Consider the following 57671-nt stretch of genomic DNA (forward strand, 5'->3'; position numbering starts at 1 on the left):
GTATCTCGATGCCGAGTCACTATACTATGAGGTATTAATCCAAATTTCTCTGGGCTATCCCTCTGTAAAAGGTAGATTGCATACGCGTTACGCACCCGTGCGCCGGTCTCTATATCCGAAGACATATACCCCTCGACTTGCATGTGTTAAGCCTGCCGCTAGCGTTCATCCTGAGCCAGGATCAAACTCTTCATCGTATATTTTTATATTATATTGCGATGAATATCTATCGGTTCTTTTCGAATCTTACGATTCTATTACTCTTATTCTTTTGTTCCGATTTTCATCGAAACGGCTGTCAATTCAATATGTCTACGAACGTATTCTTTTTTCTTAATTTCGCTTGTCTCTCAAAGCGGGTGCAAAAGTAGAAAACTTATTTCTAATCGGCAAGAATTTTTTGAAGTTTTTTTTTAGAAAATTTATTTTCGTTTTTAACTTCTCTCCTTACCAATCTTTCAATGAACTTCCCTTGTTTTGCGGGGTGCAAACTTAAAACTTTCTTTCTTTACTCGCAAGCTTTTTAGAATCTTTTTTTGAAAATTTCTTTTCGTTTTAATTCCTTCGCTTGTCAGTATTTCGGTGAACGTTTATCGCTGTTGCGGGTGCAAAAGTAGTCACTTTATCCGCTTTTACAAGCTTTTTCTAAACTTATTTTTAATCTTTTTCGAAACTTTCTCCTAACACCCTGATAACACCTCTTTTACAAATTAAATTATTTTCAGCTTTGAAAGGTTTTTCTTCGTTCAAATGAAACTACTAGATACAAAGCCCCATTTTTACTGGTTTCTTACTAATCTCGCAAAGACGCAAAGCCGCGAAGTTTTTGTTTTTCTTGTCTTATTTCTTTTGAAAACCCATACCCTAGCCCCGATAGTAGTGGAAATCCTTTTGATTTTTCCTTTAAAAAGCAAAAGATTGAAGCGGATAGCGGGATAAAGCTTCGACTTCGCTCAGCTGGACAAAAACTAATCTTATATTCAGCTGGACAAAATCACTCCTTATATATAGGTAGTAAAAAAAAAAAAACCGACAGGTTTTGAAAACCTGTCGGGTTGTATACTATAGTAGGTACAATAAACAAATCTATTATTACATATATGTAGTTACTTATTTAGGCTATCGATAACTTCTTTTGTAATTTGAATACTTTTAAGTTTAGCCTGACGATCGAATATTGGACTGGTTACCATTAACTCGTCGATCTGTGCATAACTGATAAACTTTTTAAGATCTGCTTCCAGCTGTATTTGATCTCCTGTAAAAGTACAAGCTGTCATTTGATTCACATGGAAACGTTCTTCTTCACTCATAATATCATCAAGGGAATCTACAGGCGGTTGTAATCCTTTGCGGTCGTTTCGGATTAAATTTAAAAACATCTGATAGAGACTTGTAGACAATCTTTCGGCTTCTTCGTTGGTATCTGCGGCAACGATATTGACACACGCCATGGTTTTAGGCTTATCCAATGTATCTGATGCCTGAAAATTTTCACGATAGAATTCAAACGCCTGTATCATTTGTCGGGGAGCAAAATGTCCTGCAAATGCATAAGGCAATCCGTAAGCAGCAGCCAGGGCAGCACTATCCATACTTGAACCTAAAATCCAGATAGGAACATTTGTTCCTTCGGCCGGGAATGCTCGTACTTTTGCTGTTGCATTTTCTACCGAGAAGTAATCCTGAAGTTTGGTTACGTTTTGCGGAAACCGCTGTGCCTGTTCAAAGAAATCTTTTCGAATAGCTTCAGCCGTTGGTTGATCTGTGCCGGGCGCTCTTCCTAAACCTAAATCGATTCTGCCCGGATAAAGTATTTCCAAGGTCCCGAATTGCTCTGCTACTATTAAAGGAGAATGATTGGGCAGCATGATTCCACCGGAACCTACCCGAATATTTTGAGTCTGACTGGCAATGTAACCAATTAACACCACCGTAGCCGAACTGGCAACATGTGCCATATTGTGATGTTCTGCAAGCCAGAATCGCTTGTATCCTAAATTATCTGCTAGTTGCGCTATTTCTTTTGTTTTTTGAAATGTTTCTTTGGCATTGCTATCCTGAGTGATGATAGCGAGCTCTAATAATGAGACTGAAATTGGGTTTTTCATATAAAAAAATGCTAGAATACAAAACTACTTCATTTACATGGATACCTTTTGCTTTCTGTTGTTAATAGATTTATAATATTTCTTTCGTAAGAACAGAACACTATAATAAATACAATTTTCAATAATCTCTTAGCATAATTGCTTTTAACTAATAGAGACATAGATTCTATATTTATAAAAATATTTCACTTCATTCAGGAACATCACAAAAGATTTATATTTCACTGCTCTGGAGCTTTTTTGATACCTGAAAATTACATTTACCAGAAACATTTTACTCCGCTGGAGCAATTTCAGAAAAAACAGGACGCTTTACTTTTTAAACCTAAATTTAACCCTCCATTTTTTCTTCAAATTTATCCCACAATACGTAAGTCAAAAGATTTAAAGAGTAAATTTGTATCTCGAAATTAACTCCCCGCTTTAACAATATCCCCAAATGACACATAAAATTTTAATTATAGACGACGAAGAAAAACTAAGAAGTCTTCTGGCACGCATTATTAAATCGGAAGGATTTGAAGTGATTGAGGCCAAAGATTTGAAATCGGGTTTTAAAAAACTCGAACAAACTGATATTGATGTCGTTTTATGTGATGTAAAATTGCCTGACGGAAATGGCGTTGACTTTTTGCAAAATATAAAAACCAGCTTCCCTTTAATTGAAGTGATTTTACTTACCGCTTTCGGGAATATTCCGGATGGTGTTCAGGCCATGAAAAATGGTGCTTTCGATTATATTGTAAAGGGTGACGATAATGATAAAATTATTCCACTACTCTATAAAGCTGTCGAAAAAGTACATTTGCAAAAAAAGGTCAAACAGCTTGAAAAACGCATCGGAGATAAATACTCTTTCAGTACCATCATAGGAAAATCGAAAGGGATTGAACAGGTGATCGATTTAGCCAAAAAAGTAGCTAAAACGGACTCGACTGTTTTACTAACCGGAGAAACCGGCACCGGAAAAGAGGTTTTTGCGCAAGCTATTCACGAAAACAGTAATCGTACAGGTAAATCTTTTGTGGCTTTAAACTGCAGTACTTTCAGCAAAGAAATTCTCGAAAGTGAGCTCTTCGGACATAAACAAGGTGCTTTTACGGGAGCCTTAAAAGATAAAAAAGGTTTTATCGAAGAGGCCAATGGCGGTACTTTATTTTTGGATGAGATTGGAGAAATGCCTATTGAACTGCAGGCCAAATTATTGCGTGTTTTAGAAACCAGCGAGTACATTCCGCTTGGAGATACCACTCCAAAGAAATCAAATTTCAGACTGATTGCCGCAACAAACAGAGATTTAAAAGTAGAAAGCGAAGAACACCGTTTTCGTTCGGATTTGTATTTCCGTCTAAACATTTTTGAGATTACACTTCCGCCTTTACGTGAAAGAATAAAAGATATTGCGCTTTTAACACATACTTTTGTCAAACAATTCTCTGAAAAAACGAATAAAAAGACATTACAAATAAGTGATGATTTTATCCATAAATTAGAACATTATTCCTGGCCGGGAAATATTCGTGAACTTAAAAACATTATCGAAAGGTCGGTTATTTTAAGCAGTGACGATACGCTGACCTCAGCTGTTTTACCATACGAAATGCAACAGGAAACAGAGAAAAACACTAAGCAAATGTCGGCCTTTTCGATGCAGAGTATTGAAAAACTGCACATTCAGAAGGTATTAAATTATACCAAAGGAAATAAAGCCGAAACTGCCCGTTTACTCGAAATTGGCATTGCAACTTTGTATCGAAAATTAGACGAGTATGGGATTCAGTAGTAATGTGACAATGTGATAATGTGAAATGCGATTTGTGAAATTCTGACTTTTTACTTTTTAAATATCCTATTTTACCTTTTACATTTCACATCTTATTCTTTACATTTTACACCTCACTTTTTACTTTTCACACTTCACAAGCAACTTAAAATTATCTTATCATTTCAATAAAAGCTTATCATTTTGATAGGCTTTTTTTATGCCTCATTTTTGGCACAAACTCGTAATTCGTTTATCAGCAACGCCTTACCTATTCCTTTACAATTTAGGTCTGACTTTTGGCATAAGAGGGAAGAACACAAAAATTCATTCTGATGAAAAATCAAGTCACTTCAATCTACAAACAAGCAGAACGCTTTGCTGAGATAACTAAAAAATCAATAATATCCGGCAATATTGTTCGGGCAAAAAAATGTCTTGCACTTGCTGAACGCCTGTTCATCAGCGGAAGTTTCGAAACTAAGAACGCCATTTCAAATGTATATGTTTTCTCTGTTTCTTCTTTTATGGAAATGCGTCACTGCAATATTTCACATCTTTTTCCGCAAACGCTTAGAGCAGAATACATTAGACAAATTAATACTTCAGGAGTCTGATTTCGGCAAAATGCAAATTGTAAAATGTGAGATGTAAAATGAAATCATACTCGCAACTAACATTTCACAAATAACAAATCTAATAATCCAACAATCTAATAATCCAATAATCTATGTTAATCACCTTTCTTTTACTTGCACTGGGTGCCCTGCTCTTTGGCATTTGTTTCAAATCTGTTGAATTTTTTGAAAAAATCTAAATCATGACAGCACTATTTATTATTTCGATCGCCGTTTTTGGCTATTTGGTTTACGTATTAATCAAACCCGAAAAATTTTAAAAAAATGAAAAAGTCACAATCCAAAAAAATATTTCTGGTATCTGTTTACATGGCTTGGACATTAGCCTTTATCATACTTATCATGTATTTGTAAAAGCTTAAACTTTATTTAATTTCTAACAAACAAAATATGAATACAGAGTTACTAGGTGTCATTGGTATTTTTATCATCACGATAGTTTTAGCCATTCCAATAGGAAAATATATTGCTAAAGTTTATTTAGGTGACAAAACACTTTTTGACCCAATTTTCAATCCAATTGAAAAAATTATCTTTAAAATCAGTGGTATCAATTCCACTGAAGAAATGAACTGGAAACAACACTTAAAAGCTCTTTTAGGTATTAACATGATTTGGTTCTTTCTTTGCTTCTTTATTTTATTGTTCCAGGGATCATTGTTTTTAAATCCCGATAACAACCCGTCGATGAGTCCGGATCTGGCTTTTAATACTGCCATTTCATTTGTTGTCAATTGTAATTTACAGCATTATTCAGGAGAGAGCGGTGTTTCTTATCTGTCGCAAATGTTCCTAATGTTTCTTCAATTTGTCTCTGCGGGTGTAGGACTGGCCGCAGCTGCAATGGTTTTCACTGCAATGAAGGAAAGAACAACTGAAAAACTAGGTAACTTTTACAATTATTTCATCAAAAGCTGTACGCGTATTTTATTGCCTCTTTCTGCTATTGTAGCAGTTGCTCTATTGTTTAGCGGAACTCCTATGACGTTTGAAGGAAAAGATGCTATTACAACTTTACAAGGTGACCATGTAGAAGTTTCCCGCGGACCTGCTGCTGCCTTTATTGCTATTAAACATATTGGTACAAACGGTGGTGGTTTTTTTGGAGCCAATTCATCACATCCGCTGGAAAACCCAACCTATTTTAGTAATGCGGTTGAGTTATGGGCACAATTGATTGTTCCGTTTGCCATGATTTTTGCTTTAGGTTTTTATCTGAAAAAAAGAAAATTATCTTATGTTATTTTTGGCGTTATGACGGTTGGATTCCTCTTGCTTGTTATCCCGACGGTAATGAGCGAAATGAACGGAAATCCTGCTATTGAGAAAATAGGAATCGCTCAGACAACCGGAGCAATGGAAGGAAAAGAGGTTCGTTTAGGGCCAGCCATTTCAGGTTTCTGGAGTATTGCTACAACAGTAATTTCTACAGGTTCTGTAAATAGTATGCACGACAGTTCAATGCCGGTTTCAGGAGCTATGGAATTGCTTGCCATGATGGTAAATGCCTTCTACGGTGGTTGTGGTGTTGGTATTCTGAACTTCTATATCTTCATTATTCTTGCTGTATTTATTTCGGGATTGATGGTAGGACGAACACCTGAATTTTTAGGAAAGAAAATCGAAGCCCGTGAAGTTAAGATTGCCGCTTTTATTGCTATCCTTCACCCACTATTGATCTTATCCGGAACTGCTTTAGCTTCTTATTTTGCGGCAAACGATACGGCAATGGGATGGTGGTTTAGCGGAAACGCAACAGGCTGGCTTAACAATCCCGGAAATCACGGATTCTCAGAAATGTTATACGAGTATACTTCAAGTGCAGCCAACAATGGCTCAGGCTTTGAAGGTTTAGGAGATAATAATCCGTTTTGGAATATCACTACAGGAATTGTTTTATTGTTAAGCCGTTTTATTCCAATCGTTGGACCATTGGCTATCGCAGGTTTACTGGCAGGTAAAAAATACATCCCGGAAAGTGCAGGAACTTTAAAAACGGATACTACAATTTTTGGAATAATGGTTTTTGCCGTAATCGCAATTATCGCTGCTTTATCATTCTTCCCGGCATTGGCTCTAGGTCCATTGGCAGAATACTTTACAATGTAAAAAATGTGAAATATGAGGTGTAAAATGAAATCGTATTCACAATTAACATTTTACATCTTACATCTCACAAATAACATTTCACAAATAACATTTTACACAAAGAAAAATGACTCATAATAAATCCACATCATTGTTTGAAAGCAAACAGGTAAAAGAAGCCTTGATGCAGTCTTTTGTAAAGCTTAATCCAAAATTGATGATCAAAAATCCGGTAATGTTTACCGTAGAAATAGGAACTGCCATTATGTTTGCTGTTTGTGTTTCCATTTTAATGGGAGCTGCAGATCAGGGTAGTTTCATTTACAACTTAATTGTATTTTTAATTTTACTGGCCACTTTATTGTTTGCCAATTTTGCTGAAGCTATTGCTGAAGCCAGAGGAAAAGCACAAGCCGACAGTTTAAGAAAAACACGTGAAGAAACTCCGGCCCGACAAATTTTACCTAACGGAGAAATCAAAAACATCAGTTCTTCTGAATTGAAAAAAGGAGATATCTTCATTTGTGAAGCGGGTGATTTAATTGCCACTGACGGTGAAATTATCGAAGGATTGGCTACTATAGACGAAAGTGCCATTACGGGAGAAAGTGCTCCTGTAATTAGAGAAGCCGGTGGTGATAAATCCTCTGTAACCGGTGGAACAAAAGTATTATCAGACAAAATAAAAGTAATTGTAACGTCTGAACCCGGCGAAAGCTTTTTAGACAAAATGATTGCTTTGGTAGAAGGTGCAAGCCGTCAGAAAACACCAAACGAAATTGCTTTGACGATTTTACTGGCTGCCTTTACTTTAATCTTCATAATTGTTTGCGTGACTTTAAAACCATTCGCAGATTATGCAAATGCACCTATCACAATTGCTGCTTTCATCTCTTTATTTGTATGTTTAATTCCAACTACAATTGGTGGTTTGCTTTCAGCTATTGGTATCGCGGGTATGGACAGAGCGTTGCGTGCTAACGTTATTACAAAATCAGGAAAAGCAGTTGAAACTGCCGGAGATATTGACGTTTTACTTTTGGATAAAACCGGAACCATCACCATTGGAAACAGAAAAGCAACGAATTTTTATCCTGCGAAAGGTGTTTCAGAAGAAGATTTTATAAAATCTGCCGTACTAAGTTCATTGGCAGATGACACTCCGGAAGGAAAAAGTATCGTGGAATTGGCTGGAGCCGAACTTGCCAATAAATTATCCATTGAAGGTGCTACTTTAATCAAATTTACCGCAGAAACCAGGACTTCCGGAGTTGTTTTAAAAGACGGTACCAATATTAGAAAAGGAGCTCAGGATGCTGCAAAAAACATAACACTTCAGGCCGGAAACTCTTTCCCGGAAGATATTGCTCAAAAAGTAATTGATATTTCTTCTAAAGGAGGAACACCGCTGGTAGTTATTAAAGACAATCAGGTTCAGGGGGTTATCGAATTACAGGATATTATTAAAACGGGGATGAAAGAACGTTTTGACCGTTTGAGAAAAATGGGCGTTAAAACGGTAATGGTGACCGGAGATAATCCGCTTACTGCGAAGTTTATTGCCGAGGCTGCCGGTGTGGATGATTTTATCGCCGAAGCAAAACCTGAGGATAAAATGAACTACATCAAAAACGAACAAAATCTGGGTAAACTAGTTGCCATGATGGGTGACGGAACCAATGACGCTCCTGCCCTTGCACAAGCTAACGTGGGTGTTGCCATGAACAGCGGAACACAGGCCGCTAAAGAAGCCGGAAACATGGTGGATCTTGACAATGATCCAACGAAATTAATCGAGATCATCGAAATTGGTAAGCAGTTATTAATGACTCGTGGTACGCTGACTACTTTCTCTATTGCCAATGACGTAGCGAAATATTTTGCTATTGTTCCTGCTCTTTTCATCACGGCAATCCCGGCATTGGAAGGTTTAAATATCATGCGCCTGCACAGTCCGGAAAGTGCCATTTTATCGGCTGTAATTTTTAACGCGGTGATTATTCCTATATTGATTCCATTAGCCTTAAGAGGTGTTGATTATAAACCAATCGGAGCAAGTGCGATCTTAAAAAGAAACTTATTGATCTATGGTTTAGGTGGTTTGCTTGTGCCTTTTATCGGAATTAAGTTAATTGATATAGTTGTTGCTCTATTTATGTAAACATGAAGTTACTAAGGGACTAAGCTGCTAAGATTCTGAGTTTTTCCCTTAGCATCTTAGAGACTTAGCGTCTCAGAAACTTAAAAAATAAAAAAAATGAAAAATATACTTTCACTATTAAAACTTACACTGATCACCGTAATTCTGTTTGCCGTTATTTATCCTCTGGCAATCTACGGAATCGCTCAATTTGCTCCAAATCAAGGAAAAGGAGAAACAATCTCGGTTAACGGAAAAGTGGTAGGGTACCAAAAAATTGGTCAGAAATTCGATAAATCCAATTATTTCTGGGGAAGGCCTTCGGCTGTAGATTATAATGCCGCCGGAAGTGCCGGAAGCAATAAAGGACCAAGCAATGCGGAATATCTGGCTTTGGTTCAAAAAAGAGTGGATACATTTTTAATCGTTCATCCATATTTGAAAAAATCAGAGATCCCGGCAGATATGGTTACAGCTTCAGGAAGCGGTTTAGATCCGAATGTTTCACCACAAGGTGCTTTGATTCAGGTAAAACGTATTGCCAAAGAAAGAAAATTAGACGAAGCTAAAGTGAAAGCTTTGGTAGCATCTAAAATCAATACCGCTGTTGTAGGTCCATCAACGGTTAATGTTCTGGAACTTAACATTGCTCTTGATCAATTGAAATAAAGGTACTGAGATACTGAGATACTAAGGTTCTAAGGTTTTTCTTCGAACAGGTTTTGGAAACCTGTTAGGATATAAAATCGATTATAATACAAAACTCCTTTTTGCCCCAAATACCCTAGCCCCGATAGAAACGGAAATCCTTTTGTGTCCGCCGCTGCGGACACAAAAGATTGCAGTGGATAGCGGGATTAGCTCCTAAAAAAATCTACTAAATAAATAATTGAATACCACAGAAATGAAAAAAACAATACTTACTGCTTTAATCGCTTTTGGTTTTAGCAATTTACACGCTCAGGAAGAATCTAAAAGTCCGTTTACATTTTCAGGATATGTAGACGTTTATTACAGCTATGATTTCGCAAAACCGGATAATCATACTCGTCCGGGATTTATTTACAACTACAATAGAAGTAATGAAATGAACATCAATTTAGGATTGGTAAAAGTGAACTACAGCAAAGGCAATGTACGCGGAAATTTTGCGCTGATGGCCGGAACTTATGCCGAATACAACCTTGCAGCCGAACAGGGTTTGTTAAAAAATGTATATGAAGCAAATGTGGGAGTGAAGATTTCCTCTTCTCATAACTTATGGGTCGATGCGGGAGTTATGCCTTCGCATCTTGGTTTTGAAAGTGCTATCGGAAAAGATTGTCAAAATCTGACCCGAAGTATTCTGGCTGAAAACTCTCCTTATTATGAAACAGGAGTTAAAATTGGTTACACGTCTGAATCCGGAGAATGGTATTTAGCCGGTATGTATTTAAACGGCTGGCAGCGCATCCAAAAAGTAGAAGGCAATCAAACTCCTGCATTTGGAACTCAGGTCACTTACAAACCAACAGACAAAGTGGTTTTAAACTGGAGTACTTATGTTGGAAATGAACAACCGGATATCGACAAAAAATGGCGTTACTTCAATAATTTCTACGGACAATTTAAAGTAACGGATAAAACCAATATTACAGCCGGTTTTGATATTGGAACACAACAGTCGGCTAAAAACAGTAACAAATACGACACCTGGTTTTCTCCGATTTTGATTGTCCAATACAAACCAACTGATAAAATTCAGCTGGCAGCCCGAGGTGAATATTATAGTGATGAAAAAGGAGTAATTATTGCCACAGAAACTCCAAATGGTTTTAAAACTTACGGATTTTCAGCTAACTTTGATTACTTAGTAACTGATAATGTAATGTTTAGATTAGAAGCAAGAAATCTTTCCAGTAAAGATGAAATATTTACAAAAAACAATCTCCCAACGAATACGAACGCGTTTGTAACGACTTCGCTGGCGATTTCTTTTTAGCTTTAGGCTATAGGCTTTAAGCAGTAAGCTTTCGTGCTACTGCTTATTGCCTACTGCTTATTGCCTACTGCTTATTGCTTAAAGCAAAAAATATGGAAAAAGAAAATAATGCACAGCACTTTCTCGATTTAATTCAGAAATCACGAAAGGGAAAATTCAAAATCTACATCGGAATGAGTGCCGGTGTGGGTAAAACCTATCGGATGCTGCAGGAAGCACATTCCCTCTTAAGAAATGGAATTGATGTAAAAATTGGTTACATCGAAACGCACATGCGAAAAGAAACGCATGAGCTTTTATCTGGTTTGCCTGTGATTCCACGGCGAACCATTTTCTATAAAGGGAAAGAGCTGGAAGAACTCGATGTACAGGCAATTATCAACCTTAGACCCGAAGTTGTAATTGTCGATGAACTCGCACACACCAACGTTGAAGGAAGCAAAAACGAAAAACGCTGGCAGGATGTTTTGGAAATTCTGGAAGCCGGAATCAATGTGATATCGGCAGTAAATATTCAACATATTGAAAGTTTAAATGAAGACGTTAAACGCATCACAAGCATTGATGTTCAGGAACGTATTCCGGACAATGTTTTACGATTGGCCGACGAAGTGGTAAACATCGATTTAACCTCTGAAGATTTGATTGCCCGTCTGAAAGAAGGAAAAATTTATACGGCAGATAAAATTCAGACCGCTTTGTCTAATTTTTTCAAATCGGAACAAATTTTACAACTGCGCGAATTGGCTTTGAAAGAAGTAGCCAGTCAAGTAGTGCGAAAAGTAGAAAACGAAGTACCTCAATTGCATGCTTTAAGACACGAAAAATTACTGGCCTGTATTAGCAGCAACGATAAAACAGCCAAAATTGTAATCAGAAAAGCGGCGCGTCTGGCTAGTTATTACAACGGTTCCTGGTATGTTTTGTATGTAGAAACTCCCAAAGAAAGCAGCACCAAAATTGCATTGGACAAACAACGGCATTTGATTAATAATTTTAAACTGGCTGTTCAGTTGGGTGCCGAAGTTATTAAAACAGAGAACCAAAATATTGCCGACGCCATTTTAATGACTGTTGAAGAAAAACATATTACAACGGTTTGTATTGGAAAACCACATTTAAATTTATTTAAAGTAATTTTGTCTACAACCATTTTCAGACGTTTGTTAAATAGTCTGTCTTTATCAAATGTGGATCTTGTTATATTATCGTGAAATGTTTTATGTAAAATGTGAGATGTTTTTGTGAAATACATTTTACATTTCACAACTAACTTTTTACTAGAAAAAATAAAATATGAGAATTAAAACCAAATTGAATCTGGGAGTCGGATTGTTATTTTTAATGATTATTATACTCTCATTAGTGAGCGGATATGCTGTGTTTTTGATCAAAGCAGATACCGAAAATATTCTGAAAGCAAATTACAATACGCTGGAATATTCCAGAAATATGATTTTGTCACTAGATGAAATCAAAGTAAATAGTGATAGTACGATTCATACTTTTAAGGAATATCTGAAGAAACAGACCCGCAATGTTACAGAACCCGGAGAAAAAGAAGCCACTGCTAAACTGGAAAATGACTTTGCCCTTTTAGAAAAAAACGGTTCTAACGAAACGGTAAAAGCACAAATCAGGCAGGATATTTTTTCGATTATGAAACTCAATCTGGATGCCATCAAACAAAAAAGCGATATTGCCAAACATACCGCCGAAAATGCCAATCTGTGGATTGCTATTGTAGGAACGCTCTGCTTTTTAATCGCCTTTAATTTACTGATTAATCTGCCCAACAATATCGCCAATCCAATTAAGGAACTTACCCAGAGTATTAAAGAAATTGCCAATAAAAATTATTCGGAACGGGTGCATTTTACCAATCACAACGAATACGGTGATCTGGCAAAATCCTTCAATACCATGGCGCAAAAACTCCAGGAATACAACAATAGTAGTTTGTACAAATTATTCTTCGAGAAAAAACGACTGGAAACCCTCATCAATAACATGCACGACCCTATTATTGGCTTAGACCATGAAGGTGTTATTTTGTTTGTGAATGACGAAGCCCTGAAAATTATCGGAATGAAACTGGAAGATGTTATTGGTCAATCCGCTTCTGCTTTGGCAGTTTCCAATGATTTAATTCGCTCTTTGATTCTGAAAGAACCGGCAAATGATTCTCAGAAAAAACAGCCGATGAAGATTTTTGCCCACGGAAAAGAAAGTTATTTTGATAAAGAAACGATCAATATTACCATAACTCCAACAGGCGAAGAAAAAGAAATTAATATTGGAGATGTTATCATCCTTCGAAATATTACCTTATTTAAAGAACTCGATTTTGCAAAAACTAATTTTATTGCAACCGTTTCACACGAATTAAAAACACCGATTGCCTCTATAAAACTGAGCCTTCAATTGCTTCAGAATAATAAAACGGGCGAGATGAACGACGACCAGAAACAACTGGTTGAAAGCATTAAAGAAGACAGTCAGCGTTTATTGAAAATTACGGGTGAATTGCTTAATTTATCTCAATTAGAAACCGGGAATATCCAGTTAAACATCGAAAAAAGCAATCCGTACGCCATTGTAAATTATGCAACCGAAGCGGTAAAAATTCAGGCAGAGCAAAAGCAAATTAAACTCGTCGTTGAGGCCAATGAACATCTGCAAAATGTAAAAGCCGACAGTGAAAAAACAGGATGGGTTTTGATTAATTATTTATCGAATGCGATCACCTACTCGTCTGAAAAAAGTACAATTATCATCCGCTTAAAAGAAGAAAACGATCAGATTACGTTTCAGGTTATCGATACCGGAAAAGGAATTGATGCACGCTACAAAGATAAAGTTTTTGATAAATATTTTCAGATTCCGGGAAGTCAGAAATCAGGAACCGGATTGGGGCTCGCCATCAGTAAAGAATTTATTGAAGCTCAAAACGGAACGATTGGTGTTGAGAGTAATTTAGGCCTGGGAAGTACGTTTTGGTTTTCCTTAAAGGTTTAGATAAATTCAATTTTATAACTATCTGTTACTTGTGCTAATTTTAAAATGGCACACGGATGACACGGATTTAAACCGATAAAAACGGATTTTTTTATTTATACGGTGAAAATCCATCTTATCTGCGTTATTAATCCGCCTAATTAACAGCCAAATTCAATTTTATGACATTCGTCAGTCTGAGCGAAGTCGAAGACCTTTTCTACTACAAAGCCCTTCGACTTCGCTCAGGGTGATCATCCAAATCGGCATAATATTTAGTCAATCTTAATTCAATTATTTATTTCAAAGCCAGCAGGTTAATATTCGCTTAAGGTTCAGTTAAACCAAAAATACTTCGTGCATACATACGTTAATATTGCAACTTTTAACAATAACGAAGATGTTTTACAAAGCGATTTCTCTGGTATTTTTATTTGTTTTTTTGGGTGCTCAGGCACAGCAAAATGATTCGATTACGAAAGTTGACAGTACTTCACAACAATTAAAATTCAATTACAAGCAGCTAATCATTCCGGGCGTTTTAATTGGCTATGGAGTAATTGGGCTTGAAAGTGATCAGCTACTAAGTTTCAATTCGCAAATTAAAAACGAAGTTACTGAGGACATTGACAAAAAAATCACTATTGATGATTTCTCGCAATACGCGCCTGCAGCCACGGTTTATGCCCTGAATGCTTTTGGTGTAAAGGGAAAAAACAATATACGTGACCGCTCTGTTATTTTTGTAACTTCATACGTTATTATGGCTTCAACTGTCTTGGGTTTAAAATCGATCACCCATGAAGAAAGACCTGATGGAAGTTCAAAAAACTCTTTCCCTTCAGGACATACGGCAACTGCTTTTGCCGGAGCGGAATTTTTATGGCAGGAATACAAAGACAAATCAATTTGGTACGGAATTGCGGGTTATGCTGTAGCCACCGGAACGGGCCTTTTCAGAATATACAACAACCGTCATTGGTTAACGGATGTTGCTGCCGGAGCCGGAATTGGAATTTTGAGTACTAAAATTGCCTATTGGCTGAATCCGTACATTACCAAAAAATTATTTAAATCCTCTTCCGAAAACAAATCCACTTCTATGGTAATGCCTTTTTATAATGGCAAACAATATGGATTGGGTTTTGTGAAGGTTTTTTAGTTTTTTTTGCCACAGATTAAAAGGATTAAAAAGATTTTTTGATTGACTTTGTCTGGATTTTTTCGCCACGAATTCACGAATTTTGATTTAAAATAATTCGTGAATTACTTCATCCGTTCGCTATCGCTCGGGTCGTGGCGAAAAAAAATAATCCTTCTAATCTGTGTAATCTGTGGCTAAAAAAAATGCCTATTGATCATGGTCTCCCTGAGCGGAGTCGAAGGGCTTTCTGGCACAAAAGATCTTCGACTCCGCTCAGACCGACAAACGGATATCAATTATAAATCGGGTTTAGATCAAAAATCGTTAATCTTCGTTCTGAAATCTTATGCATTCGAAGTATTATTCTTAATCTCCATCACCTCTCTTTTAACCTGAAGAAGCAGTTCTTTCATGCTTTCCGTTTCAGACAATTGTTGCTTTTTGTCCGAACGGCCAATGTTGCACTCGTATTCCCAAATCTCCAAAATATCAGAAGCTTTCACTTCATAATTGGGATAAAAACTATTATCCGATTCTAAAACCAGACTATTTTTTTTGTTCTTATTAAGACGTTTATAAACCATTCCTTCATTTTTGGTAATCAGGATATACGTTTTACCGTCCATCACCTCTCCCAGCCTTTCCACATAACGTCCAATAATAATCGATCCGTCTTCGTGTGGCGGCATCGAATCACCTTCTACCGGAAATCCGCGATGTTTCCCAGGACCTAAAAACGGAAGAGAAACCTGCTGTAAACTTTCAATATATTCCGGATCGGCGTATCCGTTCAGGTAACCGGCTTTTGCTCTTTGGGATACAATTTCGATATAATTCTCTCCAAAATTATCAACCTGAATAGGCAGAATAAGCCGATTCCCTTCGAGTTTTATCAAATTTTCGATGTTTATTTTCCGAATATCGACTGACAATAATAAATCGATACTGGTATGAAAATACAAGGCGATTTTCTTTAAAATATCATACGGTGCTTCCGAAGTTCCGTCTTCGTATTTCACGTATCTTCCTCTTGTAATACTCAGGTTTTCAGCTAATTTCTCCTGCGATATTTTATGCTTAACCCTTAATGCTCTGATGTTGTCTGAAAATAAGGACATAATTAATTTGTTATAATTTGGAACAGCAAATATATGAAAAATGTTATTATCTGTACTAATTTTGTTTATTCCAAAAAACAAGAAAATGGCAAGGGCAATTGTACACATGGATCTGGATACTTTTTTTGTATCCTGTGAAAGGTTAACCAACTCACAATTAAAAGGATTACCTCTAATTATTGGAGGTGGTGATCGTGGCGTTGTTGCCTCTTGTTCTTATGAAGCCCGCAAATTTGGAGTCCGTTCTGCTATGCCCATTCGTATGGCATTAAAACTCTGTCCTGATGCAAAAGTGATGAAAGGCGATATGGAGTTGTATTCGCAATTATCCCATGATGTTACAGAAATTCTTCAGGAAAAAGCACCTGTTTTAGAAAAAGCAAGTATCGATGAATTTTATCTCGACATTACCGGAATGGATAAATTTCACGGCAGTTATAAATGGACTAATGAGCTGGCCCAATCTGTAATGAAAGAAACCGGACTGCCTATTAGTTTTTCATTATCGATTAATAAAACGGTTTCTAAAATTGCAACCGGAGAAGGCAAACCGACAGGGAATCTTGAAATTCAGGAACAGAATGTACAGGACTTTTTAAATCCTTTATCGATTCAGAAAATTCCAATGGTCGGAGCAGTTACTTTTCAGCTTTTGTCCAGAATTGGCGTTCGCAAAATTCAGACGCTGGCCGAAATGCCTGCCGAGGTTTTACAGCAAATGATTGGCAAAAACGGTCTGGAGCTCTGGAAAAAAGCACATGGAATCGACCACACTCCCGTTGAACCTTATACGGAAAGAAAATCAATATCTACCGAAACCACTTTTTCTCAGGATACGATTGACATTGCAAAACTCAAAAGAATACTTTTAGGAATGGTCGAAAAACTGGCTTTCCAGCTTCGCGCCGAACAATGGCTGACCTCAACGATTACAGTCAAAATACGTTACGCTAATTTTGATACCGAGACCAAACAATCTAAAATTGCCTATACCTCAGCAGATCATATTCTGACCAAAAATGTAACCGAATTATTTGATAAGGTCTATCAACGCCGAATGCGGCTTCGCTTAATTGGCATTCGCTTTAGCGGACTCGTACGCGGAACTTATCAAATTGATCTTTTTGAAGATACTCAGGAAATGCTATCACTCTACGCCGCTATGGACCAAATAAAAAACCGTTATGGCTATGATGCTGTAATGCGTTGCGCAGGAGCCCATTTTAAACCCAATACTAAAGACGAAATTTTAAAACGTATCAAATAATGTATCTTAATTGTCATTCCTTCCACTCATTACGATATGGCACAATTCCGCTTAAAGAATTGATTAGCCAGGCTGTTTCTTGTGGGATAAAAGCAATGGCGCTTACAGATATCAATACTATTACCGGAATTTATGATTTTATAAAAGCCTGTCAGGAAAAAGGAATTAAACCCTTAGTGGGAATGGAATTTCGATGCCGTCATCAATTCAGATATATTGGTCTGGCACAAAATGCAGAAGGTTTGGGCGAAATGAACCGCTTCTTAACCCATCATAATTTCAGCGGAGAAGTTTTGCCTTCAATTGCACCTGAATTCAAATCCGTTTTCGTGATTTATACTTTAGAAAATGCTCCGGAAGTTCTTCGCGAAAATGAATTCATCGGGATTCGTCCTGAAGAAGTTTCCAGACTTCTTACATCCGAACACAAAAATAAAATAGATCAGATGGTCGTTTTACAGCCTGTTACTTTTAGGACTAAAACAGAACACAATCTGCATAAAATTCTCCGGGCAATTGATACTAATGTTATTCTATCTAAACTAACTGAATCTGATTATTGTAAAGCTTCTGAAATTCTGCAATCCTTGGAATCTCTTTTGCCTTTTTATGAAAAATATCCTGAAATTATATCCAACACTCAGAAAATTATTGATTCCTGTAATTTTGAATATGATTTTGGAGTTCCGAAAAACAAAAAATTCTATACTAATAGCCGTCAGGAAGATTTAGAAAAACTGACTGATTTGGCTTGGAAAGGATTCAAAAACCGTTATGAAGACGAAAATCAGGAAGCCAAAAAACGCGTCGAAAAAGAACTGAAAGTTATTGATGAATTAGAATTCAGCGGCTATTTCTTAATCACCTGGGACATTATTCAGTACAGCAACAGTCAGGGGTTTATGCATATTGGCCGTGGAAGCGGTGCCAACAGCATTATTGCCTATTGTCTCGGAATCACCGATATCTGCCCTATTGAACTGGATTTATATTTTGAACGTTTTTTAAACCTCAACCGCAAAACTCCTCCCGATTTTGATATTGACTGGAGCTGGCAGGAACGCAATATAATTCTGGAATATATCTTCGGAAAATACGGTAAAGACTATGTGGCTTTTTGCGGTACCAATGTCGAATTTAAATACCGTTCTATTTATAGAGAAGTGGGAAAAGTATTTGGTCTTCCGAAAGAAGAATTGGATATGCTGGCTAAAAATCCCGAAGAACTTCATGAAACCAATAAAATTGTAAAACAGGTTCAGTATTATGGTCAGATGCTCAGCAAATACCCCAATCAACGCAGTATGCACGCCTGTGGTATTTTGATTTCCGAAGAACCCATTACGAATTATACACCATTAGAAATGCCTCCAAAAGGCTTTCCTATCGTGCTTTTCGACATGCACATTGCCGAAGAGATTGGTTTCGAAAAATTCGATATCCTAAGTCAACGAGGTATTGGCCATATTGATGACAGTGTAAAACTCATCGAGAAAAACAGAGGGATAAAAGTCGATATTCGCAATACTTCGATTTCTAAAGACGAAGCTTTATGCAACATTTATCTGGCTCAGGGTCGCACTATTGGCTGTTTTTATATCGAAAGCCCTGCCATGCGTGGTTTACTACGCCGGTTGAATTGCGACAATTATAAAATTTTGGTAGCCGCTTCCTCTATCATTCGCCCTGGTGTAGCGCAATCCGGAATGATGAAAGAATATATTTTTCGCCATAATAACCCCAATCAGTTTCAGTATTTCCATGACGTTTTTAAGGAACAGCTTGGCGAAACTTACGGCATTATGGTCTATCAGGAAGATGTGATCAAAATTGCACAACATTATGGAGGGCTGCCCGCTGCAGATGGTGATATCCTGCGTAGAGCGATGTCCGGAAAAGGAAGATCCCTTGAAGCCTTGCAAAAAGTAAAAGACAACTTTTTTGCCTGCTGTGCTCAAAAAGGACATCCTGAAATACTGAGTCAGGAGATCTACCGCCAAATTGAATCTTTTGCGGGATATTCGTTTTGCAAGGCACATTCGGCTTCTTATGCGGTAGAAAGTTATCAGAGCTTGTTCCTGAAAGTTTATTATCCTGTAGAATTTATGACGGCGGTCATCAACAATCAGGGCGGATTTTACCGAACCGAGGTTTACGTACACGAAGCACGTATGTCTGGCGGAAGCATACACAACCCTTGTGTGAATAAAAGCGAATATCAGACTACTTTATACGGTACAGACATTTATCTTGGCTTTATGCATGTGCAGAGTCTGGAATCCAAAACAGCTCATTTGATCGAATCAGAGCGGGAGAAAAATGGTGATTTTCTTTCATTGGAGGATTTTATCAACAGAATTCCTATTGGGATTGAAAACATGAAAATTCTAATTTTTATAGATGCTTTTCGTTTTACAGGAAAAACCAAAAATCAGCTTTTAGTTGTTGCCAGTTTGCTTTTGAACAATTTCAAACCCGAAAACAGAAATCTGAGGCTGATACAGGAACCGGTAAAAGAATACAAACTCCCAACTTTGGAACGTTCTTTATATGAAGATGCCTTTGATGAGATTGAGCTCCTGAGTTTTCCTGTTTCCTGTACTGTTTTTGATCTTTTGCAAACTAAATACCGAGGTGATATCATGGCCAGAGATTTAACAGCCTGTCATAAAAAACAGGTTCGTATGCTTGCTTATCTGATTTCAAGAAAACAAGTTCCTACCAAAAAAGGAACCATGTATTTTGGCACCTGGATCGATCATGAAGGTACTTATTTTGACACCGCACATTTTCCGGACAGTCTCGCAAACTATCCTTTTCAGGGTGGTGGTTGCTATCTTTTGCTGGGAAATGTCGAAGTCGATTATCATTTTCCAACCATAACCATAACCAAAATGGCCAAAATGCCTTTTATTCCCGATCCTCGTTATATGGATGCTAAAGATCAGTTTAAAACACAGCGCCAGATTAAGGAAGACGTCAGTCCAACACATCGGGAGCCTTATCCGCAGAGACATGAAATTAATTTACCCCGACACCGAATGAAGTTTTAGTTTTCAATCGCAGTCGATACCGTTTTCAGCCAAATAAACAGTCCTTAAAAAAATGCATACTGAGACTGAAAACTAAAAAGAAATAAGTTAGACGTTATACAAATAAGATGAAAAAGCAGGAATATGCCATAGTCGATATTGAAACCACAGGTGGTAACGCCAGTGGCAGCTGCATTACAGAAATTGCCATTGTCATTCACGACGGCAAAAAAGTAATGGAACGCTTTGAGACGCTCGTAAATCCGCAGAAGGAAATACCGCTTCCCATTTTTGCCTTAACGGGTATTAATAATGAAATGGTAGCCAATGCTCCTATTTTTGATGATATTGCCGAAAAAGTAATGGAATTGCTAAACGACCGGATCTTTGTTGCTCATAATGTCAATTTCGATTATTCGTTTGTTCGCCACCAGCTTGAAGCATCCGGATTCAAATGGACAGCCAGAAAGTTATGTACCGTTCGCGCAGCCAGAAAAATCAGACCGGGTTTCGCCTCCTATAGTTTAGGAAAGCTTTGCAATTCGCTCGACATCCCTTTAGAAAACAGGCATCGCGCCGGAGGCGACGCAGAAGCTACTGCTATATTGTTTTCGCGATTACTCGAATGGGACGATGAAGGTCATATCGAACAAATGATCAAAAACACGGCACAGGATCAGCGCTTACCTCCTAACCTTCCTCCGGAAGATTTTAATAATTTACCGGAAAAACCAGGGGTATATTATTTTTATAATGAGGTAAAAAAAGTAATCTACGTGGGAAAAGCGGTTAATATAAAAAAACGTGTTGCTTCTCATTTCAGCGGCCACAATATCAATCCGCAAAGACAACATTTCTTACGGGATATTTATTCCATTTCCTATGAAGTTTGTGGCAACGAGTTGATGGCACTTCTGTTGGAATGTACTGAAATCAAACATCTTTGGCCTACTTACAATAGAGCTTTAAAGCGATTTGAACCAAAATTTGGATTGTATCAATATGAAGCCCGTAATGGATATAAGTATCTGGCTATCGGGAAACTCAATAAATTTCAGTCGTGTATTGAGCACTTCAGTAGTTTACACGAAGCCACAAATATACTGCGGGGTTTAGCAGAACGATTTGAAATTGATTATAGATTTTGCAAATATTCAAAAGCTGAAGAAGGAGAGCTATTTCAAAATAATGATATCACAGATTTGCCGGATACCTTCCTCCACAATGAGCAAGTCGACAATGCTATTGATTTTTTACAAAATAACAGGCCCACTTTTGCCATTATAGAAAAAGGACGAACAGCGCACGAACGCAGTTGCATTTGGATAGAAAACGGTCATTTTTATGGTATGGGATATATTCCGTTAGATGTTGCGATTACGGATCCTTCAGAAGTAAAAAATTATGCAACGCCTTATAAAAGCAATCAATACATTGAACAGTTGATTTTTGCCTATGCAGAGAAGAATCCCCGAAAAGTTTTTTTCAACAAAAATTTGCTGACATCAAGAATATAAAACGAATCTAATTTTAAAAATAGAGCTATAAACTTAACGTATTGACTTATGACACTATTTAGCGATACCGAATTATTTGCCACAGGTTTAAAAGGAAAAAAAATATTTGATTTGCCTGATGCAGAACTTATTTTGATCGACAACTTTTTTACCAAAGAAGAATCCGATCGTTTTTATGAAAAAATACTTCATCAAACGAAATGGAGAGAATATGAAATGGAAATGTATGATAAAATTGTTACAGCTCCCCGAATGATTTCATGGTACGAAGATAAAGATAATGTTGGAGCAGATCCAAATGGTCCTGACTGGACTTATGAATTATTAACGATCAGAGGCCGTGTCGAAAGAGAAACCCAGCTTGAATTTAATAGTCTCCTGCTTAATTTATATCGAAATGGCAATGATGGTGTTTCCTGGCACAGTGACAAAGAACATAACTCCGGCCCAGACCCCATTATTGCTTCGGTCACTTTTGGAGAAACCCGAATGTTCCGATTGCGTCATAAATTCCGGAAAGAAATCCCACAGGTGGAGATTCCGCTCCATCATGGTTCCTTTCTGTTAATGTCAGGAACGACCAATAGTTTTTGGCAACATCAGGTTCCAAAAACGGCACGAGATGTTTTACCAAGAATCAACTTAACCTTTAGAAGAACGAACAGAAAAAGCTGATTTTCTAAAACTTGTACTGAAATATAATAACTGAAAAGGCGTTATTTCTATTCTAAAATAGTGTAGAAAATTCCTCCTCAAAAAGTTAAAATCCTCAGTGTATGAACCTTTTACTAGGAAAACCCTATCTTTTTTACTACTTTTGCAACCTTTTTTTACATATACATTACCACAATGGCTTATTCAAACAATGATTTAATGCGTTTTTTAGATGCACAAAACAAACTTTATCTTACTGCTCTTTCCGAAATCAAAAAAGGAAAAAAGGAGACACACTGGATGTGGTTCATTTTTCCTCAGATAAAAGGATTGGGTAAGAGCGATACAGCAAATTATTACGCCATTAACGATCTAAAAGAAGCAACCGAATTTTTAGAACACCCTATTTTAGGAAAACATCTTATCGAAATTTCTGAACTGTTTTTAACTTTTAAAAGAAAATCAGCCGATGGAATTTTAGGAGATTTAGACGCCCGTAAATTACGTTCGTCTATGACGCTTTTCTCTTTGGTAGAAAATACAAATCCTGTATTTCAGGAAATTTTGGATGCTTTCTTTTCAGGAGAAACAGATCCTCTTACTTTATCTATTATTAATTCAACGATAGAATCTTCTGTTGAAACTGAAATGGTATAATTCCCCTTTTCAATACATTAGATCATTTCAATTAAAAACACTACGTTTTTTGCTTTTTGCAAATGGTAGTGTTTTTTTTTGGCCCACAGATTTTACGGATGAAACGGGTTTGTACCAATTTTTTATTACTGGAAATAAACCATAAAAAAATGCCTTGCTAAAAACAAAGCATTTATATTTTGAAATAAAATCAAAGTAAAAAAAGAAAACCAGCGTTAATCCGCTTGATCCGTAGAACTCGCGGGCAAATTCACACCGCATTTAAACTTAGAACCTTAGTATCTCAGCACCTTAGCACCTCCTTTTAAACTTCTTTCGGTTTATTCAGGTAGTACACTGGTATTCCGGTCAACATAATTAAAACTCCCCATCCACAAGTTGAGAATTTGGTAATTAATAGCGAAATACAGATTGCGCTTGCGATTACAATATACAACATAGGCAAAAACGGATATCCAAAAGCTTTGTAGGGCCTTTCAATATTCGGCATCTTTTTTCTCAAAATAAAAATACCGTAAATCGTTAAAATATAGAAAATCAATACAATGATGATTACAAAATCCAGCAAATCTCCATACTTTCCTGTCAAACACAAAGCCGAAGCCCAGAAACACTGTGCCCACAAAGCCCATCCAGGAACACTGGACTCGTTTAAAACAGCTGCTTTTTTAAAGAAAACACCATCTTTTGCCATCGTATAATACACTCTCGCACCTGCCATAATTAATCCGTTGTTGCAGGCAAAAGTCGAAATCATAATCATTATTGCTATAATCAATGTACCCATATTGCCAAAAATGTAATGTGAAGCCACTACCGCTACTCGGTCTGATTTAGCTGTAGCAATCTCCTCAAACGGAACTACCGCCAAATACATCAAATTGGTTAGCACATAGATAATCGTTACTATAAAAGTTCCTAAAAACAAACTTAGACCAACATTTCGCTTTGGATTTTTTATTTCTCCTGCAATAAAGGTAACTCCATTCCAGGCATCACTGGAAAATAACGACCCCACCATTGCGGCAGAAATTCCGGTAATCAAAGTGGTTCCACTAATAGGCAGCCATGAACCGCTTTCGGCATTATAGCTACGTGTCACCCAGCCATCAGTCCAATTGGCATCCCAGATTGAAGCTTTAGCACCTAAGGTTAGACCAAAAACAATTAATCCCAGTAATGACAAAATTTTGATGATGGTTAAAACGGTTTGCAGAATTTTTCCGTTTTTCACCCCTCTACTATTAATGAACGTTAATACAATAATTGTAAAAATCGAAACCAACTGAGCGGCGTTGAGTTTAAAGAAACCTAATTCATAAAGTATATTTTCATCGCTCAATGGTTCGTACAAATAAGCTGCAAATTTTGAAAAAGCAACTCCTACCGCAGCAATTGTTCCGGTCTGAATTACAGCAAAAAAGCTCCATCCGTACAAAAAGGCAATTAGTTTATTGTAAGCTTCCTTTAAATACACGTATTGTCCTCCTGCTTTTGGAAACATTGCGCTAAGTTCACCATAACTTACTGCGGCTATAACCGTAATCAGTCCGGAGAGCAGCCAAATTAAAGTTAACCATCCTGCCGAACCTACCTGTCTGGCGATATCGGCACTCACAATAAATATTCCTGATCCAATCATAGAACCTACCACAAGCATGGTTCCGTCTAATAATCCAAGTTCTCTTTTAAAATGTTCCTGGTCGTTTTCTTGCATAATTTTAGTTTTTCGGTTGGTTAAAGATATACTTTTTTCTGAAATTTAAGATTTCAATTTTTAAATCCCAAAATTGAAATTCCAAATTCCAAAAGTCTAAAGTAAATTGAACGTGTCCTTCCCGGGCAAGCTTCCGACTCTATCTTTTATTCTGTTTCTCTTTGCTAAAGGAGACCACTTCTCTACTTTACACCAACATTGTTTTATCAGACCTTTTTAAATAATAATTGCGTTTACGGATTTCCATAAAATAATACTTTTTTACCTTTTTACATTTGACATACTAAAAGAATATTAATCTAACCTGATACAAATGAAAATTAAGACTTTCTTTCTATTTATAACCTTAAGCTCTTTTTTAATTATTACCAATTATCCAGAGATTGTATAACCAATATAAGATTCTAATAGTGACAATATATAAGAAGTTCTATTGAACCAAGCCCATTTTAAATAAAAGCGATTACTATTCATAAAACATCTAAAGCAAATCAAATTATGCCACTTATTAACTGTCCTGAATGTAATACAAAAGTATCGGATCAAGCTAACAAATGTCCGCAATGTGCTTATCCTATAAAATCAAATAGCGCAATAAATGTTAAAAATGATGAAGGCAGCTTTCTTCAAACATTAAACTTCGGATGTATGTTTATTGTTGTCACAATCGGAGTTATTTTCTTATTCGTATTTCTAATGAGTATATTCTTTTAACCTTAGAAAAGAAATTACTTAACTTAATAATCTACTTTAATCAAATAACCATGAAAAAAGTCTCACTAATCTTATTATTATTTATCTTTAATTCTTGTGCTAGCAATTATTATTTTGTCAACATCGATGAAGATACTCCGATTTTCACTTCAGAAAATGGGAAAGAATCTGTTACTATAATTCCAAAAGGATCTGGCGCATACATTAATAGAAGTGATAAAAAAGCAAGAAAAATAAAGTGGGAAAAATTTAAAGGATGGGCTATAAATCCTGCATATAGCAATTCAAGTTTCTCTAGTAATTCAGACAATAACAATTACTCGGGCAGTAGTTACACTAAATCCCCAATAAGAACTTCATCGGGAGGGTCCGTTCATGTAAAAGGTTACACAAGAAAAAATGGAACTTATGTTGCTCCACATACGCGAAGTGCTCCAAGAAGAAGGTAAATCGACTCATTTCTTGAAATTGCCTAAATCAAAAAGGGAAAATAAAAGCAACAACTTCTAAACAATTACAAGAGTAATTCTATATTTTAGTACTAATTAAAGTTCAATATTGCAGAACAACAAACTATAAAAATGGAATCAAAATATCTATATGGAGCAAATGTCTAAAGAAGAGATAATAATCAACAAGATTGCCCAAGATAAAATAGACTTTAATATTGGGGTACAGCTTTTATTAGAAGATGCTGAATATAATTTCGAAAGACTTTTTACCACTTTAAAAAATTATATCTTCAACTCTATTCCCGAAAAAACCCATTATGATACCGAAACTTATCAGCATGCGCTTCAAACCATTCCATTAAAATCAACCTATACCCCTATTGTACTTTTAAAAAGTTACCCAACCCGAATTGCTTTTTACAAACTAGCGGAGCTTCCTGAAAACGAGAACACAAAAGTTCTAAGCTCACTACTTTGGATTTTTAAAGTAACAGACACTGAACGAAGAAATACAGAGTGTAAAAATGGCTGTGGGCACTTTTGGCATGAATAAGAATAAAATATACATACCATTCTATCTGTAAATACCTAGAAACTACAACTCAGCCAAAAGTTGTAGTTTTTTTATACCTCACAAGAAGAACTTCTTTTTAATTTATCAAAGAATTGTTAAACAAAAACTTTTCTGTTTAACTCTTTTCAGTTTGTTCTTATGTATTAAATTTTAAAATTGTTTTCCTTTTCTTAGTCTTACTAATTTAAAACAAGAGCCTTCACAGAATACATTTTATTTATTTACAACAAAATTGGAACAAAAAATAATTATCTCGTAAGAAAAAAAACACTAATTCTAAAATTCTGTTCTTTTTTTACTAAATTTATGCATGCATAAAACAATTTTGAAAAATCAATCTTTTATTAACAATTGTTTATTTTAAAACCGTCAAAAGACAACACTCTCAGTAACCTGATTTTTTTTAAAGGACTCCTTCAACAATAAGCGCTCTTAACAGAAAAAGCAGTATTAACCTCCAAATCTGAAAACTATGTCTAAGAGTCCGTTTTTTAAAAATATACGCTTCCCGAATGTTTTCATTCTATTGATAATTGTATTTATTTCCTGCGCTTTACTTATCTGTATCAACTTTTTTACCATAAAAATACTCTCCGCAAACAGGGCTTATGTTCATGGTGAATCACATTATTCAAAAGGACAAAAGGATGCTGCACGATATCTCATTATGTACCTTTTCACTAAAGACACAAACCAATGGAAGCTCTTTTCTCAGGAATTAAAAGTCCCTCAGGGTGATGGTATTGCCAGGAGATCGCTTTTGAAATATGGAGACAACGAAATTGCCCGAAGAGGGTTTCTAACAGGACGAAATCATAAAGATGACCTGGATGACATTGTCTGGCTGTTTGTAAACTTTAAAGATGTATCTTTTTTGGCAAAAGCGATTCACGAATGGGGTCAGGGTGATGAATTAATCGCTAAATTATCCAGGTTGGGTCAGCAAGTCGATGCCCAGATCAAACAAAATCTGCTGACTCCGAACAGTCAGCAAAAATTTCTTAATGAAATTAGTACTATCAGCGATAAACTCACTATTAACGAACGCAACTTCCTGAATACTCTGGGAGAAGGAACACGAAAAATCAAAAGCCTTCTCATCATCACCAATATTATTTTTATTCTGATCATCGTAATAAGCGTATGCACCTATTATTCAATTATGGTAAAACGTTTAGTTATCTCCAAAAAAGAAATTGAAGAAAAAAATGAAAATCTAATCCATGTAAATCATGAACTGGACCGATTTGTTTATAGCGCATCACACGATTTAAGGTCACCTATAACATCTCTAAAAGGATTGATCGAAATTACTCAACTAGAAGATGATATTGAACAAGTCAGAGACTATTTAACACTCATGCACAAAAGCCTTGTCAGACAAGATCAGTTCATCGTTGATATTATAGATTATTCCAAAAACAAACGAAAACAAGTTATTATAGAACCTGTCAGTTTAAAAGAATTATTAGACGAATCTATTTCACAGTTGATGCATATTGAAAATGCCAATAAAATAAAATTTACAAAAGAACTATTAATCGATACCATTCAAAGCGATGACTTGCGTTTGAGAATCATTATCTCGAATTTGCTCTCGAATGCTATAAAATATGCCGACATTAATAAGGAGGAAATGTTTATTTCGATTAAAACTTATACGGAAGAGGGTTACAACAAAATTGAAATAACAGATAACGGTATTGGAATTAAAGATGAATTTAAAAACAATATTTTTGAAATGTATTTTGGTACGAACAAAAACAAAGGTTCGGGATTGGGTCTTTACATTGTAAAGGAAGCTGTAGAAAACATCAAAGGAAGTATTTCTGTTTTCTCTGAAAACACTATCGGAAGTAAATTTATTGTAGCAATTCCAAATTATCATGGAAATTAAGCCCATATTCCTGGTTATCGAAGACAATTTGATTGATCAGCTTGTCATCAAACAACTACTGACAAAAGTCCTTGATATCGATCAGATCATCATTGCGAATAATGGCAGAGAAGGAATTCAGTGGCTTGTTACTAAAAACAATGACCACCCGCTTATCATTTTACTGGATATTCAAATGCCAATAATGAATGGTTTTGAATTCTTAGAGGAATTTCATAAATTAAAAAAAGGAATAAAAAAAGGAATTCAAATTTACATACTTTCATCGACTTTAGATCCTGACGAAATTGCTGCAATTACAGCAAATAAGTATGTAAGTGCTTTTTTAAACAAGCCGTTTCCAATAGATGAATTTAAAACAATACTGCTTAACTATTAAAAACTATTGAAGAACACGGTTTACCTGAGAAAAACTTCTTTGGTAATAAGGTTCTTTTGTGGACGAAATCATTACCCCACCGTGTGTAGAAGAATGCACAAACTTAATCTCTCCTTCGGTCACTTCGACAACCATTCCAACATGATTGATACGGCGTCTTCCGTTAGTTTTAAAGAAAATTAAATCTCCTTTTTGTGCGGCATCAGTGTCAACTCTAACTCCAATTCTGGATTGTTCGATCGAACTTCTAGGCAGTTTTATGTCAAAATTATTAAAGGTACAAATCATTAATCCTGAGCAGTCAAAACCAGCTTTTGTGGTTCCACCGGACCGGTAACGCGTCCCGATATTTTCCGTTGCGTTTACAATCAATTGCTCAATAAGTTCCGAATTATTGTTTATCCCTCTAACAAATGTGGAATCTTTTTTCACAACAGTTTCCTCAGCAATTTGTATAGATGGTGTCGATGTCGTGGTTTCGATAGGTTTTACTTCTTGTAAGGCTGCTGCTTTTTCCGGAGAAACATTAATCTTAAGCAGATACCCCACTTTTAACCTCTTTTTAATTGCAGGATTTTGTTTTTCCAATTCTTTAACGGTTATCCCAAACTCCTTTGCTATCGCATATTTCGTTTCTTTTGACAAAACTTCTCTGGTTACCTCAACCATTGCAGGTTCCTGAACATTTTCGATTACAGGTACAACTGCTACAGCTGTTGTAGCTGTTGTAGCTGTATTAGACGGAATATTAATTTGCTGTCCGATTTTTAAACCTTCACTTTCCAGAAGCGGATTGGCTTTCTTTAAGTCATCAACTGAAACATTGTATTTTTTGGAAATTCCCCAAAGCGTTTCTTTGGCAGCAACTTCATGGGAGCCTGGAGTAGTTTCCGGAGTAGCATTAGCTATAATTTCTTCAGGCTTTTTGGCTGCTGTTTTAGCAACTGTTTTATTGCGATTTGGAATTAACAGAACCGAATTTAACTTTAGAACTTTGGGTGCATTAGGATTTGCTGTTGCAATATCTTTTGGTTTTACTCCGTACTTTTTAGCAATTACAGTAAGATTTTCTCCTTGTGAGATTTTATGCTTAATAAACTTTTCTTGTGAGAAAGCACCAACACTGAAAAAAAACAAAATTGCTATTAACCTGAAAACCATTATCTGTTACATTTACATCTATTATTATACGCTCTGAATGCCATTACTTTTCTGAATTATAGGCTCAAAAAAAGTAATTGTTTTACCCGAAAAGCGAATTTAACTTTTTAAAGTAAAAAAAGCATCTTTTTTAACAATTTATTTTATTGAAATTAACAAACTCGGCATAAAAATTGATTCAACCGTTTGAAAGAATACTCTTTATAAAAGAGATTTTTCTGATCCTAAAAAAACCAATTTTAGCAGATAATCGCGTGAAAAAACTACTTTTACTTTTCTTTATATTTCCTTTATTTTCAACAGCTCAGAATATAAATGGCTCTATAGTTTCTCAGGAAACCAAACTTCCGCTTGAAAATACTAATGTATTTGCCCTATCAAGCAAAGTGGGAACCATAACAGATGAAGAGGGTAAATTCTCTTTAAAACTTCTTTCAAAATTTAAAGATGACGAAATAGTAGAATTCTCACATATAGGTTATGTTACCGCACAATTCTCTCTAAGTTACCTGAGAAAGCAAAACTTTAAAATTTTTCTCGAAGATGAAGTTCAAAATTTATCGGGTGTAACTATTAAAGCCAATCCCAAATTGAATTTAAAACTTCCTTACAGCAAATTAACTTCAATGAAACATAGTGTTTATTCTTTTGGATCTTTTTTGAAGGACGATAAAATTTACATGATTGGCGGCGATGCTTCTTATGAGATGGACCGACTGGAATTAATACGATCTAAAAGAGCCGATTTTACTTTAACAACTTATCTGGAAGCGTCCCAACAAAACTCTGTTCTCTCTTATTTTAGAAGGGATTTTTCTATTTATGACATCAAAACCAATACCTGGGAATACCCTGAATTAGAATCAAAATTAAAGAAAAGAGCCCATCATAACATTCATTATTACGACAATTCGATTTATGTTTTAGGAGGCAAATCCGTTAAGGTCAATCAAAAAAGCAATTGGGAATACCTTCAAAATGAAAACGAAGTTCTGGACTTAAACAATCGAACGATTAAAGTTGACTATACGAATCCGCACCAAGCAGCTGATTTTGCATCCTTTACCTACAAGGATAATATTATTGTAATGGGAGGTTCTGTAAAAATGACCGAAAACGGTAAAAAAGATTTCACCAACAAGGTACATTTGTACAACATTACTTCAGGATATTGGTATGAACTTGATCCTATGCCAACAGCAAAAGAAACATCAGGAATTGTAATAGACAATACTATTTATCTTATTGGTGGAGATGACGGAAAACCCGTATCAAAAATAGAAACCTTTGACTTAAATACCCAGGCATGGCAAACAGAAGGCGATTTATTTTTTGGACTGGAAAAACCAGCCATAGCCTATCACGACAACATAATTTACATTTATGAAGACCGCATAATGTATGCTTACGATCTAAAAACAAAACAACTTAAAGAATACGAAACAGAGTTAGCCTTAAAGTATTCTACTATGTATTTTGCCGATAATAAACTGTATATTTTAGGAGGACGCACTGAAAGTAAATACGAGAAAGCTCCTTCCTCCAATATTTTTACAATTGACATTAAAGATTTCAAAAATACTAAACCTACCCGAACCAAAACTTTAAAGAGAGAAATGAATCTGGCCAAAGCCAATTAAATAACTTTTCAGTACTCGAAACTAATTTACTTTATACCAACCAAAAAACAATCTTAATCTGAACAGCGTGAAAAAATTACTTTTACTTTTTATTTTTTGCCCCTTATTAGTCATCGCCCAAAATATAAAAGGCGTAGTCGTTTCTCAAAAAAGCAGCCTTCCGCTTGAAGACACCAATATATTGGCACTATCAAGTAAGACAAGGACCATAACGGATGAAAACGGTAAATTTTCTTTAAAACTTCTTCCTGAATTTAAAAATGAAGAGACGATAGAGTTCTCCCATTTGGGGTACAAAACAATAAGAATATCGCTGAGCTATTTAACAAAGCAAAACTTTACCGCTGTACTCGAAGAAAACGTCGAAAATTTATCCGGAGTAACGATCGCCACCAATTCAAAATTAAAAACTAAGATTTCATTCAACAGCTTAGCACCTTTAAAATATCCTATTTTTTCGTTTGGATCATTTTTAAAAGACGACAAAATTTATGTTAGCGGCGGAGATGCTTATTCCGAAATAGATCAGCTGGCAAAAGTACGGGCCAAAAAAGCCGACCCAAACTTTCAGGATTTTCTGGATGAAGCTCAAAATACAGGAAAACGCCATTATAAAAAACACCTTTCCATTTATGACATAAAGAATGACACCTGGGAAGTTCAGGATATAAAACTGCTGCCCAGAGCTTATCATAACATTCATTTCTACAACAATCTGATTTATGTTTTGGGCGGAAAAAAAATATTAGTTAACAAGATCAGCAGTTGGGAATACTTGCAAGATAAGATTGAAGTTGTAGATCTTGACAAAAAAAGTATTAAAACAGATAAAACAAATCCGCATCAGGCTGCTGATTTTGCTTCCTTTAGTTATAACGACAATATCATTGTAGCCGGAGGATCGGTAAAGAGGGATGAAAACGATAAAAAAGATTTTACTGATAAAATGCATTTGTACAATATTACATCAGGGTACTGGTACGAACTTCCCAGTATGCTAACCGCTAAAGAAACTGCCGGAATATTGATTGACAACAAAATTTATTTCATTGGCGGAAACAATGGAAAACCTTTGTCGCAAATCGAAACTTTTGATTTGACAACAGAAAAATGGGGATTTCCCGGCGAATTATTCACTCCTTTAGAAAGGCCTGCTATTGCCTACAACAACAATATAATTTACTTTTTTGAGGATCGAAAAATATACACTTATGAATTAAAAACAAAACAGTTAAAGGAATTTGAAATTGAGCTGGAGTCAAAACGTGCTGCAATGTATTACTACGACAATAAATTATACATTATTGGAGGACGTATCGACAATAGTTATTCACAAGTACCATCGCCTAAAGTATACAGCGTCGACATCAATGAGTTTGAAACCACAAAACCGAATAAAACGAAGATCTTATCGCAAGAAGTGAGTGCTGCTAAACCTATTGAGTAAGCACAAAAGCTTGCTTATTTCAATTATAAAAAAAAGCTCCGTTTTCACAGAGCTTTTTTTATAGGAATGAATCTTAATGATCAGGCTTTTCCGGCAGCAATTAAATTTAGAGCTGAACCTGCAGCAAACCAGCCAATCTGACCTTGGTTGTACGTATGGTTCGCCAGAATAATGTCTTTGGTGCCATCAGCATGAACAAACTCTAATGTTAATGGTTTTCCGGGAGCAAACTGGGTTAAATCAGTAAAATTAATAGTATCATCCTCCTTGATTTTATCATAATCGGCTTCATTAGCAAAAGTCAATCCTAAAAGACCTTGTTTTTTAAGGTTGGTTTCGTGGATACGAGCAAAAGATTTTACCAACACCGCTTTAACTCCTAAAAAGCGAGGTTCCATAGCGGCATGCTCACGCGAAGAACCTTCTCCGTAGTTATGATCTCCCACAACAATAGATGGAACTCCGGCAGCTTTGTAGGCACGTGCTACAGCAGGAACAGCATCGTATTGCCCTGTTAATTGGTTTTTAACCGAATTTGTTTTTTGATTGAAGGCATTTACAGCACCAATCAGCATATTGTTCGAAATATTATCCAGATGTCCACGGAAACGCAGCCATGGTCCTGCCATAGAAATGTGGTCGGTGGTACATTTTCCGAATGCTTTGATCAACAATTTAGCACCCGTAATATTTTTACCGTCCCAGGCATCAAAAGGCGCTAATAATTGCAAACGCTCAGATGTTGGGCTTACCACTACCTGAACTCCTGAACCGTCTTCAGCAGGGGACTGGAATCCCGGATCTTTAACATCAAATCCTTTTGGAGGCAATTCGTCTCCTGTAGGTTCCTCTAACATTACTTCTTCTCCATCTTCATTGATTAAAGTATCTGTTAACGGATTAAAACTTAAATCTCCTGCAATAGCCATAGCCGTTACTAATTCCGGAGAACCTACGAAGGCTAAAGTATTTGGGTTACCATCTGCACGTTTGGAGAAGTTACGATTGAAAGAATGAACGATAGTGTTTCTTTCTTCTTTCTCTGCTCCATCTCTGTCCCACATACCAATACAAGGTCCGCAGGCATTAGCAAAAACAGTCGCTCCAATTTTATGAAAAGTATCAATAAAACCATCACGCTCGATGGTATAACGAACTACTTCGGAACCCGGCGTAATTGTAAATTGAGATTTTGTTTTTAAGTTTTTATCCGCAACCTGTCTTGCTAAAGAAGCTGCTCTCGAAATATCTTCGTAAGAGGAATTGGTACAAGAACCAATTAACCCAACCTGAATTTGTAAAGGCCAATTGTTTTTGATGGCTTCCTCTTTCATTTTAGAAATTGGGGTCGCTAAATCTGGCGTAAACGGACCATTTAAATGTGGTTCCAGCTCAGACAGATTAATTTCGATCACCTGATCAAAATATTGTTCCGGGTTAGCATATACTTCCGGATCTCCTGTTAGATAAGAGGCCACTTTATCGGCAGCATCGGCAACATCGGCTCTGTTTGTAGAGCGCAGGTAACGCCCCATAGAAGCATCATATCCAAAAGTTGAAGTGGTAGCTCCAATTTCGGCACCCATGTTACAAATAGTCCCTTTTCCGGTACAAGACATAGAAGTTGCTCCTTCGCCAAAATACTCGACAATAGCTCCTGTACCACCTTTTACCGTAAGTATACCGGCTACTTTAAGAATAACATCCTTAGGAGCTGTCCAACCTGACAACTTACCGGTTAGTTTTACTCCTATTAACTTTGGAAACTTCAACTCCCAAGCCATACCTGACATCACGTCTACAGCATCAGCTCCACCAACACCAATCGCAACCATTCCTAAACCACCTGCATTTACGGTGTGAGAATCGGTACCGATCATCATTCCGCCAGGAAAAGCGTAATTTTCAAGTACAACCTGATGAATAATTCCTGCTCCCGGTTTCCAGAAGCCAATTCCGTATTTATTAGAAACCGATGAAAGGAAGTCAAAAACCTCGTTACTTTGTGTTTTTGCTCTTGCCAAATCGGTTGCAGCATCTACTTTTGCCTGAATCAGGTGATCGCAATGTACTGTTGTAGGTACCGCTACTTTAGATTTTCCGGCATGCATAAACTGCAACAATGCCATCTGTGCTGTTGCATCCTGACAGGCTACACGATCCGGGGCAAAATCAACATAATCTACTCCTCTTTTAAACACCTGAGACGGTGCTCCGTCCCAAAGGTGGTTGTATAAAATTTTCTCTGTTAACGTAAGTGGGCGACCAACAAGCTCTCGTGCTTTATCAACACGACCGGGCATGTTCTCATACACTTTTTTAATCATTTCAATATCAAAAGCCATAAGTATAATTGTTTTTGTGTTTTTTTTTTGAACATCCCAAGTTACAAAAAATAGAGGAGTTATTAAAGAAAAAGCCCGAGTTTATCACTCGGGCTCTCTATATATAATGATTATAACTAATCGTAGATTACATCACTAACTGTTTGTTTGAAGGCGCAAACTTAGTTAAATTGATTCCTTCAACTGCAGTGGTATACTCCTCTAGTGTTGGAGTTCTACCCAAGATTGTAGACAATACCACAACCGGTGTAGAAGAAAGTAAAGACTCTCCTTTTTTACCTTCAGTATCCTCTACAACTCTTCCCTGGAAAAGACGTGTAGAAGTTGCCATTACGGTATCTCCTTTTGCTGCTTTTTCCTGATTCCCCATACAAAGGTTACATCCCGGACGCTCTAAGTACAACATGTTTTCGTATTCTGTACGTGCTGCACCTTTTGGAGCGCTATCGTTAAACTCAAAACCAGAGTATTTTTGTAAAACTTCCCAGTCACCTTCTGCTTTCAATTCGTCTACGATATTGTAGGTAGGCGGAGCAACAACCAAAGGCGCTTTAAATTCAACTTTTCCTTTTTGTGCTTCTACGTTTTTCAACATTTGAGCAAGGATTTTCATATCGCCTTTGTGAACCATACAAGATCCGACAAATCCAAGATCAACTTTTTTCTCTCCTCCATAAAAAGATAACGGTCTGATCGTATCGTGAGTGTATCGTTTAGAAACATCAGCATTGTTTACGTCCGGATCGGCAATCATTGGTTCAGCAATCTGATCTAAATCAACTATAACTTCAGCATAATATTTAGCATTTGAATCTGGTGTTAAAGCTGGTTTCTCAGAAGTTCTCACTTCTTCAATTCTCTTATTCGCTTTATTGATCAATCCCTGAAGAACATGTTTGTCATTATCCATTCCTTTGTCGATCATAATCTGGATTCTGCCTTTAGCAATCTCCAATGATTCGATCAAAGTATCATCCTCAGAAATACAGATAGAAGCTTTTGCTTTCATCTCTGCAGTCCAGTCTGTAAATGTAAACGCCTGATCTGCATTTAACGTACCGATATGAACCTCAATAATTCTACCCTGGAATACGTTCTCTCCACCAAACTGATGCAACATCTGAGCTTGTGTAGCATGAACCACATCACGGAAATCCATATATCCTTTCATATCTCCTTTGAAAGTTACTTTTACAGATTCCGGGATTGGCATAGAAGCCTCTCCTGTCGCTAATGCAAGAGCAACTGTTCCTGAATCCGCACCAAAAGCAACCCCTTTTGACATTCTCGTATGAGAGTCACCACCAATAATAATAGCCCACTCATCAATAGTGATATCGTTTAATACTTTGTGGATTACGTCTGTCATTGAATGGTAAACACCTTTCGGGTCACGAGCTGTGATTAAACCGAAATCATTCATAAATTTCATCAACTTAGGAATATTTGCCTGCGCTTTTTTATCCCAAACTGAAGCAGTGTGACATCCTGACTGATAAGCACCATCAACGATTGGTGAAATTACAGTTGCCGCCATAGATTCTAACTCCTGAGCTGTCATAAGACCAGTCGTATCCTGAGAACCTACGATATTTACTTCAACACGAACATCAGAACCAGCGTGTAACACTTTTCCAGGTGTCGAACCTACAGCATTTCTGTTAAAGATTTTTTCTACTGCTGTAAGACCTTGTCCGTCATGAGAAATTTCTTTTGAAGGAGCAAATACAACCGGAGCTGTAACCCCTAAAGTTTTTGCTGCGAATGTTTGAAGTTTTTTACCAAATACGATAGCATATGAACCACCAGCTTTGATAAATTCCATTTTTTGAGGAGTAAATGCTTTAGAAATATCAATCAGTTCCTGATCTCCATTGTAAAGTTTTCTCTCTTTAATATTAATTGTTAAAACAGTTCCTGTAGCTACAGAATAAGTCTGCTCTAAAATTGGTTCGTCATTTTCATTACGCACAACATTACCTGCTGCATCCACCTTTTTAACCCAGTTTTTAAGGTCAAGACCAATACCACCGGTAACATCAACTGTAGTTAAGAAAATTGGAGAGATACCATTTGTACCTCCAACAATTGGAGCAATATTTACGAATGGAATATACGGACTTGATTGTTTTCCTGTCCAAAGTGCTACGTTATTCACACCTGACATTCTTGAAGAACCAACTCCCATTGTTCCTTTTTCAGCAATTAACATTATGCTTTTATCAGGATGTTGTGCCTGTAAAGCTCTAATTTCCTGCTGTGCTTGTGGTGTAATCATACACTGTCCGTGAAGTTCACGATCTGAACGCGAATGCGCCTGATTACCCGGAGAAAGTAAATCTGTTGAGATATCTCCTTCACCGGCGATAAAAGTAACTACTTTAATTTCGTCTGCTACTTCCGGAAGTTTTGTGAAGAATTCTGCTTGTGCATAGCTTTCCAGAATTTCTTTCGCAACCTCATTATTATTTTTGAATGCCTCTACTAAACGATCTGTATCTGCTTCGTAAAGGAAAACCTGTGTTTTAAGAACTTTTGCTGCATCTTTTGCAATGGCAACATCATTACCCAAAGCTAAATCAAGCAGCACCTTGATAGAAGGACCACCTTTCATGTGAGATAATAATTCAAACGCAAAAGCAGGAGTAATTTCACTTACTACAGCTTCTCCAAGAATAATCTCTTTTAAAAACTCAGCTTTTTCACCTGCAGCACTTGTAGTACCCGGCAAAGTATTATAAATAAAAAATTTAAGAGAATCTTCTCTATACGGATTGTTAACATCCTTAATCTGTGAAATGATTTCGCTTGCTAATTCTGCACCATCGATTGGCTTTGGATGAAGACCTTGGCCTTTTCTTTCCTCGATTTCTTTAATGTAATCTTGATAAGTATTCATAATATTATAGAAGTCTTTTTATTTTTTGTTTGCAAATTTAGCTATTAAAGCCGAGAATTAAAAAAAATATAACAGAACTCGCCTTTTCAAACATTATTATTGCTAAAAAACAATTTTCATTACTTATTTTTGCCAAAATTTCAATTTTATATTAAAAAAATGAATTATTGCCATTTTAAAATCCTTTCTTTAGCAAAGTCGAAATTTAACAGTATAAATGAAGTGAGATTTTACCCCAACTTTAACGAAGAACCTTTCTAAATAAGCGATTATAACGTTATAGTAACCGATTTATCTTCTCCAATCAGCCTCTTTCAAAATCAAAAAATCATTAAGAATATTTAAAGAAATCTTTAAGTCAAAAAAACGAAACAAAAAGTTTATTTTTCAATTATTATTATAACTTTGCAATTCAAAGTTCTTTTAATTAAAAAATACTTTACATGAATACAACCAAAATAAACTCTTTTTTAAACGATCAAATTGGAGTAAAAATCAGCCTTATTATTACGCTATTCAGCACAACGATGCTGGCACTTTCTTTATTGGGAAGTAAATCAGATTACGAAAGCTTTGAAATGCTTTCTGTACTCAACATCATTATTCTGCTCCCGTACGGTGCGATCCTTACTTACAACCTATTAAGAAACAAAAAGGACTACCTTCATTTACTTCCTTTCTTATTTCTCAATTGGTTTATCGGATGTTTCTCTACCAATGTTTATGTAAATGTTTTCGAAAATTTACCCCTTTGGGTGTATTGCACAACGTTTCTGTTTTGCTTTTCAAACTTTGTAATTTACAATCGCGAAATAACAAATCGCACCATTAACTTTATCTCTTATTTCATCAACGGCTGTTCTTATCTCTTAATCGTATATTATGCTGTATTCCTGATACCAATAAGCATGTTTTCTATTATAGGAATTCTTGCCTTAGGATTAGGTTTTTATGGATTAGTGCCCGGAATTGTACTTACAATCCACACTTACATCCTGTCTAAAGCTCTTTTTGAACAAAAAAACAACACCTATGCATTCTTCTCAGGCATCGGAATCATTTTAACCAGCCTTATTACGTTTACTTTTTTGTTGAATATTGAAAGTCAAAAAATAAACCAATATGGCATTACCAAAACATTTGAAGAAAATAACGATTTACCCACTTACATTAAAGTTTCTCAGAATCTTAAACCTAATTTTTTGAATGAAATTCTGCTAAAGAAAAACATTGTATACATTGCATCGGAAGACTTCTTTGAACTAGATGGTTTTGGCAGATTCAATAGCAATGTTCAGTATCACGAAAGAAAGACTCACAATCCTTTTTTAAATATCGCTTATCATTTTGCAGAAAACATCAATTTAAGTGATGATGATAAAGTCAATATTCTGAAATCTAATTTTGATAAAAGACTTGAATCCGAAGAGCAATTATGGAGCGGACGAGATCTTATTACCAAAAACATTAAGGAAGATGTAAAAATTTATCCAAATGACAGACTCGCTTATACCGAGATTACAATGGATGTGGTCTGCGAAGAAGAAAGCAGAGGTCAGAAAGAAGCTATTTATTCCTTCCAGTTGCCTGAAGGCTCTGTTGCAACTTCTTTGTCATTGTGGGTTAATGGAATAGAAAGAAAAGGTGTTTTGACTACCAAAGAAAAAGCAAAAGAAGCGTACAATCAGGTTGTGGGTATTGAGGCAAGAGACCCTTCATTGATGCAATGGAAAGAAGGAAACAGAGTTACAGTTCGCGTATTTCCAATTACAAGCGAATTACCCCGAACTTTTAAATGTGGCTTTACAACACCTTTAAAAGTTGCAGACGATAAACTGATCTATCAAAGTTTGAGCATAAAAGGTCCAAACATCAATAATGCTGCGACTATTTCGAGATTTCAGGTTAAAGGAAATACTGAGTTTAAGACTTCAAAAGATTTTGACTTTGCGGATAATTACCACATAAATGAATCTAAAGGTCTGGACAAATGGGAAGCTGAATTTCCTTTAAACAAAAAAACTTCCAACAGTGCATTTGTATGGAAAAACAAAAGTTATGAAGTAAAACCGCTTATTAAAGAAAGAATCTCTTTTACACCAAGAGAAATTATTCTTGATCTTAACAACAACTGGAAAATAGAAGAACTTGAATCGATACTCAATCTCTCGAAAAACAAATATTTTGTCCTTATAAATAATACAAAACAAGAAATCAATGCTTCCAATTACGAGAATATTTGGAGCCAATTTGATGAATTGAATTATTCACTTCTGCCACTTTTTGATTTACAGGAAAATACTTTGATTATCACAAAATGCGGTACATTTTCTTCCAACTTCGAAGAATTAGAGTCTTCAAAATATTTAGAAAAAATAAGAAAAGGAACAAAAGACAAAGGTTTAAAAGTTATCAATATCTCGAACGAAATAAATCCGTTTTGGCAAACCGCAAAGGAACAGAAATATGTAAATTTTATACAAACAAATCTTAATACTTGTACGGACCTTATCAGCAAAAAGCATTTCATAAAATTTCAAACTAATGAAAACAGTATTAATTTAGAAACTGCCGGAATCTCAATCCATGAAAATTCAGCAATTCAGCAAACAGCTCATACCGGTTCAAATCATTTATACAGAATGTTCTGTTTTGGAAAAGTTTTAAACGATCAGGTCGAAATTCAGGCTGACACTTTAAAACAAAACAAATATGTTGACCTGGCAAAAGATGCCAATATTGTAACTCCAATTTCTTCTTTAATCGTACTGGAGACTGATGAAGATTACGAAAACAATGGGATTGAGAAAAACGTTAATACCTTAGGAAATGCCTCTATCAACAATGACGGAGCTGTACCTGAACCGCACGAATGGGCACTATTATTCATCGTTTCATCGGCCATTTTATTCTATTACAGAAAGCAAAAATTAACGAATTAATGAAGGATTTAATTCTACATAAAAAACCAATACTTGCTGTTTTTGCAATCTTATTGCTTTTTGCAATAAACAGCAAGATATTGGTTTTAAATCTAAACAACGATTTCCTTGGAATTCTGGGTTCTCTTTGTCTTTTTATCGTTGGTGGGAGAAAAACAAATTTCAGAATTAATTATTTTTTAGTTCTAAGTATTCTATTATTAGAATTTATCAGCTGGCGTTTAAACACAAAATCGGTTCATTTTCTTTCTATACTATTATTTCTGTGTTTGGTTTTCCATTATTTCACAGGGAAATTTTCCTTTATTGCTTTCATTTGCCTTATTTTATTTTCAACCCTTTTTAGTGCTTTTTTTGCACACTTAACCTCAGAAATAAAACAAAGTCTTTGTTATATCGTTTATCTGACACTAAAGAATTTTATACCTATAAATAAAATCGAAGGCGTCAATTTTTACATCAATAATGCAAAAATCACCATCGACACTGCCTGCATGGGATTATCTATGTTTAAGACAGGATTGTTATTTGGCGCCATTTTAATGACTCTGGAAGAAAGAAGACTCAAACAATATTACGGCGTTTTTCAGATACTCTCTTTCTGTTTACTTATAATAGCGCTCAATATTACCTCTAATTATTTTAGAATCGTAACCTTAATTTTTTTCAATTGCACTCAGGAAAACTTTTTGCATCACGCCATTGGTTTAATCTGTTTTACCGTTTATCAAATTATACCGATGCTATTCATTATTAAATATATAAAACCAAAAATTGGAAATAATGATTCAAACAAAATCAAACCTAAAATCCTTACTGTACTTGCATCATTTACAATCCTTTTAGCAACCAGTATAAAAATCAAAAATGAAGCAGAAACTAATTTTCATCAGGAAGTTAGTTCTGAGTATCATACAAAAAAAGGCTCCTGGGTAAACAAGGAGGTCTTTAAAATTGAAACTCCTGAGAAATTGACTTATATAAAAACACCCTCTCATAATCCGATGGTTTGCTGGACAGGCTCCGGATACAAAATTATTGAATCTAAGAAAGTCCTGACAAACAAAGAAGAAATATGGTTTAACAAAATGGAGAAAGACAGTCAAAATTATACATCGTATTGGTGGTACGAATCTAATGGCAAAAAATACAGCTCTCTTATTGAAGTTTTACTTATAAAATTGATTTATGGCCAACCTATTTTTTTAATAAACGAAACCTCAAAATCAAACTAAATAAAAAACCCAAACCAGAAATCATTACTAGTTTGGGTTTCTGCTTTTTTTATTGAATCTGTTACATCAGTTTTTTGATAATAACTTCTTCCGTTATTCCTTCAGCATCTGCTTTGTAGTTTTTAATAATTCTGTGTCTTAAAATTCCGGTTGCCACTGCTTTTACATCTTCAATATCCGGCGAGAATTTCCCATTGAAAGCCGCATGCGCTTTTGCTGCCAAAATTAAATTCTGTGAAGCTCTTGGTCCTGCTCCCCAATCTAAATAATTCTTAACAAAATCATTCGACAAAGCATTATCAGGGCGTGTTTTACTCACTAAAGTTACCGCATATTCGATTACATTATCGGCTACGGGAATTCTGCGAATCAAATGTTGAAAATCAATAATTTCCTGTGCACTGAATAATGGGTTAATGACTGTCTTAGCATCAGAAGTCGTACGCTTCACGACCTGAACTTCTTCCTCGAAAGTTGGATATTCCAGCTTAATGGCAAACATAAAACGGTCTAACTGTGCTTCCGGTAACGGATAAGTTCCTTCCTGCTCAATTGGGTTTTGAGTAGCCAGTACAAAGTAAGGTAAATCTAACTTATAGTTTTGCCCCGCAATGGTAACAGAACGCTCCTGCATGGCTTCCAGTAAAGCAGCTTGTGTTTTTGGCGGAGTTCTGTTGATCTCGTCAGCCAAAATGATATTGGAAAAAATAGGTCCTTTAATGAATTTGAAATGTCTGTTTTCATCCAAAATCTCACTTCCTAAAATATCTGAAGGCATTAAATCCGGTGTAAACTGAATTCTTTTAAAATCTAAACCTAAAGCCTGAGACAAAGTATTAATCATTAAAGTTTTTGCCAAGCCCGGAACACCAATCAAAAGAGCATGACCACCTGAAAATATACACAGTAAAATTTGGTCTACTACGGCATCCTGGCCAACAATAATTTTTGCTATTTCGTTTTTTAATTCGTTTCGTTTCTGAACTAAATTATGAATTGCTGTTACGTCAGACATTTAGATATGTTTTTAAAATTAAAAAGAGTTAGTATTATGAATTCATAAAACTAACTCTTTTTCTTTATTTAATAAAAATTATTTTTTTAACCAGTTGTAGACAAATTTACAATCTCTGTACTCTCCAAGAATTTTGATATAAGTATCTTTTATTTTAGTATCAAACCATTTTGAAATTGTCGTGATCTGCTTTTCTTTCAATGCCAATTCTTTAATTTTGGTATAATCCTTAGCATAATCAGCCACGTGTTGCTCAATTCTATTGGTAACTGTGATTATCTTATATGTTTTTTTTCCTTTATCGTCTGTATTCAAAAGCGGTTGTGAAATTTCGTCGTCTTTCAAATTTGAAACCTGACCGTATAAAGTCGGATCCATTTTAGTCAGTTCAAAACGGGTATCCTGAGTATTTGGATTTACCAGTGTTCCTCCGTTTGCTCTTGTCTCTTTTTCATCAGATTCTGTTCTTGCAGCTTCTGCGAAAGTAATCTCTTTATTTATAATCTTATTTCTAACATTGGTGATTCTTTCTTTTGCTTCTTTCAATGCATTTTCAGAAACTGTTGGCGGAATCAAAATATGTCGTAATTCAATTTCCTGTCCCTTAATTTTTTCAACCATGATAATATGGTATCCGAAAGTAGTTTTAAAAGGTTCGGAAATCTCTCCCTGTGCTAAACTAAAAGCTACATCTTTAAATTCTTTCACAAAAGGAGTCTTTCGGGTCATTTTATAAAAACCTCCCGTTGGTGCAGATCCGGGATCTTGTGAATACAATACTGCTTTTGTCGCAAAACTGGATCCCTCGAGAACATCTTTTCTTATTGCATTTAATCTGTCAATTACCTTCTGCTCGTCTTCTTTGGAAACCTTTGGCTCTACAACAATCTGTGCTACTTCCATCTCAGCTCCAAAAGTCGGTAATTCCTCTTTAGGAATCTTCTTAAAGAAGTTACGAACTTCCTCAGGAGTTATTTCTACAGCATCAACAATTTTCTTTGTCATTTCTGACGCTAACTTTTGTTCTTTTAAGATATCTGCAAAATAGGTTTTAAATTCCTCTACAGAATTCTTTTTATAATAAGCTACCACTTTATTAATATCACCTACTTGCTGTACCATATAATTCAATCGCTCGTCCATCATGCTTCTTACTTCGGCATCACTCACTACGATACTATCCTGAATTGCCTGATGTGCATAAAGTTTATCTTCTAAAAGCTTCCCTAACATCTGACATCTTGTAATATCTTTTGTAGATCCGCCCTGTGCTGAAATTTCTAAAAATGCTTTATCAATATCTGAATCTAAAACAATATAATCTCCAACTGTAGCAATAATACCATCAACTTTCAACTTCTGTCCGGCAGTCATCGTAATGGCAGGTTTGCTGACTACTGTATCCTTAATAACTTCTTGTGCCGAAATAATTGAGTTGAAAAAAAATAAAAAACACATTGTCAACACGTATCGGAAATCAATTGTTTTTAGCGCTAATTTTTTTAATAACATTATTTAAAATTTAATTTGAATGTAAAGATCCTGCTTTAGAATTTGTCATAAACTAAAATCATTTTAAAAATACCTCAGACGTATAATTCCTGAAATATTAAACAATTATGATCTAGTTCCTTTTGACTTATAACGAACAAAAATAACAATTCAATTACATAATACAACTATCGGCTATACTATTAACAAAAAATTATAGAGATGTATCTCAATTTTCAAAGGAACTAACTTCTAAGTCTCGTTCAATGGTTCCGAAAAACCAGCGAAAATCATCCTTAAACTGTGAAAAAATGGGTTGTACAGCTATACTCTATTACATTCCAAGCTATTAAACTCCCCTATCCTAAAAAAAGTTATCAATACTACAACGTTTTCGTTGGATAACTAATTTCCCGTAAAATCAAATGAAATCAAAAAACACATACTTTAGATATGTAATTGATAATTTAAAGAGGGATAAATTACGAATAACAACTCTTTTTACCTCTTAAAGCTATAATTACAAACTTTATTAACTTTTTTAACCAAACCGAAAATCATGAAAAAACCAATTCTACAACTTTACCTGATTGCAGCAATTACTGCATTTTTTGGTTCGTGTTCGCAAAATGAAAGCACTGAGAAAGATTCTAAAGCTCAGAGCGAACAATTCGAAATTATTAATGTTACCCATCATGACGGAAGACCCTTTAGTACCGGAACTTCCAGTTCTTCATCAACCGGAAAATACGTAGATAATCCCGGAGGCGGTGTTATGATGCAGGCCTTTTACTGGGATGTTCCTTCGGGAGGGACCTGGTGGAATACGGTGAGCAGTAAAGTAACCGCCTGGTCTAACGCAGGAATTGGTTCGATATGGCTTCCTCCGGCTTCTAAAGCACAAAACGGTGCTTTCTCTATGGGATATGACCCTACAGATTATTTTGATTTTGGAGATTACAACCAAAATGGCTCTGTCGAAACCCGTTTTGGTTCAAAAACCGAACTGGTTAACTTAATTACTAACGCACATGCCGAGAATTTAAAAGTATACGCAGACATTGTGATCAATCATAATAGTGGAGGACAATCGGAAGCAAATCCTTTTACCGGAACAAACACCTGGACTAATTTTAGCGGAGTTGCTTCGGGAAAATTCACTCGTAATTATAACGATTTTTACAAAAACAGCTATGGTAACAATGATGAAGGCGCATTTGGCGGTTTTCCAGATTTATGCCACGCCAACCCACATGTACAAGATTGGCTATGGCTGAGAGCTGACGGAGTGGGAAAATATTATAAAAATACCATGAAATTTGACGGCTGGAGATTCGATTATGTAAAAGGTTTTGGTGCTTGGGTGGTAAACTCATGGAATGCAAATGTAGGCGGGTTTTCTGTTGGTGAATTATGGGATTCTAATGTAAATACTCTAAACGACTGGGCAAACAATGCCAACAGCTCTGTATTCGATTTCGCTTGTTACTATAAAATGAATGATGCTTTTGACGGAAATAATCTGGCGCTTTTGAATGATGATATGATGTGGAAAAGAAATCCGTACAAAGCCGTAACCTTCGTAACCAATCACGATACTGATGAAATCTGGAGCAAATTACTTGCTTACTCTTATATCCTGACCCATGAGGGCTATCCTACCATTTTCTACAGAGATTATGAAGAATGGCTGGACAAGAACAAACTAAACAATCTGATCTGGATTCATAACAATAAAGCGACCGGAACCACTTCTATTTTATACGCCGACAATGATGAATACGTAGCAAGAAGAAACGGTTATAACGGAAATCCCGGATTGGTTGTTTACATTAACAACTCTGATACCTGGCAGGAAAGATGGATTCAGACCAACTGGGCCAATACTCAAATTAAAGATTTCACCGGAAATTCGACCTGGTACCCTACTACTCAAGCGGATAAATGGGTAAAAATACAATGTCCTCCAAAAGGATATTCCATTTGGTCTATTAATCAATAATTCAAAACTTACAATTCCAAGGCTGTTCTAAAAAACAGCCTTATTTTTTTAACAATGTAACTTCAATAAACGCAAGTCTTCCCAATTTAAGAAGTGAATATTTTTATTAAGCCGTAATTAATAGTACTTTTGCAACCTATTTATACGAAATATGAGCTTTTTAAAAGAAATACAACGCAGAAGAACATTTGGAATTATATCGCATCCTGATGCCGGTAAAACAACTTTAACTGAAAAATTATTGTTGTTTGGAGGGGCTATTCAGGAAGCGGGAGCTGTAAAAAACAATAAAATTAAAAAAGGAGCAACGAGTGATTTCATGGAAATCGAACGCCAAAGAGGTATTTCGGTTTCAACCTCTGTACTTGCTTTTAATTATAAAGACAAAAAAATCAACATTCTTGATACTCCGGGACACAAGGATTTTGCCGAAGATACTTTTAGAACTTTAACTGCTGTAGATAGTGTTATTGTTGTAATTGACGTTGCCAAAGGGGTCGAGGAACAAACGGAGAAGTTAGTCGCAGTTTGTAGAATGCGTAACATTCCTATGATTGTTTTCATCAACAAATTAGACCGTGAAGGAAAAGATGCTTTTGATTTGATGGACGAAGTAGAACAAAAGCTTGGACTTACGGTTACACCTCTAAGTTTCCCAATTGGTATGGGTTATGATTTTCAGGGAATCTACAATCTTTGGGAAGAAAACATCAATCTTTTCAGCGGAGACAGTCGTAAAAATATCGAAGAAACAATCGCTTTCTCTGATGTTCAGAACAATCCGGAATTAGATAAAATTGTGGGTCAAAAAGCTGCTGAAAAACTTCGTGAAGAATTAGAACTGATTGACGAAGTGTATCCAAAATTTGATCGTCAGGATTATCTAGATGGTAAACTGCAACCTGTCTTTTTTGGTTCAGCTTTGAACAATTTTGGAGTTCGTGAATTGTTAGATTGTTTCGTTACCATTGCTCCGTCTCCAAGACCAAAAGATTCTGAAACCCGTTTGGTTGACCCGAAAGAAGAAAAAATGTCCGGTTTTGTGTTCAAAATTCACGCGAATATGGATCCTAAACACAGAGACCGTTTGGCTTTTATTAAAATTGTTTCAGGAACTTTTGAAAGAAACAAACCTTATTACCACGTTCGTCAAAAGAAAAATTTAAAATTCTCGAGTCCGAATGCCTTCTTTGCAGAGAAAAAAGAAATTGTAGATATTTCTTATCCGGGAGATATTGTTGGACTACACGATACCGGAAATTTCAAAATTGGGGATACCTTAACGGAAGGTGAAATAATGAGTTTCAAAGGAATTCCAAGTTTCTCTCCTGAACATTTCCGATACATCAACAATGCCGATCCTATGAAAGCTAAGCAATTAGACAAAGGTGTGGACCAGTTAATGGATGAAGGTGTGGCGCAGTTGTTTACCTTAGAAATGAACAACCGTAAAGTAATTGGTACTGTTGGAGCGCTTCAATACGAGGTAATTCAGTATCGTTTAGAGCACGAATATGGTGCAAAATGTACTTATGAAAACTTTCCGGTTCACAAAGCTTGCTGGGTAAAACCTGATGATGCTAAAAATGATGAATTCAAAGAATTTAAGCGTATTAAACAAAAATTCCTTGCACATGATAAATACGGTCAGTTGGTATTCCTTGCTGATTCTGACTTTACGATACAAATGACACAAAGCAAATACCCAAGTGTGAAACTGTTCTTCACTTCGGAATTTGACTAAGAAATTTCAAAATTTCAGCTATAAAAAAAGCGCTAATTTTTTACAATTAGCGCTTTTTTTTTAATTTGAATTAATCCAACCTTAATTAGTTTTTATACTCCAAAAATTAATATCTTTTTATATAAGCGATCGCAAGCTAGCACAATTCATTTAAAACAAGAAATTTTGTCGACGAAAGTAAAAATAAATCCGCTGAACAGCATTTCTTGATTATTTTACTCGCAAATGCACAAGGATTTTTAGCGATTGGCAAAATTCACACACGTCCGTTTTATCACAGTAGCAAAAGTCATCAAAACTTTCTTTACCAGACTTTCCTGTAACTGCTTATGCCCTTTCAGGGCAATATGATTCACTATCTTAATTTATAGTGCTCTGCACTATTTTTATGCTTTTGGGCTTTCAGCCCATTTTTAAATATTTCAAATATTTATACCGGCAGAGAACACTAATTACAAAATCAGCCGTAACAAAATGAACTCTTAAATAAAGAACTGAAATCGTTAATATAAGGAGTAACTTCTATCAACTCCCAACATTTTGTACTGAACCAAAATTCGCCTTAAAAATTTATTTTTTTTCCATAAAAAAAGCCCCATTACTGGGGCTTTTAAAGTTTATGCTTGTCCCGCAGGACCAAAATTAAGCGGTATTGGAGCTTGTTCTGTCTCTTTGATTTCGCCATGAGCGACTTCAAAACGATGAATATTTTCACCAATTGCTTTTAATAATCTTTTAGCATGTTGTGGTGTCAAGACAATTCTTGACTTTACTTTGGCTTTAGGAATACCAGGCATAATACTCACAAAATCTAAAACAAATTCTGATGATGAGTGATTGATAATCGCCAGATTAGAATAAATTCCTTCTGCAATAGTTTCATCCAACTCTATATTAATCTGTTCTTGTTGTTGGTTCGGATTACTCATAGGTTCCTAATATTAATAAATGTATTCTTCTTTATTAGCCATCATTTCATTGTAATCGTCTTTAGATCCTACGATAGTGTTATCGTATTCTCTCATACCAGTTCCCGCAGGAATTCTGTGTCCAACAATTACATTTTCTTTCAATCCTTCTAAATCATCTACTTTACCAGCTACAGCAGCTTCGTTAAGTACTTTCGTTGTCTCCTGGAATGAAGCCGCAGAAATGAATGATTTAGTTTGTAGCGAAGCTCTTGTAATACCTTGTAAAACTGGCGTTGCAGTTGCAGTAATTACATCTCTGGCTACAACCAGATTTTTATCATTTCGTTTCAACAATGAGTTTTCATCACGTAATTCACGAGGAGTAATGATCTGACCTGGTTTCAATACCGCAGAATCACCAGCATCTTCAACTACTTTCATACCGTATAATTTATCGTTTTGAACGATGAAATCTTTAGTGTGAATTAATTGATCCTCTAAGAATAAAGTATCACCCGGATCCTGAACTCTTACTTTACGCATCATTTGACGAATAACTACCTCAAAGTGTTTGTCATTAATTTTTACCCCTTGAAGACGGTATACCTCTTGAATTTCATTTACCAAGTACTGTTGAACAGCAGCAGGTCCTTGAATTCTTAAGATGTCATCTGGTGTAATTGCACCGTCAGACAATGGTACTCCTGCTCTTACGAAGTCATTTTCCTGAACTAAGATCTGGCTTGAAAGTTTAACTAAATACTTTTTAATCTCACCAAATTTAGATTCGATAACGATCTCACGGTTACCTCTTTTGATTTTACCGAAAGAAACAACACCGTCGATCTCAGAAACAACTGCCGGGTTTGAAGGGTTACGAGCCTCAAGCAACTCGGTAATTCTTGGAAGACCTCCAGTAATATCGCCCGCTTTAGAAGAACGACGAGGGATTTTCACTAATACTTTACCTGCTTTAATTTTCTCACCATTCTCAACCATTAAGTGTGCACCTACCGGTAAGTTGTACGAACGAATCAATTCACCTTCTTTACCGTAAACCAATAAAGTTGGGATTAATTTTTTGTTTCTCGCCTCAGAAATTACTTTCTCCTGGAATCCAGTCTGCTCATCAATTTCAACCATGTACGATTGTCCTTGCTCTAAATCTTCGTAAGCAATTTTACCAGTAAATTCAGAAACAATTACACCGTTATATGGATCCCACTTACAGATTACAGTTCCTTTAGCTACAGCTTCACCATCTTTAACAAAGATACTAGAACCGTAAGGAATATTATGTGTATTTAAAACGATTCCAGTTTTCTCATCAACTAATTTTAACTCAGTTGAACGTGATACTACGATATCTACCGCATTACCTTCGCTGTCCTCACCTTTAACAGTTTTTAAATCTTCAATCTCAAGTCTACCCGCGAATCTTGTAACAATACTAGACTCTTCAGAGATACCTCCTGCAACCCCTCCAACGTGGAACGTACGAAGTGTTAACTGTGTACCAGGCTCTCCAATAGACTGAGCTGCAATAACTCCGACAGCTTCACCTCTTTGTGTCATTTTTCCGGTAGCTAAGTTTCTACCGTAACATTTAGCACAAATACCTTTTAAAGCCTCACAAGTTAATGGAGATCTAACTTCTACTCTTTCAATAGGAGAAGCTTCGATAGTCTTCATAATAGCCTCCGTAATTTGGTGACCTGATTGAACTAATACTTCATTAGTTAAAGGATTAATAACATCTTGCAATGCAACACGTCCTAAAATTCTTTCTCCTAATGATTCAACGATTTCCTCATTTTTCTTCAATGCAGAAACTTCAACACCTCTTAAAGTTCCACAATCCTCGATGTTAACAATAACATCCTGAGAAACGTCATGAAGCCTTCTTGTTAAGTAACCAGCATCCGCCGTTTTAAGAGCGGTATCCGCAAGACCTTTACGAGCACCGTGAGTAGAAATGAAGTACTCAAGAATCGAAAGACCTTCCTTAAAGTTAGAAAGAATCGGGTTTTCAATAATCTCACCACCACCGGCAGTAGATTTTTTAGGCTTAGCCATCAAACCACGCATACCTGTTAACTGACGAATCTGCTCCTTAGAACCCCTCGCACCAGAGTCAAGCATCATATATACAGAGTTGAAACCTTGTTGGTCTTCTCTAATATTTTTCATTGCTAACTCTGTTAACTGAGCATTCGCAGAAGTCCATACGTCAATAACCTGGTTGTAACGCTCGTTATTGGTAATAAGACCCATGTTATAGTTAGTTGAGATACCTTCAACTTGCTCTCTGGCATCTGCAATTAACTTCGTTTTTTGTTCCGGGATTCTAATATCACCTAAAGAGAATGATAAACCTCCTCTAAATGCAAATTTATAACCCATATCTTTCATATTATCCAAGAAAGCTGCCGTTGTAGGTACATCAGTCACACTTAAAATGTGTCCGATAATATCTCTAAGGTTTTTCTTAGTCAATACGTCGTTAATATATCCGGCTGCTTCAGGTACTACTTCGTTAAATAATACACGTCCCGCAGTTGTTTGAATAATTTGGTACACTAATTCTCCAGCGTCATTAAAATCTTTAGCTCTGATTTTCACACGAGCATTCAATTCTAATCTTCCTTCGTTTAATGCAATGTTTACTTCTTCAGCAGAATAGAAAGTCAAATCCTGACCGATAATTTTGTGATCTTCTGTAGAAATACGCTCTTTGGTCATATAGTATAGACCCAAGACCATGTCCTGAGAAGGTACAGTAATTGGTGCACCATTTGCAGGGTTCAAGATATTATGAGAAGCCAACATTAATAATTGTGCCTCTAAAATAGCCTCTGGTCCTAATGGTAAGTGAACCGCCATCTGGTCACCATCAAAATCCGCGTTAAACGCCGTACATACTAATGGATGTAACTGGATCGCTTTTCCTTCAATTAATTTTGGCTGGAATGCCTGGATACCTAATCTGTGCAAAGTAGGAGCACGGTTTAGTAATACCGGGTGTCCTTTAATTACGTTTTCAAGGATATCCCAAACTACCGGCTCTTTTTTGTCGATTATTTTCTTAGCAGATTTTACTGTTTTTACAATACCTCTTTCGATCAATTTACGGATAACGAAAGGTTTGTATAATTCAGAAGCCATATCTTTTGGCAATCCGCATTCGTATAATTTTAACTCCGGACCAACGACGATTACCGAACGAGCAGAATAATCCACACGTTTTCCTAAAAGGTTTTGACGGAAACGTCCTTGTTTACCTTTTAAAGAGTCAGATAATGATTTTAATGGTCTGTTTGATTCTGTTTTAACAGCAGAAGCTTTACGAGTGTTATCGAATAATGAATCTACAGATTCCTGTAACATACGTTTCTCGTTTCTCAAGATCACTTCAGGAGCTTTAATCTCCATTAATCTTTTCAAACGGTTGTTACGGATGATTACACGACGATATAAATCGTTCAAATCTGAAGTTGCAAAACGACCTCCGTCAAGTGGCACAAGCGGACGTAATTCCGGTGGGATAACTGGAACCACTTTCATAATCATCCATTCCGGACGGTTTTCGCGGTTTTCGTTAGACTCACGGAAAGACTCAACAACTTGTAATCTTTTTAAAGCTTCAGTTTTTCTTTGTTTAGAAGTCTCGTTGTTAGCGCTGTGTCTTAATTCATAAGATAAAGCATCCAGGTCAATACGAGCTAATAAATCCATGATACATTCCGCTCCCATTTTAGCAACGAATTTGTTTGGATCTAAATCATCTAAATATTGATTCTCTTGTGGAAGAGTATCTAAAATGTTTAAGTATTCTTCTTCAGTTAAGAAATCTAATCTTTGTAAAGATTCTCCATCTGCATTTTTAGCAATACCAGCTTGAATTACTACGTATCTTTCGTAGTAAATGATCATATCTAATTTCTTAGATGGAAGACCAAGGATATAACCAATTTTGTTTGGAAGAGAACGGAAATACCAGATGTGAGCAATTGGCACAACAAGGTTGATGTGTCCTACTCTGTCACGACGTACTTTTTTCTCTGTAACTTCAACACCACAACGGTCGCAAATAATACCTTTGTAACGAATTCTTTTATACTTACCACAAGCACATTCGAAATCTTTTACTGGTCCGAAGATTCTTTCGCAGAAAAGTCCGTCACGCTCTGGTTTGTGAGTTCTGTAGTTAATTGTTTCCGGCTTTAAAACCTCTCCTCTTGATTCTTTCAGGATAGATTCTGGTGAAGCCAATCCAATAGAAATTTTGTTAAATCTTTTTACTGGATTTTTGTCTTTATTGTTTCTGTTATTCATCATAGTTTTTACTATTGATTTATTTTGCAATTAAAAAATTGATTCTTAGTCTAGTCTAAAGTCAAATGTCATAAAGTTTTAAAGTCATTGCTGACCTCAGACCTTGGACTTTCAAACTTTCGACTTAAAACACTACCTCGGGTTACTTCTCTAAACTTCAAAATTTAATTTGAAGCGCTAGTTATAGAATGCCTTGCATTACTATAAAAAATCGGAACGGGTTACGGGTATAAATCTTTAAAAACTTCTAACATTTAGTAAACAGCTAAAGTCCCAGAATTCAGTGTTAAACTGAATACTGAGACTGTAACTGAAAACATTTATTATTCTTCCAAACGAAGATCTAAACCTAGACCTTTCAATTCGTGCATTAATACATTGAATGATTCTGGTAAACCTGGTTCTGGCATAGTTTCACCCTTAACGATAGCCTCGTAAGTTTTAGCTCTACCAATAACGTCATCAGACTTAACAGTTAAGATTTCACGTAGTGTACTAGAAGCTCCATAAGCCTCAAGTGCCCAAACCTCCATCTCTCCGAAACGCTGACCTCCAAATTGAGCTTTACCTCCAAGTGGCTGTTGCGTAATCAATGAGTATGGTCCGATAGAACGTGCGTGCATCTTATCATCAACCATGTGTCCTAATTTAAGCATGTAAATTACACCCACAGTCGCTTTTTGTGCAAAACGCTCTCCAGTACCACCATCATAAAGGTAAGTATGTCCGAAACGTGGTACGTTAGCCTCATCAGTCAAAGCATTGATTTGATCTAAAGAAGCACCGTCAAAAATTGGAGTAGCAAATTTTCTACCCAAGTTCATACCGGCCCATCCAAGAACAGTCTCATAAATCTGACCAATGTTCATACGAGAAGGTACCCCAAGTGGATTCAATACGATATCTACCGGTGTTCCGTCTTCTAAGAATGGCATATCCTCATGACGAACGATTCTTGCAACAATACCTTTGTTACCGTGACGTCCCGCCATTTTATCACCTACTTTTAACTTACGTTTTTTAGCGATATAGATTTTAGCCAATTTCAAAATTCCAGATGGCAATTCATCTCCAACTGTAATAGTGAATTTCTCTCTTCTTAAAGATCCTTGTAAGTCGTTCAGCTTAATTTTATAGTTATGAATTAAATCATTAACCATTTTATTTGTAGCGTCATCGGCAACCCATTGACCTTTGCTTAAGTGAGCAAAATCCTCTACTGCGTAAAGCATTTTTTGAGTATATTTTTTACCTTTTGGTAAAACTTCTTCACCCAAATCGTTCATTACACCCTGAGATGTTTTTCCGTTAACGATCAGGAATAGTTTCTCTACTAATCTGTCTTTTAATTCAACAAATTTAGTTTCGAACTCCATTTCTAAAGCGCCTAAAGCATCTTTATCCTGAGTACGTTTACGTTTATCTTTAACGGCTCTTGCAAATAATTTTTTGTCAAGAACTACACCATGTAAAGATGGAGAAGCTTTCAATGAAGCATCTTTTACATCACCTGCTTTATCCCCGAAGATTGCACGAAGCAATTTCTCTTCCGGAGTAGGATCTGATTCTCCTTTTGGTGTAATTTTTCCAATCAAAATGTCGCCAGGCTTAACCTCTGCTCCAATTCTGATCATACCGTTTTCATCTAAATCTTTAGTAGCTTCTTCAGAAACGTTAGGAATATCGTTTGTTAACTCTTCGTTTCCTAACTTAGTATCTCTAACCTCTAATGAATAATCATCAACGTGGATAGAAGTAAAAATATCATCACGAACTACTTTTTCAGAAATTACAATCGCATCCTCAAAGTTATACCCTTTCCATGGCATGAACGCAACTTTTAAGTTTCTACCTAAAGCTAATTCACCATTTTGAGTAGCATATCCTTCTGATAATACTTGTCCAAGAACCACTCTGTCACCTTTTCTTACGATTGGTTTCAGGTTAATACTTGTTCCCTGATTGGTTTTTCTAAATTTAATTAAGTTGTATGTTTTCTCATCAGCATCAAAACTAACCATTCTTTCATCTTCAGTACGGTCGTATTTGATAGTAATGATATTTGCATCAACATATTCTACAGTTCCATCTCCTTCAGCATTAATTAATACTCTGGAATCTGAAGCTACCTGACGCTCTAAACCTGTACCAACGATTGGTGCTTCCGGGCGGATCAAAGGAACCGCCTGACGCATCATGTTAGATCCCATCAACGCACGGTTCGCATCATCATGTTCCAAGAAAGGAATTAACGAAGCCGAAATCGAAGCAATCTGGTTAGGTGCAACGTCTGTATAATGTACAACTGAAGGTTCAACAACCGGGAAGTCACCTTCCTCACGAGCAATAACATTACTTGCCGTAATTTTACCAGTCTCGTCCATTTCAATGTTTGCCTGAGCAATCATTTTTCCTTCTTCTTCTTCAGCGCTTAAGTAAATTGGAGTACTTTCTAAATCAACTACACCATTAGTTACTTTACGGTATGGAGTTTCGATGAATCCCATTCCGTTTACTTTTGCATAAACTCCAAGAGATGAAATCAAACCAATGTTTGGTCCCTCAGGAGTTTCAATCGGACATAAACGACCATAGTGTGTATAGTGAACGTCACGAACCTCGAAACCAGCTCTTTCTCTCGAAAGTCCACCTGGTCCAAGTGCAGAAAGTCTTCTCTTGTGTGTAATCTCAGCTAATGGATTCGTTTGATCCATAAATTGAGACAACTGGTTTGTACCAAAGAAAGAGTTGATAACTGATGATAATGTTTTAGCATTGATCAAATCAATTGGTGTAAACACCTCGTTATCTCTAACGTTCATTCTCTCACGAATAGTTCTCGCCATACGTGCTAAACCAACACCGAATTGCTGAGACAATTGTTCTCCAACTGTTCTAACACGACGGTTTGATAGGTGATCAATATCATCAATCTCAGCTTTTGAGTTGATCAATTCGATCAAATATTTCACGATTGTAATGATATCTTCTTTGGTAAGCACTTGCTTGTCCATAGGGATATCTAAATCTAACTTTTTGTTCATTCTGTAACGACCAACTTCACCTAAGTTATAACGTTGATCAGAGAAGAACAATTTATCAATAATACCACGAGCAGTTTCTTCATCAGGCGGTTCTGCATTACGCAATTGTCTGTAGATATGCTCAACAGCTTCTTTTTCAGAGTTTGTTGGATCTTTTTGTAACGTGTTGTGGATAATAGCATAATCTGCCTGGTTATTATCCTCTTTGTGTAACAAAATAGATTTAACGTTAGAATCAATGATCTCTTCCACATTATCTTTGTCGATAATCGTATCACGATCAAGGATGATTTCGTTACGTTCGATAGAAACTACCTCTCCGGTATCTTCATCAACGAAATCCTCGTGCCAAGTGTTCAATACACGCGCAGCAAGTCTTCTTCCAATATACTTTTTGATACCTGTTTTAGAAACTTTAATTTCTTCAGCTAAGTCGAAAATTTCAAGGATGTCCTTATCTCTTTCAAAACCAATAGCACGGAATAAAGTGGTTACCGGTAATTTTTTCTTTCTATCGATATACGCGTACATAACGCTGTTAATATCTGTAGAAAATTCTATCCAGGATCCTTTAAAAGGAATTACTCTGGCAGAATATAATTTTGTTCCATTTGCGTGGAA

General features: G+C 36.0%; 36 protein-coding genes and 1 rRNA gene (1 of these 37 running past the window's edge). 25 read left to right on the top strand and 12 right to left on the bottom strand.

Annotated features, from left to right (window positions below):
• A 16S ribosomal RNA gene (locus BHE19_RS00005) occupies positions 1 to 197 on the bottom strand; the annotation flags it as partial.
• A gap of 909 nt (positions 198 to 1106) precedes the next feature.
• Positions 1107 to 2111, bottom strand: coding sequence for an LLM class flavin-dependent oxidoreductase (locus BHE19_RS00015; RefSeq protein WP_070905465.1), 1005 nt, complete (start codon positions 2109 to 2111; stop codon positions 1107 to 1109).
• Positions 2112 to 2550: 439 nt separating this feature from the next.
• Here BHE19_RS00015 and BHE19_RS00025 point away from each other — a divergent pair, with 439 nt between their 5' ends.
• From BHE19_RS00025 to BHE19_RS00065, 10 genes are all read left to right on the top strand, one after another.
• Positions 2551 to 3894 carry a sigma-54-dependent transcriptional regulator gene (locus BHE19_RS00025; protein ID WP_070905467.1) on the top strand — a complete coding sequence of 448 codons (1344 nt, stop codon included), beginning with the start codon at positions 2551 to 2553 and terminating at the stop codon, positions 3892 to 3894.
• A gap of 314 nt (positions 3895 to 4208) precedes the next feature.
• Positions 4209 to 4490, top strand: coding sequence for a DUF7674 family protein (locus tag BHE19_RS00030; RefSeq protein ID WP_070905468.1), 282 nt, complete (start codon positions 4209 to 4211; stop codon positions 4488 to 4490).
• Positions 4491 to 4693: 203 nt separating this feature from the next.
• Complete coding sequence (gene kdpF, locus BHE19_RS22200; protein WP_072975519.1) at positions 4694 to 4771, top strand: K(+)-transporting ATPase subunit F; 78 nt, start codon at positions 4694 to 4696, stop codon at positions 4769 to 4771.
• Between the two features lie 130 nt (positions 4772 to 4901).
• Positions 4902 to 6620: a potassium-transporting ATPase subunit KdpA gene (gene kdpA / locus BHE19_RS00035; protein WP_070905469.1), complete on the top strand. Its 1719-nt coding sequence runs from the start codon at positions 4902 to 4904 to the stop codon at positions 6618 to 6620.
• Between the two features lie 106 nt (positions 6621 to 6726).
• Positions 6727 to 8760, top strand: coding sequence for a potassium-transporting ATPase subunit KdpB (gene kdpB, locus BHE19_RS00040; protein ID WP_070905470.1), 2034 nt, complete (start codon positions 6727 to 6729; stop codon positions 8758 to 8760).
• Between the two features lie 96 nt (positions 8761 to 8856).
• Positions 8857 to 9408: a K(+)-transporting ATPase subunit C gene (locus BHE19_RS00045; RefSeq protein ID WP_017496757.1), complete on the top strand. Its 552-nt coding sequence runs from the start codon at positions 8857 to 8859 to the stop codon at positions 9406 to 9408.
• Positions 9409 to 9643: 235 nt separating this feature from the next.
• Positions 9644 to 10720, top strand: a complete 1077-nt coding sequence (locus tag BHE19_RS00050; RefSeq protein ID WP_070905471.1) for a porin — start codon at positions 9644 to 9646, stop codon at positions 10718 to 10720.
• A 92-nt stretch (positions 10721 to 10812) separates the two neighbouring features.
• Positions 10813 to 11934: a histidine kinase gene (locus tag BHE19_RS00055; protein WP_070905472.1), complete on the top strand. Its 1122-nt coding sequence runs from the start codon at positions 10813 to 10815 to the stop codon at positions 11932 to 11934.
• A gap of 82 nt (positions 11935 to 12016) precedes the next feature.
• Positions 12017 to 13738, top strand: coding sequence for a sensor histidine kinase (locus BHE19_RS00060; RefSeq protein WP_070905473.1), 1722 nt, complete (start codon positions 12017 to 12019; stop codon positions 13736 to 13738).
• A gap of 379 nt (positions 13739 to 14117) precedes the next feature.
• On the top strand, positions 14118 to 14879 hold the full coding sequence (locus BHE19_RS00065; protein WP_070905474.1) for a phosphatase PAP2 family protein: 762 nt from the start codon (positions 14118 to 14120) through the stop codon (positions 14877 to 14879).
• Between the two features lie 326 nt (positions 14880 to 15205).
• Here the strand turns inward: BHE19_RS00065 and BHE19_RS00070 are convergent, their stop codons facing one another.
• Complete coding sequence (locus BHE19_RS00070) at positions 15206 to 15979, bottom strand: XRE family transcriptional regulator (protein ID WP_070905475.1); 774 nt, start codon at positions 15977 to 15979, stop codon at positions 15206 to 15208.
• A gap of 85 nt (positions 15980 to 16064) precedes the next feature.
• On the opposite strand from BHE19_RS00070, the gene dinB reads away from it, so the two are divergent.
• The 5 genes from dinB (at position 16065) to BHE19_RS00095 (ending at position 23106) form a co-directional block, all read left to right on the top strand.
• Positions 16065 to 17246, top strand: coding sequence for a DNA polymerase IV (gene dinB, locus BHE19_RS00075; RefSeq protein WP_089059939.1), 1182 nt, complete (start codon positions 16065 to 16067; stop codon positions 17244 to 17246).
• Complete coding sequence (locus BHE19_RS00080; RefSeq protein WP_070905477.1) at positions 17246 to 20299, top strand: DNA polymerase III subunit alpha; 3054 nt, start codon at positions 17246 to 17248, stop codon at positions 20297 to 20299. Before dinB ends, BHE19_RS00080 begins: the two co-directional genes overlap by 1 nt.
• Positions 20300 to 20406: 107 nt before the next feature.
• On the top strand, positions 20407 to 21795 hold the full coding sequence (locus BHE19_RS00085; RefSeq protein ID WP_070905478.1) for an exonuclease domain-containing protein: 1389 nt from the start codon (positions 20407 to 20409) through the stop codon (positions 21793 to 21795).
• A gap of 48 nt (positions 21796 to 21843) precedes the next feature.
• Complete coding sequence (locus tag BHE19_RS00090) at positions 21844 to 22470, top strand: alpha-ketoglutarate-dependent dioxygenase AlkB family protein (RefSeq protein WP_017496748.1); 627 nt, start codon at positions 21844 to 21846, stop codon at positions 22468 to 22470.
• A 174-nt stretch (positions 22471 to 22644) separates the two neighbouring features.
• A complete protein-coding gene (locus tag BHE19_RS00095; protein ID WP_070905479.1) occupies positions 22645 to 23106 on the top strand; it encodes a DUF1810 domain-containing protein in 462 nt (153 codons plus the stop codon).
• A 304-nt stretch (positions 23107 to 23410) separates the two neighbouring features.
• On the opposite strand, the gene BHE19_RS00105 is transcribed toward BHE19_RS00095, so the two are convergent.
• Positions 23411 to 24823, bottom strand: a complete 1413-nt coding sequence (locus BHE19_RS00105; protein WP_070905481.1) for an APC family permease — start codon at positions 24821 to 24823, stop codon at positions 23411 to 23413.
• Between the two features lie 764 nt (positions 24824 to 25587).
• Here BHE19_RS00105 and BHE19_RS00110 point away from each other — a divergent pair.
• The 4 genes from BHE19_RS00110 to BHE19_RS00125 all read left to right on the top strand — a co-directional run bounded on the left by BHE19_RS00110 (position 25588) and on the right by BHE19_RS00125 (position 28839).
• Positions 25588 to 25986 (top strand): hypothetical protein, encoded by a 399-nt coding sequence (locus tag BHE19_RS00110; RefSeq protein ID WP_070905482.1) that lies wholly within the window; start codon positions 25588 to 25590, stop codon positions 25984 to 25986.
• A 151-nt stretch (positions 25987 to 26137) separates the two neighbouring features.
• Positions 26138 to 26542: a DUF5958 family protein gene (locus tag BHE19_RS00115; protein WP_070905483.1), complete on the top strand. Its 405-nt coding sequence runs from the start codon at positions 26138 to 26140 to the stop codon at positions 26540 to 26542.
• 493 nt (positions 26543 to 27035) lie between these two features.
• Positions 27036 to 28460, top strand: a complete 1425-nt coding sequence (locus tag BHE19_RS00120; protein WP_070905484.1) for a sensor histidine kinase — start codon at positions 27036 to 27038, stop codon at positions 28458 to 28460.
• Positions 28450 to 28839, top strand: coding sequence for a response regulator (locus BHE19_RS00125; protein WP_017496742.1), 390 nt, complete (start codon positions 28450 to 28452; stop codon positions 28837 to 28839). Before BHE19_RS00120 ends, BHE19_RS00125 begins: the two co-directional genes overlap by 11 nt.
• A 3-nt stretch (positions 28840 to 28842) precedes the next feature.
• Here BHE19_RS00125 and BHE19_RS00130 read toward each other — a convergent pair whose 3' ends face one another.
• Positions 28843 to 30000 carry a C40 family peptidase gene (locus tag BHE19_RS00130; RefSeq protein WP_070905485.1) on the bottom strand — a complete coding sequence of 386 codons (1158 nt, stop codon included), beginning with the start codon at positions 29998 to 30000 and terminating at the stop codon, positions 28843 to 28845.
• Positions 30001 to 30254: 254 nt separating this feature from the next.
• Between BHE19_RS00130 and BHE19_RS00135 the strand changes: the two genes are divergently transcribed.
• Together BHE19_RS00135 and BHE19_RS00140 are read left to right on the top strand one after the other, a co-directional pair.
• Entirely contained in the window at positions 30255 to 31640 is a 1386-nt protein-coding gene (locus BHE19_RS00135) for a Kelch repeat-containing protein (protein WP_070905537.1), read from the top strand.
• A 67-nt stretch (positions 31641 to 31707) separates the two neighbouring features.
• The gene (locus tag BHE19_RS00140; RefSeq protein WP_070905486.1) at positions 31708 to 33087 is read left to right on the top strand and encodes a Kelch repeat-containing protein; all 1380 of its coding nucleotides are present in this window, start codon (positions 31708 to 31710) and stop codon (positions 33085 to 33087) included.
• An 80-nt stretch (positions 33088 to 33167) separates the two neighbouring features.
• Here BHE19_RS00140 and BHE19_RS00145 read toward each other — a convergent pair whose 3' ends face one another.
• Both BHE19_RS00145 and BHE19_RS00150 read right to left on the bottom strand, forming a co-directional pair.
• On the bottom strand, positions 33168 to 35432 hold the full coding sequence (locus BHE19_RS00145) for an aconitate hydratase (RefSeq protein ID WP_070905487.1): 2265 nt from the start codon (positions 35430 to 35432) through the stop codon (positions 33168 to 33170).
• Between the two features lie 127 nt (positions 35433 to 35559).
• Complete coding sequence (locus BHE19_RS00150) at positions 35560 to 38331, bottom strand: bifunctional aconitate hydratase 2/2-methylisocitrate dehydratase (protein WP_070905488.1); 2772 nt, start codon at positions 38329 to 38331, stop codon at positions 35560 to 35562.
• Between the two features lie 443 nt (positions 38332 to 38774).
• On the opposite strand from BHE19_RS00150, the gene BHE19_RS00155 reads away from it, so the two are divergent.
• Entirely contained in the window at positions 38775 to 41273 is a 2499-nt protein-coding gene (locus BHE19_RS00155) for an XrtN system VIT domain-containing protein (protein ID WP_070905489.1), read from the top strand.
• Positions 41273 to 42508 carry an exosortase N gene (xrtN, locus tag BHE19_RS00160; protein WP_070905490.1) on the top strand — a complete coding sequence of 412 codons (1236 nt, stop codon included), beginning with the start codon at positions 41273 to 41275 and terminating at the stop codon, positions 42506 to 42508. The genes BHE19_RS00155 and xrtN overlap by 1 nt, the downstream gene beginning before the upstream one ends.
• 61 nt (positions 42509 to 42569) lie before the next feature.
• Here xrtN and BHE19_RS00165 read toward each other — a convergent pair whose 3' ends face one another.
• Together BHE19_RS00165 and BHE19_RS00170 are read right to left on the bottom strand one after the other, a co-directional pair.
• Complete coding sequence (locus BHE19_RS00165; protein ID WP_017496734.1) at positions 42570 to 43523, bottom strand: AAA family ATPase; 954 nt, start codon at positions 43521 to 43523, stop codon at positions 42570 to 42572.
• Positions 43524 to 43601: 78 nt separating this feature from the next.
• Entirely contained in the window at positions 43602 to 45035 is a 1434-nt protein-coding gene (locus tag BHE19_RS00170; protein WP_070905491.1) for a peptidylprolyl isomerase, read from the bottom strand.
• Positions 45036 to 45573: 538 nt separating this feature from the next.
• On the opposite strand from BHE19_RS00170, the gene BHE19_RS00175 reads away from it, so the two are divergent.
• Positions 45574 to 47016 (top strand): alpha-amylase, encoded by a 1443-nt coding sequence (locus BHE19_RS00175; RefSeq protein WP_070905492.1) that lies wholly within the window; start codon positions 45574 to 45576, stop codon positions 47014 to 47016.
• A 151-nt stretch (positions 47017 to 47167) separates the two neighbouring features.
• On the top strand, positions 47168 to 48760 hold the full coding sequence (locus BHE19_RS00180; protein ID WP_017496731.1) for a peptide chain release factor 3: 1593 nt from the start codon (positions 47168 to 47170) through the stop codon (positions 48758 to 48760).
• Between the two features lie 617 nt (positions 48761 to 49377).
• On the opposite strand, the gene BHE19_RS00185 is transcribed toward BHE19_RS00180, so the two are convergent.
• From BHE19_RS00185 to rpoB, 3 genes are all read right to left on the bottom strand, one after another.
• Positions 49378 to 49689: a DUF3467 domain-containing protein gene (locus tag BHE19_RS00185; protein ID WP_017496730.1), complete on the bottom strand. Its 312-nt coding sequence runs from the start codon at positions 49687 to 49689 to the stop codon at positions 49378 to 49380.
• 12 nt (positions 49690 to 49701) lie between these two features.
• The gene (rpoC, locus tag BHE19_RS00190; protein ID WP_026110014.1) at positions 49702 to 54009 is read right to left on the bottom strand and encodes a DNA-directed RNA polymerase subunit beta'; all 4308 of its coding nucleotides are present in this window, start codon (positions 54007 to 54009) and stop codon (positions 49702 to 49704) included.
• A gap of 320 nt (positions 54010 to 54329) precedes the next feature.
• Positions 54330 to 57671 carry the 3' portion of a DNA-directed RNA polymerase subunit beta gene (rpoB, locus tag BHE19_RS00195; protein ID WP_070905493.1) on the bottom strand. Its footprint extends 471 nt past the window's final position, so the window shows 3342 of its 3813 coding nt (coding positions 472-3813); the start codon falls outside the window, past its right edge — the gene reads right to left on this strand; the stop codon is at positions 54330 to 54332.

Source organism: Flavobacterium tructae (genome assembly GCF_001853485.1).
GTDB lineage: Bacteria > Bacteroidota > Bacteroidia > Flavobacteriales > Flavobacteriaceae > Flavobacterium > Flavobacterium tructae.

Bases quoted from the DNA above. Each gene is read 5' to 3' on its own strand.
- BHE19_RS00150 (WP_070905488.1), bottom strand. From the start codon at position 38,331: ATGAATACTTATCAAGATTACATTAAAGAAATCGAGGAAAGAAAAGGC.
- BHE19_RS00165 (WP_017496734.1), bottom strand. From the start codon at position 43,523: ATGTCTGACGTAACAGCAATTCATAATTTAGTTCAGAAACGAAACGAA.
- BHE19_RS00175 (WP_070905492.1), top strand. From the start codon at position 45,574: ATGAAAAAACCAATTCTACAACTTTACCTGATTGCAGCAATTACTGCA.
- BHE19_RS00180 (WP_017496731.1), top strand. From the start codon at position 47,168: ATGAGCTTTTTAAAAGAAATACAACGCAGAAGAACATTTGGAATTATA.
- BHE19_RS00055 (WP_070905472.1), top strand. From the start codon at position 10,813: ATGGAAAAAGAAAATAATGCACAGCACTTTCTCGATTTAATTCAGAAA.
- BHE19_RS00045 (WP_017496757.1), top strand. From the start codon at position 8,857: ATGAAAAATATACTTTCACTATTAAAACTTACACTGATCACCGTAATT.
- kdpF (WP_072975519.1), top strand. From the start codon at position 4,694: ATGACAGCACTATTTATTATTTCGATCGCCGTTTTTGGCTATTTGGTT.
- BHE19_RS00185 (WP_017496730.1), bottom strand. From the start codon at position 49,689: ATGAGTAATCCGAACCAACAACAAGAACAGATTAATATAGAGTTGGAT.
- rpoC (WP_026110014.1), bottom strand. From the start codon at position 54,009: ATGATGAATAACAGAAACAATAAAGACAAAAATCCAGTAAAAAGATTT.
- BHE19_RS00125 (WP_017496742.1), top strand. From the start codon at position 28,450: ATGGAAATTAAGCCCATATTCCTGGTTATCGAAGACAATTTGATTGAT.
- BHE19_RS00030 (WP_070905468.1), top strand. From the start codon at position 4,209: ATGAAAAATCAAGTCACTTCAATCTACAAACAAGCAGAACGCTTTGCT.
- BHE19_RS00120 (WP_070905484.1), top strand. From the start codon at position 27,036: ATGTCTAAGAGTCCGTTTTTTAAAAATATACGCTTCCCGAATGTTTTC.
- BHE19_RS00095 (WP_070905479.1), top strand. From the start codon at position 22,645: ATGGCTTATTCAAACAATGATTTAATGCGTTTTTTAGATGCACAAAAC.
- BHE19_RS00115 (WP_070905483.1), top strand. From the start codon at position 26,138: ATGGAGCAAATGTCTAAAGAAGAGATAATAATCAACAAGATTGCCCAA.
- kdpB (WP_070905470.1), top strand. From the start codon at position 6,727: ATGACTCATAATAAATCCACATCATTGTTTGAAAGCAAACAGGTAAAA.
- BHE19_RS00145 (WP_070905487.1), bottom strand. From the start codon at position 35,432: ATGGCTTTTGATATTGAAATGATTAAAAAAGTGTATGAGAACATGCCC.
- BHE19_RS00015 (WP_070905465.1), bottom strand. From the start codon at position 2,111: ATGAAAAACCCAATTTCAGTCTCATTATTAGAGCTCGCTATCATCACT.
- kdpA (WP_070905469.1), top strand. From the start codon at position 4,902: ATGAATACAGAGTTACTAGGTGTCATTGGTATTTTTATCATCACGATA.
- BHE19_RS00070 (WP_070905475.1), bottom strand. From the start codon at position 15,979: ATGTCCTTATTTTCAGACAACATCAGAGCATTAAGGGTTAAGCATAAA.
- BHE19_RS00110 (WP_070905482.1), top strand. From the start codon at position 25,588: ATGAAAAAAGTCTCACTAATCTTATTATTATTTATCTTTAATTCTTGT.
- BHE19_RS00155 (WP_070905489.1), top strand. From the start codon at position 38,775: ATGAATACAACCAAAATAAACTCTTTTTTAAACGATCAAATTGGAGTA.
- BHE19_RS00170 (WP_070905491.1), bottom strand. From the start codon at position 45,035: ATGTTATTAAAAAAATTAGCGCTAAAAACAATTGATTTCCGATACGTG.
- BHE19_RS00085 (WP_070905478.1), top strand. From the start codon at position 20,407: ATGAAAAAGCAGGAATATGCCATAGTCGATATTGAAACCACAGGTGGT.
- dinB (WP_089059939.1), top strand. From the start codon at position 16,065: ATGGCAAGGGCAATTGTACACATGGATCTGGATACTTTTTTTGTATCC.
- BHE19_RS00105 (WP_070905481.1), bottom strand. From the start codon at position 24,823: ATGCAAGAAAACGACCAGGAACATTTTAAAAGAGAACTTGGATTATTA.
- BHE19_RS00090 (WP_017496748.1), top strand. From the start codon at position 21,844: ATGACACTATTTAGCGATACCGAATTATTTGCCACAGGTTTAAAAGGA.
- xrtN (WP_070905490.1), top strand. From the start codon at position 41,273: ATGAAGGATTTAATTCTACATAAAAAACCAATACTTGCTGTTTTTGCA.
- BHE19_RS00065 (WP_070905474.1), top strand. From the start codon at position 14,118: ATGTTTTACAAAGCGATTTCTCTGGTATTTTTATTTGTTTTTTTGGGT.
- BHE19_RS00060 (WP_070905473.1), top strand. From the start codon at position 12,017: ATGAGAATTAAAACCAAATTGAATCTGGGAGTCGGATTGTTATTTTTA.
- BHE19_RS00050 (WP_070905471.1), top strand. From the start codon at position 9,644: ATGAAAAAAACAATACTTACTGCTTTAATCGCTTTTGGTTTTAGCAAT.
- BHE19_RS00025 (WP_070905467.1), top strand. From the start codon at position 2,551: ATGACACATAAAATTTTAATTATAGACGACGAAGAAAAACTAAGAAGT.
- BHE19_RS00080 (WP_070905477.1), top strand. From the start codon at position 17,246: ATGTATCTTAATTGTCATTCCTTCCACTCATTACGATATGGCACAATT.
- BHE19_RS00130 (WP_070905485.1), bottom strand. From the start codon at position 30,000: ATGGTTTTCAGGTTAATAGCAATTTTGTTTTTTTTCAGTGTTGGTGCT.